The following is a 42,265-nucleotide window of genomic DNA, read 5'->3' on the forward strand; positions in this document are numbered from 1 at the left end:
GGGAATGCGGCGGTCGTCCTGGCTGGGCGCCGCCCACTGGTCCAGTTGGGTCTTGGATACGCGGCGGCCCAGCAGATTAGACATGGCCTCGGCCACCGCCTCGCGCCGAAGCGGGGCGGTGGGGCGGCGGGCGGCGTCGTCCAGGGTGGTCGCCACCGCGTCGCGCATGGCGCGGTCGAAATCCTCGGCGAGGGCCGGGGCGGTGGTGGCGTTGGCGGGCTGGGCGATGAAGAAGCCAAATTCGCCCTGGCGGGGGTCCGGTTGGCTGCCCTTGCGCTTGCTCATTTTGCTACCGTCTTTTGACGATGACCGCGCCGAGCCTTGGGGCTATTTTCATTGCTGGAAATGGATGACTTCCGATTGCCCTTGGCGTCGAACCACTGAGGCCACAGCTCGTTCACCGGAACGCCGATGAACTCCGCTATGGCCCGATTGGCAGTGGGAACAGGGTGAAGGAACGCCACGCGGCCCGATACATCAGCCAGCCCGGCGGCACGGGCGACACGGCCGATGGTTCCTCCGCGCTTGCGGATTTCGGCCTTGATGTCTTCAGGGTGCCATTTTTTGGCTTTTGATTTCGGTGAGGAGGCCATCTTATCTCCGTTGACCACCCCGGCCCTGGCAGGCCGGGTTTTTATGACTGGTAAACCTAACAACTGTTTCTAACGATAATGCCACTTTCGGCATTCATGCAAGTCAGTTTTGTCGTTTCGCGCTCGCTAGGAATGCCGATTGTGACGAGGTGTCGGAAAATTATGGTGAATCAATGCGATAGTGAGAGCGCGAAAAGCGCGAAAGAGGCAGCGTCTGATTTCGCGGACGGAGAAAAGGAGCGCGAAATTGGCAGGCGTCTCGCTGCTGCTGTCAAAAATGCCGGGGGGAATAAGGCTGTTTCCGCAAAAAGTGGCGTTCCACTTCGTACCCTTGACAGGTTGCTGGCCGGTCAGGAGCCAAAAGTCAGCCATCTGGTGCAGCTTTCCGACGCCTGTGGGGTTTCGCTTGATTGGCTGGCAACCGGCAGGGAAGCGCCAAACGCCTCGACGGTTGGCGTCGAGGCTCGGCTGAAGGAAATCATGGCGACGCTGGAGAATGAGGAGGCGCCGATTTCCGCTGATCGTTTGCAAACACGCCCCGACCTTGCGGCCCTGCGCGAGGAACTGTTCGCTCTATCTGCGCGGGATGATCTCGCCGATAGCGAGCGAGGCTTTGCCGATCTGCTGTTGCGGTTGGTGTTCAACGATGCGGCGGCGGCCGAGCGTCAGAGGCAGCGGGAAGGGCGCATATTTGCGCGGTTGCGCAACTCGGCTACCGTTTTCAAAATGGCTGGCGAGGTTGTCGGATGGGAGCCTCCCCCCGCCTTTGGCCAAGCACTCCGCACCATCTTCTTTAATTACGACGTTTTGCTTGAAGACGCAGTGTCTCTGTTGGATGCACTAAAAACCGATCTTGAAAAAAATAGCTTTCTGAGGGGATCTATGATTACTGTTCTTGCCGGTGATTTTAAAAAAGACGGCGTTGCCGTGTTCAAAAAAGCTCTGGGCGGCTTAGGAAAGCCCACCCATCTCGTCTTGCCGGTAGGCTTCATGAAATCTGAGAAGATTGCCCTTGGCGACATTATGGGGGTGGCACCCGTGCAAGAAGCCGGCCTGAATGCCGCTGGCGCTGTGGCCGGTGGCTTGGTGTTCGGCGCTGTCGGTGCCGTCGCGGGCGCCCTGGTGGGCAGCGGCGCGGTGGTGGAACTGAAGTTCCGCGATGGGCGCAAGGCGCTTGTTCGGTGCGGTCGCTCGGAGCTTACGGTGTTGACTGCGGCGGCCTATGAAAACCAGCCTACGCAGGCTGTCTAAAAGCGTGCGCCGATCATCCGTTTTCGCAGGCGGCGCTGTCTAAAATCCGTTTCGGGCCGCCGCGCCTTAAAAGGCCACTTCAATGGCGGTGCGCCCGGCGGTTTTCCTGGGGTTCCCCGTCTCATGGTGTCGCAAGGTGTCTCGCAGTATCTCACCCTACGACTGTCTAAAACCCTTCACTTGATTACACCGATATCGTCCTCCGCCTCTTGTCGCGCGAATCCCGGTTCATTGTCTGGCTCGGGCTGTCTACCGAGCGGAGGCCATGAACAGCAGGATCGATCGGTATGAGCAGAGCACCGACAGCTTGGTTCGACGTGCCGCTGACGGCGTTGGCACCGCTGGCCTGGGGGACGACCTATTGGGTCACCACCGAACTGTTGCCGCCCGACCGGCCGTTGACCGCCGCCTTGCTGCGGGTGCTGCCGGTCGGTCTGATCCTGCTCGCGTTCTTCCGCCGTTTGCCGACCGGCCGCTGGCTGTGGCGGATGATGGTGTTGGGTGCGCTTAATATCGGAATATTCCAGGCGCTGCTGTTCGTCGCCGCCTACCGCCTGCCCGGCGGCGTCGCGGCGACTTTGGGGGCGGTGCAGCCGCTTCTGGTGATGCTGCTGGCCTGGCCGGTCTTGGCGATGAAGCCGGGTCCGCGTGGGCTGATCGCGGGCGTCGCCGGTTTGTTGGGGGTCGCGATGCTGGTTCTCACTCCCTCGGCCCGGCTTGATGGGATCGGAATTGCCGCCGCCCTGGTCGGCGCCGGCTGCATGGCGGTCGGCACCGTGCTGACCCGTAAATGGGCTCCGCCGGTTCCATTGATGCTGTTTACCGCCTGGCAATTGGTTGCGGGAGGTCTGTTGTTGCTGCCGGTCGCCCTGCTGGTCGAACCGGCGCTGCCACCTTTGTCGTCGGCCAACATCGCGGGCTATCTCTATCTCGGTATTGTCGGCGCGGCGCTGTCCTATGCCCTGTGGTTCCGGGGCATCGAGCGGCTTCAACCCGGCGCGCTGGCAACGCTGGGGCTGCTCAGTCCAGTCTCGGCGACGGTGCTGGGCTGGGTGGCGCTGGGACAGGCGTTGGGGCCGGTTCAGGTCGCCGGGGCCGTCGTTGTCCTGGCGGCGGTGACGCTGGGCCAGAAGCGGGCGAAATAGCCTGGACAGAGGCCGCTGTCACCGCTGGTCGAAGCGGATTTCGATCCGGCGGTTGCGGGTATAGGCGGCTTCGGTATCGGCGGGGTCAAGCGGCTGGAACTCGCCAAAGCCCGCCGCCGCCAACCGGTCGCTGGGAACGCCATTGGCGGCCAGGGTGCGCAGCACCGAAATCGCCCGCGCCGTCGACAATTCCCAGTTGGAGGGGAAGCGGTTCGAGGTGATCGGGCGGCGGTCAGTGTGGCCGTCGATCCGCAGTACCCAATTGACCCCCTTGGGAATTTCCTTCGAAATATCTTTCAGCGTCGTGGCAAGACGGCGGACCTGTTCCAACCCTTCGGGGCCAAGATCGGCCGATCCGGTCTGGAACAGCAATTCCGACTGAAACACGAAGCGGTCGCCCTCGATCCGGATGCCGGGGCGGTCGCCCAGCACTTTGCGCAAACGGCCGAAGAAGTCGGAGCGGAAGCGCTGCAATTCCTCGACCTTGCTGGCCAGGGCGACGTTCAGCCGCTTGCCGAGGTCGGAAATCTGGACCTTCTGCTCCTTGTCGCGGGTTTCCGAGGCTTCAAGGGCGGCAATGACCCGGGCCAGTTCCTGCTTGGTTGCTTCAAGCTGCCGATTGAGCAGGGCCAGTTGCGCCTGGGCCTCGGCCGACAATTTACGCTCAGCCCCCAATTGGGAGTCGCGCTCGGCGATCTTGCCTTCGAGTTCATCCTTCTGCGCGATCAGGCTGCTGACGTCCTGGGACAGGCCCGAGGCCCAATTCTCGATCCGCTGCCGTTCCGCCTTGCTGGCGGCGAGTTCCTCGTTAAGACGGCTGACATCGGCCTTCAGGCTGGCGTTGGCGGCGGTCTGAAGGTTGAGCTTTTCGGCCAGATCGGACAATTCCAGCCCCAGCCGGTCCAGCGCCTTTTGCCGTCCCGACAGCGCCTGACCCAGGAAATATTGGGCCAGAACGAAGATCATCAGGACAAAGACGATCACCATCACCAGCGTCGACAGACCGTCAACGAAACCGGGCCATATATCGATGGTGCGGCGGGGGCGGCGGGAGAGTGGCATCGCAGATCAGCGCTCGATCGGTTCGTCGGCGATCGCGGCGATGGTGCGGGCGAGCAGACGGATTTCGGCGCGGAACTCGGCGATCAGGTCCTGGCGGCTGGTCACGGTTTCCTCCACCAGCCGCTTCAGCGAGCCGTCGATGGCGCGGATGTGAGAGCGACTGGGATCGTCGATGCCCCCGCTTCCGGCGTTTTCGGCCAGTTTGGCCAGCACGGTACGGGTTTCGATCTGCCCTTCGCCGAGTTTCAGCAACAGCGACTGTTCCGCCCGCATATGGTCGGTCAGGGTCGAAAGCTTGTCCGACAAAAGGTTGATCGCGGTGTTGACGCCGCCGCGATTATCCTCGCCGCGATTGATCACCCGCTGCAATTGGTCAAGGCTGTCGGCGGTCTGTTCCAGCAGCGCCTGGATATAGGCCGGAACCGAGGCCTGGGTCTCGTCGCCGCCCGCAATCCCGGCGCTGCCGCCAATCCGGGTCTGGCCGGCCAGCCATTCCTCCAACTCGTTATAAAAGCCGTTCTGCGCCTGACCAGCGCTGAGGTCAAGAAAGCCCAGCGCCAGCGATCCGGCCAGACCGAACAGCGAGGTCGAAAAGGCGGTGCCCATGCCGTTCAGGGGCTGGGCCAGACCGGCCTTCAGGCGCTCGAACGCCTCGGACGGATCGCCGGTGCCGCTGACCGACAGCGAGCCGATCACCTCGCCGATCGAGCCGACGGTGCGCGACAGGCCCCAGAAGGTGCCGAGCAGGCCGAGAAAGATCATCAACCCGACCAGATAGCGTGACAGGTCGCGCTGTTCGTCGAGGCGGGCGGCAATCGAATCCAGCACCGAACGCAACGCCATCGCCGACAAATTCATCCGGTCGCGCCGTTCGCCCAGCATCCGCGCCATCGGACCCAGCAAGCGCAGCTTGTCCCCCGACAGCACCGGCTGTCCCCGGCGCCAGCTTTCCAGCCATTCCAGTTCGGGGGAGAGTTGCAGCACCTGACGGAAGTTCAGCACGATTCCGGCCAGGAAGACGCCGATCAGCAGCCCGTTCAGGGCGGGATTGTGGGCGAAGGCCAGGATCAGCCCGTCTTTGAGAAAGACCGCGACGGCGATGACCGCAATCAAAAAGGCGATCATACGGAAAAGATATCGTTTCGGTCGGGTCATTGTTTCATCGCCATTTCGCTTGGACCTTTGAAACAAAGCAACGTCGTGCCGGAATGTGGCGGTTCCAGGGCAAGTCGGCCCCGCCAGCGTTGTTTAGTGACTTTATCGCCGCGCCAGAACGGCATCGACGCGGTCGGGTGCACCGTCCTCGACCTTGTTGCCCAGGGCGCGAACTTCGATCCGGGTCGATCGCACCCCCATTTCCATCAGATATTTACGAACCTCAAGGGCACGCGACAGCGACAGGCGTCGGGCCTTGCTGGCATTCGCTTCGTCGCCCGCGGCATAAGCCAGCAATTGCAGCGATAGCGATTCATCGCGTTCCATCCGATGCGCCATCCGTTCCAATTCGGCGCGGGTTGCCTCGGATAAACGGGCGCTGTCGATCGCGAAGGGAATGGTCAGGCTGTTATCGCCTTTACGCAACGGCGCCGCCGCAGCCATTGGCGGCGGCGGCGCAGAGGGCACCGCAGCGAGCAATGTCGTTGGGGGCGGTAATTCCGCCTTTGGCGCTTCGACGGTTTTGACCGGTTCGGGTTTGACCGCCTCGACCACCTTCGGCGGCTCAATCTTGGTCGGCTCGGGCTTAACCTCGGCGACGATCTTGGCGGGTTCAACTGGCTTGGGAGCCTCGACCACCTTCGGCAGTTCGACTTTGGGTGGCTCGGGCTTAACCTCGGCGACGACCTTGGCCGGTTCAACCGGCTTCGGGGCCTCGACCACCTTCGGCAGTTCGACCTTGGGCGGCTCGGGCTTTGCCTCTGCGACAGCCTTGGCGGGTTCAACCGGCTTCGGGGCCTCGACCGCCTTCGGCAGTTCAACCTTGGGCGGCTCGGGCTTAACCTCGGCGACGATCTTGGCCGGTTCGGGTCGGGCCGGGGGACGCGTGACCTGGGCGGTTGCCGTTGCTGCGGTCGGACGAACCTTGGCCTGCTGCGCCGCCGGTTTTGCCGACGGGGCCTCCTTGACCTTCGCCAGCGGCTTGGGCTTTGGTGCCGTGATCTGAGGCGAACGCTTGGCGGGGGCGGGGCCTTGGCAACCGGACGGGGCGACGGTTTCGCCACCGGGTCCGGATGGGCGTAGGTGGCGTGAACCTCGCGGTTCATCAGTCCGGGCAGGCTGGGTTCCGGTCCCAGACGGTCGAGCACGTCCCAATTGACGTCGACGCTGGACTGGCTGTCGCCGACGACAATCTGGGCCGACGCCGGGGTGGTCGCGACCGAGATCGCAAACGCCCCGACCGCCAGCATCAACAGCCTGCCACCCCTGCTCATCTGGCCACACTCCCGGCTAACCACAGAAAAAATCCATGGGCGAGACTAGCCGAAGCAGACTCCGACCACAACAGTCGCTTTGCCGGAAAGGAAAAGCGCGAAGATCAGGCGTTGGCGGACTTGATCAGACGCAGAAGCGGCTGGTGAAGATGATCGTTGCCGGCAACGATCTCGCCAGTCTCCAGCAGCTTGTTGCCACCCTCATAATCGGTGACATAGCCACCCGCTTCACGCACCAGAACAACGCCCGCGGCAATGTCCCACGGCTTGATCCCGGCTTCCCAATAGCCGTCGCAGCGACCAGCGGCGACATAGGCAAGGTCAAGGGCGGCCGAACCGAAACGGCGCACGCCCGCGACATTCTTCATCACCACGCCCAATTCGCGCAGGAACGGTTCGTGCCCATCGCGGCCGTGGAAGGGGATGCCGGTGGCCAGAACCGAATCCTCAAGCTTGCGTCGGGCGGACACCCGCAGGCGGCGTTCGTTGAGGAAGGCACCCGCGCCCTTTTCGGCGTGGAACATCTCGTCGCCAAGCGGCTGATAGACGACACCGGCGATCAACTCGCCCTCGCGTTCCAGCGCGATCGAGATGCAGAAATTAGGAATTCCGTGCAGGAAGTTGGTGGTGCCGTCAATCGGGTCGACGATCCAGCGATTGCTTTTATCGTCGCCAGCGATCTCGCCGCCTTCTTCCATCAGAAAGCCATAGGCGGGCCGCGCCTTCTTCAGTTCCTGCCGCAGCGTCTTTTCGACCTTGAGGTCGGCGGACGAGACGAAATCGGACGGCCCCTTGCGCGACACCTGGAGATTTTCGATCTCGCCATAATCGCGCACCAGCGACCGGGCCGCTTTGCGCGCGGCCCCCATCATGACATTGAGCAGGGCGGAACGGACCATCACGGCGAGGGTTTTCCTTACTAAAATAGAGTTTCCGGGGTGGACGAAAGGCGTCCCGCGAGACCATGGGCCGCCCGAGCCAACCTCGAACGGCCCGTCAGGCCCTGAACCCGGCTTCGGGCCTGACGAAGGAGTATACCGATTCCGCAGCCGGAATCATCGCCGGGCTTTTAGCCCTTGAAGCGCTCGACATAGGAACAATCGACGGTCGCGACCCAGATCTTCTCGCCAGCGGCCAGGAAGGGCGGCACCAGGATCTTCAGGCCGTTTTCGAGCTTGGCCGGCTTGTAGGAGGACGACGCGGTCTGCCCCTTGACCACGGGATCGGCCTCGACCACTTGCATCACCACCTTTTCCGGCAGCGACACCGACACCGGCGAACCTTCGACGAAATCGACGGTGACCGCCATGCCGTCCTGCAAGAAAGCGGCGCTTTCGCCCAGGATATCGGTGGGGACGGTGAACTGCTCGAAGGTTTCCTGCTCCATGAAGGTCAGAGACTGATCGTCGCCGAACAGGAAGGTGCAGTCCTTTTCCTCAACGCTGCACTTCTCGACGGTGTCGGCGGTGCGCCAGCGTTCGTTGGTCTTGGTTCCGGTGCGGATGTCGCGCATTTCAACGGCGATGAACGCGCCACCCTTTCCGGGCTGAATGATCTGGATCTTCAGTACCGAGAACTGGCGTCCGTTATGTTCGAGGATATTGCCGGGGCGAATCAGATTGGCGTTGATCTTCATGGTCGATCCAGGAGCTTTAGGAAAAATCAGGCGCGGACCCTAACAGCTTGCCCCGGCGAAGGCAACCGCGAGCGCCGGTTTCGCGTGCCGACGCCTTCGTTTTGCCAAGCGGAGTTGACCAAGCCGGGGGGCGTTGCTATCTCTTGTCCGGTGATCCTGGGCGGTCCACCGCGCCCGTCCTCTCACTCTCGCCGCTGGCGGCGACCCTTTCTACTGAGGGACCCCGTCACGATGGCACGCTTCATCCAAGAGACCGAATGCGCGATATGATTGCAAGTGGGGGCGGCCAAGATGCCGGTTCCTTCCCAGCGCGGTGACGCGCGCCCTGATCGAAACATCCTGCTGGCCGATCTTTCGCGTCGGTTGCAGCGGATTGATGCGCCCGGGCCCGGCCTGTTCAGCGTGACCCTGGCCGTTCCCGAGTTGGACGACGTTCTACTGCCGCCGCCCTTGCCTGATTTGTGGTCGTGGCTGCGACCCGGCGACGGGATGGCGCTGATCGCATCAGGCACGGCATATGAAGCCGTTTGTTCCAGCCCCGAGAGAGTAGACGAGGTCTTACGCGACCTCGATTGGACCCATCTCGATCTGGAGAGTGATTTCGATCAGAGCGGTACCGAACCGGTTGCCTTCCTCGGCCATGGTTTCGGCGGCCCCGATCCTTCTTGCCTGCCGCCCGCGATGGTGCGGGTGCCGCGCCTGCTGTTGCGTCGTCTTCCGGATCGGTGTGAGCTGATCTTCAGCCATCATGGCGTCGCCTCGGCCTCCGAACTCCACGCTTTGTGGATCAGCGAAGCGGATCGTCTGCTTACCGCACTTGACGCTGTGGTGCCGTCCGCTGCTCCGGTCGATCTGGTCCGGCTTGACGAGACCCCACAGCCAGATTCGTTTCGTTGTCGTGTCGGCAAGGCCACCCGGTCGATCGCCGCCGGTCAGGTCGAGAAAGTGGTGCTATCGCGCCGGATCACCGTTGCCGCGCCGCGTCCGTTCCGTCCTGAACGATTGGTCCGCGAATTGGCGGCGCGCCACCCCTCTTGTGCGATTTTCACGGTTGGATTCGGAGAGCGGACCCTGGTGGCGGCCAGTCCCGAACGTCTGGTCGCCTGTACGGGCCGCCGAGTTGAGAGCTATGCCCTGGCCGGGACCGCGCCGTCCGATCCCGCCGATCCCTTTCTCGGCGGGCGGTTGTTGAGTGGGGCTAAGGATCGTCACGAACATCAACTGGTCGTGGGCTGGATTTCAAGTGCTCTCAACGATCTCTGTGACGATCTTGACGTCCCATCCGAACCGAGACGGATGATCCTGGGCCAGCTTGAGCATTTGTGGACGCCGATTTCGGGGACGTTGAAACCGGGGGCCGGTCTGCTACAGGCGGCGCGGGCGCTGCACCCGACTCCGGCGGTGGCGGGCTTGCCGTTGGAGTCCGCCCGCACTTTGCTGGACGAACTGGGCGAAAGCCGCTCGGGCTGGTACACCGGCGCGTTCGGATGGATCGACCGGGCAGGCGACGGCGAAATGGCGGTGGTGTTGCGTTGTGCCCTGCTGGATGGTGACCGGGCCGAAATCGCGGCCGGAGCCGGGATCGTTGCCGCCTCTGATCCAGAAGCCGAGTTCACCGAAACCGAACTGAAGCTGCGGACCATGCTTGATGCGCTGCGGAGCGCGTGAAGCGATGACAACTCAGGGCGACCTCAACGCGGCGTGGGCCACGGCGTTGATCGACGGACTGGCCCAGGCGGGCATCACCCGGGCGGTGATTTCGCCGGGGTCACGCTCGACCCCGCTGGCCTTGGCCTGTCTGCGCCATCCCAACCTCGTCAGCCGCATCCTGCTCGACGAGCGGGTTGCCGCCTTTTATGCCCTCGGGCTGGCGCGCGCCGAAGGGCAGCCGGTAATTTTGATCTGCACCTCGGGTTCGGCGGTGGCGAACTGGTATCCGGCAGTGGCCGAGGCCGATGCCGCCCGGATCCCGCTGATCCTGTTGACCGCCGATCGTCCGCCCGAATTGCAGGATTGCGGGGCGAACCAGACTTTTGACCAGCGTGCTTTGTTCGCGCCTCAGCTTCGCGCCGCCCACACGCTGCCGCCCGCCGAGCCGGGCCGGGACTGGCTCGGCTCGCTGGCGGCCCGGGTCGTCAGCCAAAGTCAGTGGCCGCTGGCGGGGCCGGTCCAGATCAATGTGCCGTTCCGCGAGCCTCTGCTCGAATCCTCGCCGCCACCGCCCGCTACGTCATTGCCGCCGCTGGTGCTGTTGCCGCGTCTGACCCTGGGCACCGATGCGATTACGATTCTGGCGCGACGGATCGAGGGACGGCGTGGGGTAATCCTGGCCGGGGCCGAATCCTTGTCGCCCGAGCCGCTGGTGCGGTTGGCCGAGGCGCTCAACTGGCCGATCATTGCCGATCCGTTGAGCGGGCTGCGGTTTGGCCCTCATGATCGTGAGCGGGTGATGGCTCGCGCCGATCTGTTCCTGCGTGGACACTTTCAGCCCGCCGACATCGTGTTGCGTTTCGGGGCTTTCCCGGTGTCAAAAGCGGTCGGGCAATGGCAAGCCCGCGCCGCCGAACGGATTGTTGTCAGCCGGGATTCACGTTGGCCTGATCCTGGCCGCGATGCGGCAACGATGATCCATGCCGATCCCGCTTTGTTGGCCGAGGCTCTGGCAGAGACGGTGACACGCCCGGCTGCGCCCAATTGGCTGCACTCCTGGCAGGCCATTGAGCGCCACGGTGCCGCAGTAGCCGAACGACTGGCCTCGCCCGAAACCGACCTGTTCCAGGCTGCGATTGCCGCTCTGCCCGAGGATGCTTTGCTGTTCGTCGGCAATTCGATGACGATCCGGGATCTCGACGATTTCTCAGGAACGTCGGATAAATCTTTGACGATCATGTGTAATCGCGGTCTGAGCGGCATTGACGGCAACCTGTCGACTTTCTTCGGCGCGGTCGCTTCGGGGCGCTTCTCCGCCGCGCTGGCCTTGGTTGGTGACCTGACCTTCCTGCACGATCTCGGCGGATTGGCGGCGGGCCAGAGCCTGTCGGCAACGATCGGGCTATTGGACAATGGCGGCGGCGGCATCTTCGAGTACCTGCCTCAGCAATCTCTACCCGAGTTCACCTCGGGCTGGCTGACGCCGCAGCGGGCCGATGTTGCCGCCGCCACCGCCGTCTGGGGGCACCGTTACCGGCCGACCGAGCCGGATGGCTTTGCCGCCGCCCTGGCCAAATCCCTGGCCGATCCCGGCGTCAGCGTCAGTGTGCTTCATCTTGCTATCGACCGAGCCGGTTCCGCCGCGCGTCACCGCGCGGTCTGGGCCGCTTCATCATTATCCGAGGAGACTTCCGCATGACTGAGTGGATTCCCGTCGAGGGTTTCGCCTTCACCGACATCCTGTACGACCGCACCGACGGGATTGCCCGGATCAGCTTCAACCGTCCGCACGTTCACAACGCCTTCCGGCCCGAAACGCTGGAAGAGGTGATGAAGGCGCTGCGTCATGCCCGCTTCGATGCCTCGATCGGGGTGGTGATCCTGACCGGCGTCGGCGATAAGGCGTTCTGTTCCGGTGGCGATCAGAGCGTGCGTGGCGACAATGGCGGCTATAAGGATCAGGAAGGGGTTCACCACCTCAACGCCCTCGACCTTCAGCGCGAAATCCGTTCCTGCCCCAAGCCGGTGGTGGCGATGGTGGCGGGATGGTCGATTGGTGGCGGTAACGTACTGCAATTGCTGTGCGATCTGACCATCGCCGCCGACAATGCCCGCTTCGGCCAGACCGGGCCGAAGGTTGGCAGCTTTGACGCCGGGTTCGGGGCCGGAATTCTGGCCCGCACCATCGGCGTCAAGAAGGCCAAGGAAGTCTGGTTCATGTGCCGTCAGTACGACGCCCAGCAGGCGCTGGAGATGGGCTGGATCAACGCGGTCGTGCCGCTGGCGCAGTTGGAGGAAGAGACGGTTGCCTGGTGCCGCCGGATGCTCGAACTGTCGCCGACCGCGCTGCGCATCCTGAAGACCGCGTTCAACGCCGATAGTGACGGCATGTCGGGAATTCAGGAACTGGCGGGCAACGCCACCGCTTTGTTCTACATGACCGAGGAAGGGCAGGAGGGGCGCAATGCCTTCCTGGAAAAGCGCGCGCCCGATTTCGACCGGTTCCCGCGTCGGCCGTGAGCCGGATCGTCGGCTTCAGACTCGATCCCTATGCCCTGCCGTTGAAGACGCCTTGGCGGACGGCGGCCGGAACGGTTCGCCTTCGCCATGGTTGGCTGGTGCGGGTCGAGGACGAAGACGGCGGGGTCGGACTCGGCGACCAGCCCGCGTTGCTGCCCGATCAGGAGCAGGGTGGGCTGGAAACGCGGCTGAGGCACCAAGGGGACGCCCTTCTGGGGCGGAGCTTGGGCGAAGCTCTGGACTGGCCCGATCTCTGCTTTGGGATCGAGACCGCCCTGTTGGACCTGGAGGCGCAGCGGCAGGGCGTGCCATTGCGCCGTCTGCTGTCGCCCACGGCGGAGGATCGGGTCAAGGTCAACGCCGTTGCCCCCCTGGATGGCATCGTTGCGATGGCGGAACAAGGCTTCGGGATCGTCAAGGTCAAGGTTGGCCTTGCGCCCTGGCCCGCCGAGGTGGCTGCGCTGCGCCGACTGAACCTACCGCCGGGGGTGATGCTGCGGCTTGACGCCAACCGGGCCTGGAGCCGGATCGAAGCGGAAGGGTTCCTGGCTGCGATTGTCGATCTGCCGATCGAATCGCTGGAGGAGCCGTTGCGCGAGGCCGATATCACCGGGTTGGCCTCGCTGCAATCCACCACCCCGATCGCGCTGGCGATTGACGAAAGCCTCGACCAGATCGGGGTGGATTCGCTGCTAATCGATCCGCCGGTCCGCCGTCTGGTGCTGAAACCGGCGCTGCTGGGCGGGCTGCGCCGGACTCTGTCCGTGGCGGCTTCCGCCCGCGCTGTCGGCTACGATATTGTTGTGACGACCTATATCGAGTCCGCAATCGGGGTCGCCGCGGTGGCCAACCTCGCCGCCGCGCTTGATCCCGAAGCGCGGATGGCGCACGGATTGGCGACGTCCGCTCTGTTCGTCAGCGACGTCGCCGAACCCTTGCCGATTGCCTCGGGTGTCTTGACCCTTCCCGCAAGTCCAGGACTCGGATTAAGCTTAAAAGTCAGTAATTAAGCGCTATTTCCTGTAGCTTTGTGCGATCGGTCTTGCCATTCGGATTGAGCGGCAGCGCGTCCACCGTCACCGCCCGACGGGGGCGCAAATGCGACGGCAGATGCGCGCGGCACCAGTCCAGGAAGGCATCGGGGGCAATCTCTCCGACCAGAATTGCAACAATCAGATCGCCCCACACTGGGTCGGGGCGGCCGGTGACGGCCAGCGCCCGCACCCCGGGGCAGCGCCCGGCCAGCGTCTCGATTTCGGCGGGATGGACGTTCTCACCGCCGCTGATCAGCATATCGTCGGCGCGCCCCAGGATCACCAGACGACCCTGCGCGTCGAGACGGCCGAGATCGTTGGTTTCGAACCAGCCTCCGGGCGTCAGTCCGAGTCCCGGCCGCAAATCCGGGTTCAGATAGCCCACCATCACCATCGGGCCGCGTACCCGCACCCGGCCTTCGGGCGAAAATCCGATCTCGACCCCCGGCAGCGGTGTTCCGGCCAGTCCCGGGCTCCAGATGGCGACATCGGAGCAGGTGGCGACCTGCGATCCCGCCTCGCTCATCCCATAGCTCGGCAGCAGTGGCCAACCGGCCTCCAAGGCCCGCTCGGCGAGGGCGGCGGGCAGACCGGCGCCGCCGATCAGGGCCGCACGTAGGCGGGACGCCGGGTGGCAACCGTGATCGAGCAGCAGACCCAGCATCGCCGGAACCAGCGACACATGGCTGACCCGGCCGGATTCAAGGTCGCTCGAAACCTTTTCGACATCGAAACGGGGGTGAAGCCGCACCGTCGCCCCGGACTCGAGGCAGCGCAACAGGACCGATAATCCGCCGATATGAACCATCGGCAGGCAGCCCAGCCAGACATCACCGGGTTCGAGCGGGATCATCCGTCGCGAGGCCCGCACCGCCGCCGCCAGATTGGCCCCGGTCAGCATCGTTCCTTTCGGCGTTCCGGTGCTGCCGCTGGTGGCCACGATCAATTGGACCTGATCGGGGGGTAGTTCCGGTCGGGCTGGAGTATTGAAGCAGGGGGCGGGCAGGGTGCCAAGCGGATCGGCTCCCCCGGCGGCGGCCAGCAACCCGCGCTGGCGCTCCTCGGGCAGGGCCGGATTGACCGGCAGCAGGGCCCGGCCGACACGGGGAGCGGCCAAGGCCAGCAGTGCCAGCGCCTCCGCGTCGCCGATCCGCGCCGCCAGCGGTTGGCCCGAAGGAGCGGGCCTTGCCGCCAATGCGGCTGCTAACGCATCGGCCTGTCGGTCGAGGGCGGAAAAACTCCATCTTTGCCCGTCGACGACATCAAGGGCGCAGACATCCGGACGCAGGCTGGCTTGACGCCGCGCCCAGCCAGAGGGTGCGTTCACCGCGCTTTGGTGGCGATGTGCAGACAGGCGATGCCGAAGCTGAGATCGCGATAGCGTACGTCGGCGAAACCGGCGGCACGGAACATCGCGGCGAATTCCTCCTGATCGGGGAAGCGGCGAATCGATTCGACCAGATAGGCATAGGCTTCGGGGGCTTGGGCGACCAGGGCGCCCAGACGCGGAATCACCTGAAACGAAAACAGATCATAGAACGGGCGGATCAGCCGGTGCGGACGCGAGAATTCAAGGCAATAGGCGGTCCCGCCCGGCTTCAGGACCCGGTGGATGTCGGCTAGGGCGAGGTCGAGCCTCGTCACATTGCGGATGCCAAAGGAAATCGTCAGCGTATCGACGCTGTTGTCGGCCAGCGGAATCGCTTCGGCTTCACCGGCCAGCCAGACCAGCCCCTCATTGCCGGGGCGGTGGCGTCCGGCATTCATCATCTCGGTGCTGGGATCGCAGACGATCACCGTCCGGTCCGCGCCGTTCATCGCGCGGGCAACGTCGCCGGTGCCTCCGGCAAGATCGACGATCACCTGACCGGGGCGAGCCCCAACGGCCCGGACCAGCAACGCTTTCCATTGTCGGTGAATCCCCATCGACATCAGATCGTTCATCAGGTCGTAGCGAGGCGCCACAGCGCGGAACACCCGACGGATGCGGTCGCGGCGTTCTGTCGGCGACACCTGACGAAAGCCAAAGCTGTTGTCGATCTCGGTCATGCTGCGCTTGATCCTAAAGGCCGGTGTCATCTGCCTGCCAAACAGGGTCGGCAAAGCGTCTATGATCTGATTTAACATTCGACCGGACGAACGGCAATCCTTGACCCGGTGTGCCGTGACAGGGAAAGGGAGAGCTTCTTTGAGTCTCGATCTGGTGCAAGCAGGCTCCTTTCTGGCGGTTGCCGTCGCGGTCACCTTGGCCCCCGGTCCCGACAATTTGATGATCCTCAGTCTGGGGTTGGCACGCGGCCGCCGCGCCGGTCTTGCTTTTGGCTTGGGCTGCGCCCTGGGGTGTTTATGCCATACCGCGCTGGCGGCGCTGGGGGTTAGTGCCTTGATCGCGGCATCGCCCGTCGCCTTTCTCGCCCTTCAAATCGTCGGCGGCATGTACCTGATCTGGTTAGGACTCGAGGCATGGCGCAGCCGGACCACGCCAGCACCCACGATTCTATCGTCGTCGGGACCAAAGCCCCCGGTCTGGCCCTTGTTCCGACGCGGTCTGGCTGCCAATGCGATCAATCCCAAGGTTGTGCTGTTCTTCCTCGCCTTCCTGCCGCAATTCGTGGTGGTGGGACGCGCGGACAGCGAGGCGATGCAGATCGCGGCTCTGGGCGGGCTGTTCACCCTTCAAGCCGTGGTGCTGTTCGGTCTGATCGGCTGGTTTTCCGGCATGATCGGGCAATGGTTGGGACGGATCCCGGGCGCGGCCCGCCGGTTGGACCAGGTCGCCGGGACGATCTTCATCGGCCTCGGTCTTCGCCTGATCCTGGTGCGCTGATCCGCCGGTCGGTTCCGGCATAGAAAAAGGGCCTGATGGCGGCACCGCCAAGCCCTTGAAATCTATGGTGCCGGTTGCAGGAATCGAACCCGCGGCCCCCTCATTACAAGTGAGGTGCTCTACCATCTGAGCTAAACCGGCATCGTCTCGTGAAACGTACCTTTGGAACCGCCCTTTCGCAAGGGAGGAAAAGATGTCGTCTCCCCCTCTTTCCCCGTCGTCTGGTTTGGTGCTACCCTACATTCGACTGGTTCTGAATTTGCCCGAGCGAGGTGCCGCATGACCGAAGCCCTGTCCCTCTCCAAAGCTAAAATCGGTGTGACCGAAAGCGCCGCCGCGCGGGTGCGGAGCCTGATCGAAGCCGAGGCGAAACCGGGGTTGAAGCTGCGTCTGTCGGTTTCTGGCGGCGGGTGTTCGGGCTTTCAGTACGGCATCACGCTCGACGACGCTGTCAATGACGATGACAAAGTGTTCGACGAGCAGGGGATTTCCGTTGTCGTCGATGATGCCTCGCTTGATCTGCTGAATGGTGCGGTGGTCGATTTTGTCGATGATCTGATCGGCTCGTCGTTCCAGATTACCAACCCTAACGCGACCGCCACCTGCGGCTGCGGCAATTCCTTCACGGTCTGATCCCGTCCGGAAGAGGCGTTATGAGCCGCATTCTGATTGTCGAAGATACCAAGCTTATGCGTGATTCCCTGGTCGACGTGCTGAGCGCCGCCGGTCACGAGATCGTCACCGCCGATAACGGCTTGCTCGCAGTTGAGCAAGTTGCCGGGGGTAGCCAATTCGATATCATCGTCACCGACATCATCATGCCGGAAATGGATGGGATTCAGACCATTCTGGAACTCCAGACGATGCTTCCTGAAGCCCGGATCATCGCTATATCCGGGGGCAGTGCCCGGATGGATAAGGCGCAGGGGCTGGAGACCGCCAGCCGTCTGGGTGCCGTTGCCGTGCTGGAAAAGCCGTTCGAGGTCGATGCCCTGCTTGACGCTATCGAGTCCGCCGCGGCGGCCTGATCTTTACACGCCAAGTCGAGGCGATGGCGCTGTCTCGATAGCGTCGCGAATTGCGCGCCATGCGGCCCGCATCGCGTCGGCAGAAACTTGAAGGGGCGGAACCGGGGTGGTGAGGCTGACCACCGTATCTGTCTCTGCTGGAGCCGGGGCGATCTCGGCCGGACGATAGGCTCCGGCAAAGCCCAGCGCGTCGGCATCCCCACCTTGGGCGAAAATCCAATCACACAGCGTGCGTGTCCAGACGATGAAAGCGTCGCGCGCCGATGCATCGGGAAATTCCAGGACATGACGGGCAAAGGAAAGCGTCAGCGCCGCATAGGCCCGCCCATCGGGGCGTCGGCTGCGAGCGGCGAAGCAGTCAAGCACGTCTTGTCCAGACGGGTATGGCCCGGCTTCGACCGCAACCGCGCCGGTTTGTTCGCTATCGAATACCCGTCCGACCATCTCCCCATCGCGACCGGGCAGGATGGCTGTAATCGAGCGGCCGATATGGGCTGACAGCACGGTGAGAAAGGCCTCGATCGCCGTGATTTCGTATGCGTGCTGCAATGGAAGATAGACATAAAGCGGGGGTAGGGCGGCCGAGTGCCCCTCGCGTCCGGACAGGAGGTCATTGACGATCTGGTCGGGAATGTCTTCCTCGACAGCGTAAATCGCTCCTTTGGGAAAACCGATATACGCCCCGTCGATCGGGGCGATGGATGAGTCGATATAGGCGTATTCGACCAACCGGAACGGTGCCAGTTCCCGCCAGATTGCCGTGGCCGCAGGATTGGCCGGAGCGCTGGTTTCACCCTCGGCCGCCTGCTGTTGCAACAGACGGTGAAAGGCATTGACGGCTTCGGTTGTGTCGATCCGGATGCGGATGACGTCGTCGGTCGGTTGCTGCGCCATCATGCCTCCTCCTCTCATCCTGAGTGTGGGACGGAGTGTAGCAGAGAGGCTGCGATCCTCCCCGGGCAAAAAACCGTCGCGGTTGTGCGCCGAAGAGGGCGAGAGACGGTGTTCGCGGTTGACAGATATCCCTCGGTGAGTAGCTTTGATCAAGCTGGCCCGTTTCGGGCCGCAAGCTCTGGGGTGTGGATGGAATATTTCTTCCAGCAGGTTGTTAATGGCCTGACGCTTGGTGCGATCTATGGTTTGATCGCCCTCGGTTACACGATGGTCTATGGCATCATCGGCATGATTAATTTCGCCCATGGTGAAATTTACATGTTGGGCGCGTTTATTTCGTTAGTCGCCTACCTTATATTTTCGAGCATTGGTGGTGGCTCGGTGGCGCTGGCCTTGCTGGCGACTCTGCTCGTGACCATGGTATTTACCGCCATATGGGGGTGGGTGGTTGAACGGACAGCCTATCGCCCATTGCGGGGGGCACCCCGGCTGGCACCACTGATTTCGGCGATCGGGGTGTCGATTGTCTTGCAGAATTTCGTTCAGATCGCGCAAGGGGCACGGGTGAAACCGTTGCCGCCGGTGATCCAAGGCGGCGTCACGCTGGATTTGGGCAAGACGTTTTCGGTGAATATCAGTTGGTTGCAGATCGTGATCATCCTGCTGACCCTGGCCCTGATGGCCGGGTTTACCTGGATGATCTCACGCACCTCGTTGGGACGGGCCCAGCGCGCCACCGAGCAGGACATGAAAATGGCGGCCTTGCTCGGCATCAATGTCGATCGCGTGGTGTCGGCCACCTTCGTGATCGGTGCCGCCCTGGCCGGAGTCGCCGGATTGATGGTGACGCTTTATTACGGCGTCATTGATTTCTACATCGGCTTTCTGGCCGGGATCAAAGCCTTCACCGCCGCCGTGTTGGGCGGCATCGGATCGTTGCCGGGCGCGATGCTGGGCGGGTTGCTGATCGGTCTGACCGAATCACTGTGGTCGGCCTATTTCTCGATCCAATACAAGGATGTCGCCACCTTCGCTATCCTGGTCGGCGTGCTGCTGTTCCGTCCGTCCGGCCTGTTGGGTCGGCCCGACGTCGAGAAGGTCTAAGGCGATGGCGGCTTCGTCCCCTCCGATGATCCGATCCGCCGCCTTTGCCGCGCTCTTGGCGGCCTTGCTTGCCTTGCCGCTGTTGGGCGTGCGTCTGGTCGATTCGGCAACCGGGCTGTCGCTGTCCGGGCGTCCGGAGCTGGTTGCCTGGGCCGCTGGCGGGGTGTTCTGCGGTCGGTTGATGATTGATTTGTTCCGGCGCTGGCTGGCCGATTATGCGATCCGCCTGCCGGTTTTGCCCGCGCCGCCCGACTGGACCCGGTTCGGTGTTGGCTGGGCCATGGCGCTGTTCGCGCTGGTGCTGCCATTCCTGCCCTTTGCCGACCGCAATCTGGTCGACAAAGCGACGATGGTGCTGATCTACATCATGCTGGGCTGGGGGCTGAACATTGTCGTCGGTCTGGCCGGTCTGCTCGATCTTGGGTTTGTCGCCTTTTATGCCGTCGGGGCCTATTCCTATGCCTTGCTGTCGCTGACCTTCGGCCTGTCCTTCTGGATCTGCCTGCCGCTGGCGGGGCTGTTCGCCGCCGCCTTCGGCCTGGCCCTCGGCTTTCCGGTGTTGCGGTTGCGCGGCGATTATCTGGCTATCGTCACCCTTGGCTTTGGCGAGATCATCCGCATCATTTTGCAAAACTGGCAGGATTTGACCGGGGGGCCGATCGGCATCTCCGGAATCGAGCGTCCCAGCCTGTTCGGTCTGTCGTTCAAGGCGGTCCCGCCCGAGGGGCAGATCAGCTTTGCCGCGTTCTTCGGCCTGGATTATTCGCCCGATCACCGGGTGATTTTCCTCTATTTCCTGATCTTGATTCTAGCGCTGGCGACCAACCTGTTCACCCTTCGCATCCGCCGTCTTCCGGTCGGCCGGGCGTGGGAGGCGTTGCGCGAGGATGAAATCGCCTGCCGGTCGTTGGGGATCAACCCGACGACGATCAAACTGTCTGCCTTTGCCCTGGGTGCGATGTTCGCCGGTTTCGCCGGGTCGTTCTTTGCCACCCGCCAGGGCTTTATCAGCCCGGAAAGCTTCACCTTTATCGAATCGGCGATGATCCTGGCGATTGTCGTGCTGGGCGGCATGGGCAGCCAGATCGGCATCGTGCTGGCCGCTTTGTTGCTGGTCGGCCTGCCGGAATGGTTCCGCGATCTGCAAATGTACCGGATGCTCGCGTTCGGCGCGGCGATGGTGCTGATCATGCTGTGGAAGCCAAGCGGGCTGTTATCGTCGCGCTCGCCGACGGTCCGGCTGGGAGGTCGGGCATGAGACCGCCGCCACTGCTTGAGGTTCATGGGCTGACGATGCGCTTTGGCGGGCTGTCGGCGATCAGCGAGCTTTCCTTCGTGGCCGGGCAGGGCGAGATCACCGCGGTGATCGGCCCGAATGGCGCGGGAAAGACCACTCTGTTCAATTGCATCACCGGCTTTTACCGTCCCCAGACCGGACGGTTGGTTCTGCATCATCCGGATGGGAAAGCGTTGGGGCTGGAGACGCTGCCCGACCACGCCATCGCCCGCAAGGCGCGGGTGGCACGCACCTTCCAGAATATCCGGCTGTTCCCGCGCATGAGCGTGCTGGAAAACCTGATGGTGGCGCAGCATCAGGTTCTGATGTCGGCCTCGGTGTTTTCCCTGGCGGGATTGCTGGGACTGGGCCGCTATCGCCGGGCCGAACGAGCGGCGATCGATTTGGCCCGTCACTGGCTGGACCGCACCGGGCTGACCTCATTCGCCGATAGCGAGGCAGGGGCTCTGCCCTATGGCCATCAACGGCGGCTGGAGATCGCCCGTGCGATGTGTACCCGTCCGCTGTTGCTGTGCCTGGATGAACCGGCGGCCGGGCTCAACCCGCGCGAATCCAGTGATCTCAATCAATTGTTGTGCGGTATTCGCGATGAGGAAGGGATTGGCCTGCTGCTGATCGAACACGATATGAGCGTGGTGATGGGCATTTCCGATCGGGTTCTGGTGCTGGACCATGGCTGTCTGATCGCCGAAGGCAGCCCGGACGAGGTGCGGCGCAATCCGACGGTGATCCGCGCCTATCTTGGCGAACCCGACGAGTCCGCCGTCGTTCTGGGTGGGGAGGGCTAGATCCAATGCTGCGTGTCGAAGGCCTTCGCTCGGGATATGGTCGGATCGAGGCCCTGCATGGGATCGATATCGATGTCAGGGAAGGCGAGATCGTCGCCCTGGTCGGAGCCAATGGCGCTGGCAAGACCACTCTTTTGATGACGATCTGCGGCAATCCGCGCGCCAGTGCCGGACGGGTAATTCTTGCGGGCGAGGATATCACCGGTCTGCCGACTCATCTGATCGCCCGTCGCGGGCTGGCCCATTCACCCGAGGGTCGGCGGATTTTTCCGCGGATGACGGTGCTGGAGAACCTGCGGATGGGGGCTGCGATTCGCCGATCCGCATTATTTCAAGGACGATCTTGACCGTGTGCTGGGGTTGTTTCCCCGTCTGGGCGAGCGATTGGATCAGCGTGGCGGCACCCTTTCAGGCGGCGAGCAGCAGATGCTGGCGATCGGGCGGGCGTTGATGAGCCGTCCGCGTCTGTTGCTGCTCGACGAGCCGTCACTGGGATTGGCCCCGTTGATCGTTCGTCAGATTTTTGAAATCATCGAGACTATCAACCGCGAGCAGGGAGTCACGGTTCTGCTGGTCGAGCAGAACGCCTTTCATGCCCTATCCCTGGCTCATCGCGCCCATGTGATGGTGACCGGGCGGATTGCTCTGTCGGGAACCGGGGCCGAATTGCTCAATAACCCTGAAATCCGCGCGCATTATCTTGATGGCGGCGCGGGAGGGAGCGCGATTACGATTTCATGAAGTCCCGGGCCGTCATCGTTGCCGCTCTGGTCGTTGCGATCGCTCTGATCGGCGTGGTCTTCAGTGCGGTCCAGACCTGCTGGGCGGGTGCCTCTCCGGCTTCAGCCGTCAATCTGTCACGGCCTGCATCGCCCGCGTTATCAACCACGCTTCCCCGGCTGCGTGTTCTCGTCGACGATACCTATCCTCCGTTCGCGTTTCGTGACGAACAGGGCGAGATTCAGGGGATCGTTCCCGATCTTTGGGCGCTGTGGTCGGCGCGTACCGGAATTCCGGTTACCGTGCTGGGAATGGATTGGGGCGAGGCGCAACGCCGCTTTAATGCCGGCGAGGCAGACGTCCTTGATATGGCATTCTGGACCCATGCGCGCGACGAAATTTATGACTTTTCAAAGCCATATGCGACCGTTGACGTTTCGATTGTGTTCGATTCAAGCCTGTCGGGGATCACCGACGCGGCGACGTTGCGGGGCTTTTCGGTCGGCGTCAAAGATGGAGACGCCTGCATTGATTTTCTGGCGATGCGTGGGATAGACACGATCCGGCGTTATTCCAGCTATGAGGCGATGATCGATGCCGGAGCACGCGGCGAGGTCAAGGTCTCGTGCATCGACCGTCCTCCCGCAATCTATTATCTGGTCAAAAAAGGTCTGGAGGCTCGGTTTCGAGCGTCGCAACCGCTCTATTCCGGTCAGTTTCACTGGGTGGTTCTCAAGGAACGCCAGGATATCCGCGACATCGTCACGGCGGGCTTCAACCTCGTTTCGCCCGAAGATCGAAAGAAAATCGACGATCATTGGCAGGGGCGGGCGCTGGGTTCAAAGATCGACGATACAGTCCTGCGGGATTTTTTTATCGCTGGCGGCATCATCTGCCTTGTTGCGTTGTTGCAACTGATCTGGGTGGGGATGCTGCGCCGCCAGGTCGCGGCAAAGACGCGCGAACTGACAACCGCGCTGAACGGTCTGACAGTCAGCGAAGCCCGCTTCCGCACTATCTTTGACGCGATCAACGATTCGATCCTGATCTTCGACATCGAGACCGGCGCGGTCCGGATGGTCAATCGCCGGATGCACGAAACGTTCGGCTATGCGGCCGAAGATATCCCGCATCTGAGCTTCGAGACGTTAAGCGAAGGCCATCCTCCCTATGACCGCACGACGGCGCTTACCGCCTTGCGCGACGCAACCGAAGACTCTCGGGTGCTGGAATGGCAGGCCCGTCATCGCGACGGTCACCTGTTCTGGGTCGAGATCGATCTGCGCCGGGTAATTATCGACGATGGCGGCCCCCGGGTACTTGCGATGATGCGCGATATCACCGAACGCAAAGAGAGCGCCGACAATCTGACCCGCACCATTGATGCGCTGACCCGGTCGAATACCGATCTTGAGCGTTTCGCCTATGCCGCATCGCACGATCTGCGTGAACCGCTGAACACTCTGGTCCGATATGCCCAGTTGCTGGACCTGCGCTATGGATCGCGCGACAGTGATATTTCCGAATTCGTCGGATTCATCGTCAGTGCCGCCAAACAGATGATGCGGTTGGTCGAGGGTTTGCTTGAATTCTCGCGGGTCGATTCGGTGGGGCGGGGATTCGACGCGGTCGATTCCGGCCGTTCTTTGTCGGTGGCGCTGGGGTATCTGTCGAATTCGGTTGTCGAAAGCGGGGCCATCATCCACACCGGGCCGATGCCAGTGGTCGCCGCCGACGAAGTTCAACTGATCCAGTTGTTCCAGAACCTGATTGGCAACGCGCTTAAATACCGCGAACGCAGTCGGGGGGTGGAGATCACGGTGTCAAGTCGACGCAGCGACGATATGTGGGAGTTTCTGGTCGAAGATAATGGCATCGGCATCGATTCTGCCTATCTCGATCAGATTTTTGTGATCTTCAAGCGTTTGCATACCCACAGCGCCATTCCGGGTGTCGGGATCGGCTTGGCGCTGTGCAAACGGATTGTCGAACGCCACGGCGGCACCCTGTGGGTCGAGTCGACCCCCGGCGTCGGTACCGTCTTTCACTTCACCCTAAGCCCGCCGCCGGAAGATGCCGTGTAGCGTGGGCTTGCTTTTATCGCTAAAGGGTCTATATAAGCTCTCTTCCCTTTCGGGCAGTTAATGGCGGAATTTGACGATGGCTCGTGTCACGGTTGAAGATTGTGTTCTGAAGGTTCCCAACCGCTTCGAGCTGGTTCTGATGGCCGGGCAGCGCGCCCGTGACATCTCCGGCGGTGCGCGGCTGACCCTGGACCGCGACAATGACAAGAATCCGGTGGTCGCCCTGCGTGAGATCGCCGAGGACACCGTTGTTCTGGACGTCTTGCAGAACTCCCTGATCCAGGGTCTTCAGAAGCACGTCGAAAATGACGAGCCGGAAGAGGACGAAATGGAAGGCTTCGCTGCGGACAGCGACCTTGCCTTCGAGACCGTGGCCAATGAAGACGAGATGCTGGAAGACGGCATGTCGATCAACGAAGACGGTACCGATCCCGATCCCGAACTCGTCGGCATCGAAGGCCCGGACGAAGAGTAGTATTTTCGGATTGGGGTTGAGGGGCCGGTCCGCGTGATCGCCGACCGGTCGTAGCCAGGGAGGCACACGACATACATGTCCCTCGATTCCCGCACCTTTCGGAAAGCCTTGGGCAGTTTTGCCTCGGGCGTGACGGTCATCACCGCAATCGATCCTCGGGTCGGCCAGCCGGTTGGGGTGACCGTCAGTGCGTTTTCCTCTCTGTCGCTTGATCCCCCCCTGGTGCTGTTCTGCCTGGGCCGCACCGGCTCGTGCGTGAGTGGGATCGAAGCGGCTGGCCGTTTTGCCGTCAACATCCTGGCCGATGATCAGCGCGAGATTTCGGGCCGCTTCGCCGGTCCGGTCGAAGACCGCTGGCGCGGTTTGGACTGGGTCGCTCTGTCCGGCGGGTCCCCCGGTTTGCCGGGGGCTCTGACCGTGCTGGAGTGCACACTGACCCGGACGGTCGAAGGCGGCGATCACCTGATCTTCATCGGCGAAGTCGAGACGATCCAGTCTCGCGAAGGTGCGCGTCCGCTGATCTATCAGTGCGGCGCTTATCTCGATCTGCCTGCCACCACGCCTTAAGCGTGGGGCGCAATCACTCCGGCGCGACCGGACGGGGGGCCAGGGTCAGCACCCATGGGCTGTCACTGTCCAGCCGGAACGGGCGGTTGTCCCGCCAATCCTTAAGCTGGTCGCTGTAATGCGACGACATCGGGTGTCCTGACTGGCCGGGAACGATCAGGAAGCGGCTGTCGTTCAGGTCGGCAAGGTCAATGACGGTCCGCAACGTCGGTCCGTGGACATGGGGAAAGCGACCTCCGTCGATCCGATATGTCCCACGCGACAGCGTGGCGTTGTCGCCATCGGTGCGGATTTCCTGCGTTGCCCACCGTCGCAACAGCGGCACTTGCCCCAGCACCGGATGTGCAAATCGCGCTTTGTGAGCGTCCCCCCAGCGCCATCGGCTCATGTCGCGGCCCCAATCGGCTTTAAGGTCGGTCAGCGCCTGCTCTAGACTGCGTTCAATCAGTTCCTCGCAGCTTTCGGCGGCGGGGGTGGTGATATCGTCACACCAATAGCGCCGCTTGGTGAAGGCATCGACCAGCACCTTGGGCGAGGGCGGCGATTGCGGATCGTAGAGGTCGCCCAGTTCGTCGGCAAAAATGGCACGGCTGAGAGATGCGACCCAGGCGGCAAGAAGCAGCGGTTCAGGGCGGTCGCGGGAGACATCGCCGGTCCAATCGGCGATCAGCCGAACCGCCTCGCGCCCCCGTTCAGACGCCGGTTCGATCCCGGTCAACAGATCCTTGATCTCAACCGCTTGAAGCGAAACGATATCACCCTGAAGCGCGACCATGTCGGCGACGCTCATCCCCTTGCGCGGCTCCAATATTTCGCGCAGTCGCTCGGCCCGATAGGTTTCCGGCCACAGCGCGGCAATCATATAGGGATATTTGTCCGGGCTCGGGCGGTTGTTGGCATTGATCAGAATGCCAGAGCGGGGATTAACCGTCTGCGGCATCTTAGTCGGCGGAATCCAACCGATCCAATCCCCCGCCCCGGTCCAGCCTCGCGCGGGGAGCAGCCCATTACCGGAGCGGCGAATCGGGATCCGTCCAACCGTGGTCAACGCGATGGTGCCGCCGACATCGGCATAGCCGACATTCAACGCCGGAGCCTGGACATCCCGTTGAACCGCCGCAAAGCTGGGCCAGTCCCGCGCCAAATTCATCCGCATCAGGGTCTGAACCCCGGTATCGTTGTCGCCGAGCGCCGTCGAGGAAAACGCCACCACCTCGCCCGGCGCGGCCAGATCGCTGGCGATCAAATCCGAAATTACTGGCCCGTGCCGGGTTTCGCGCACCGTCAGAGCGACATCGGGGGCATCCTTGACCTTGATCACCTCTTCGCGGACGGTGAACGGGCGAGTGCCATCAGGGGTGCGGTAGGCGGTCTCGCCCTCTTTTTTCTCGATGAACAGATCAACGGTGTCGGCTTCGGCCGAGGTGAATCCCCAGGCGATCTTGTCGTTATGGCCGATGACGAGGAACGGCAGGCCGGGCGAGGTCGCCCCTGCCAGCGACAGGCCCGGAGCCTCGATTCCAGCCAGATACCAGTATGACGGCGCGATAAAGGGAAGGTGAGGGTCATTGGACAGAATCGGCTTACCACTGGCGCTGCGGTTGCCTGCAACAATCCAAATGTTCGAGGCCGGTGCTGGGCGGGCCGCAGAGGGGATCGCGGCCAACAGCGCACCCCAGCCGGTTTCTGACAATCCTTGTCCGGTCTCTGTTCCTCCGGCGGGAAACAGTTCGGGAATTCGTCGGGGATCGATCCGTCGCGCTAATCGTGCCCGCAGAATATCGTCGGGCCAATTCCCCGCCAGTTGCAGAGCCATCAGCTTCTGCCACAGCATCGAATCGACTGGGCTCCACGGTTCCGGGTGTAGTCCCAACAGGCTGTATTCGAGGGGAAGACGGGTCTCGGGCGATGTCAGCCACGCATTGACGCCGTTGGCATAGGCGGTCAGGGCCGCCCGGGTCGGCTCATCAAGGCGGGACAGGGAAAGTTCGGCCAGACGGCGTAATCCCAATGTCCGCATGAAGCGATCATTGACCAGACCAGCCGGTCCGATCGCTTCGGCCAGACGGCCAGAGCCGAGGCGGCGCATCGTCTCCATTTGCCACATCCGGTCCTGGGCATGAACCCAGCCCAGGGCGAACCAGGAATCTTCGCGATTGGCAGCGCGGATATGGGGAACGCCCTTGGCGTCGCGGGCAATGGTGACGGGGGCGGTGAGGCCGGTCAGATCGATCCGGCCGGTTTGACGCGGCAATGGGCTCATCAGCGCCAGCCAAGCCGCCGCGCCCCCCAACAGCGCGGTCAGGGCCACCGCATTGAGGCCAAGAACAATCAAACGACGGCGCGCGGGGCGACGATTTCTGATTGCGGCGGTTTCTTCCGTCACGATCACTTCCCCACCTTTGTTTACGGCGGATGTCGCTGCCGACCATAAAGTGGTAACGCCAACGGCCCGAGCCTGTAAAGCGAAAGCACGGCTTGTGCTTTGGCCGTGCCGGTGCGCCGTGGTATAGGAGGCGGGCAGAAACGCCCGAACCGAACAGGATCGAGACCATAGATGATCGGAAAGCTAAACCACGTTGCCATTGCTGTCCCGGACCTTGCCGCCGCGACCGCTCTTTATCGTGACACGCTGGGCGCGGTCGTTTCCGAACCGGTGCCGCAGCCGGCGCATGGCGTCGTCGTGGTGTTTGTCACCCTGACCAATACCAAGATCGAACTGGTTCATCCGTTGGGCGATGCCTCGCCGATCGCCGGTTTCCTTGCCAAGAATCCCAACGGCGGCATCCATCATATCTGTTACGAAGTCGCGGATATCCTGGCCGCTCGCGACCAGTTGAAGGCGAGCGGGGCGCGGGTCCTGGGCGATGGCGAGCCCAAGATCGGCGCCCATGACAAGCCGGTGCTGTTCCTTCACCCGAAGGATTTCTGCGGTACCCTGGTCGAACTCGAACAAGCCTAGGTGCTGGACCGGCCGGGAGGCGGGCGATGAACTGGTATTGCGATATCGCCCCCGGCCACCCTGTCCACGGCCCCTACCACGACACGGAATACGGCGTTCCGGTGGACGACGACCGTGCGTTGTTCGAGCGGCTGTGCCTGGAGATTTTTCAGGCTGGGCTGTCCTGGCTGATCGTTCTGAAAAAGCGCCCGGCCCTGGTGGCAGCGTTCGATGCTTTCGATCCCGCCCGTGTCGCGCAATACGACGAAAACGATATCGAGCGGTTGATGTCCGATGCCGGGATCATCCGCAATCGCCGCAAGATCGCGGCGGTGATCGGCAATGCCCGCAAGGTCGTCGAGATTTGCGAATCCGAGGGATCGTTCGCCGCCTGGATTCAGCGCCACCATCCCCGCGACAAAGCGGCCTGGGTCAAGCTGTTCCGCCAGACCTTCGCCTTTACCGGGGGAGAGGTGGTGGGCGAGTTCCTGATGAGCATCGGCGTTCTTCCCGGCGCTCACCGCCCGGATTGTCCGGCCTTCGCCCGGATTCTCGATCTTGATCCGCTGTGGCGGAAATCAGAGCCAACAAGCTGACTTTAAAAGATATTACAGCTCGTCGGCACTGCGGCGGTGGACCGCCATCCCGGCCGTGGCCTGACAAGACGGCATCATCTCGATCCGGCTGATATTGACGTGAGCCGGGGCCGACGTTGCCCAGAACACCGCTTCGGCGACATCCTCCGACGTCAGCGGCGTGGTCCCCTCATAGACCTTGGCGGCCTTGTCGGGATCGCCATGGAAGCGGACAGTGGAAAATTCCGACCCGCCGCACAGACCCGGCTCGATATTGGTGACGCGCAACCGGGTCTTGACCAGATCGGCCAGCAGATTGGCGGAAAATTGCTTCACCGCCGCCTTGGTCGCACCATAGACGTTGCCACCGGGATAGGGAAAATTCCCGGCGATCGAGCCGATATTGACGATATGCCCACGATCGCGCTCGATCATGCCGGGGAGAATAGCGCGGGTGACCTGGACCAGTCCTTTCAGATTGGTATCGATCATCGTGTCCCAATCGTCGGGATCGGTGGCATAGGCCGGTTCAAGCCCCAGCGCTAACCCGGCATTGTTGACGAGAACGTCGATCGCGGCGAAGTTCGGCGGCAGCGCGGCCACAAAAGCAGCAATCGCGGCGCGGTCGCGAACGTCGAGCGGAGCAGCATGAACCGGCGTTCCCAACTCGGCCTTCAAGGCATTAAGCCGCTCGACCCGGCGGCCACAGATCACCAGCCGCGCTCCGGCGGCGGCAAAGCGGCGGGCGATGGCCGTGCCGAATCCGGCGGTGGCTCCGGTCACCATCACGGTCCGGTTGGTCCAGTTGGCGCTCATCTCGAATCCTCGACTTGCCTCAGTTTTTCATTTCGGACGGACGGGGCGGCAGCGGACGACGCGGGTCGGGATCGCGCAGCATCACCAGATGCGGCATCGGTGATAGCGGATTATCGATCTTCCAGATATAGACCCGGTTGGTCCCGAACTGACGCACTTCGGTCGCGTTGTTCTCGATGACATTGGCGTCGGTGGTGACGCGGAACTCGCCTTCCATCGTCAGGCCAAGTTCGGCCAGAATTTGGGCGTCCGACGGTTTCAACCCGTTGGCGGCAACGATGATCGCACCGTTTTCCAGGGATCGCAGCGCCAGCATCCGGGCATCGCGGCGGATCAGGGCGGTCAGTTGAACCGTGCTCAACCGTCCGGCCCGCTCATACTCGACGGCAAAGCGGCCCCGGCCGCGCGATTCGAGCTTGCGGAAGGCGATGTCGCGGACAAGATCCTTCCGGATATTCTCGATCCGCTCGGCCTCGTCCTTGGGATCGACTTTGCCCTTGCGGTAATCGTCGAGGATCGGGGCCCACATCAGGTCGCCCTTGTAGCTGATGGCGTAATCGCCATAGCGAGACAACCGCAGCTCGGCCCGGAACTTGTCGGGGATGTAGCACGACGACAGCAGGAACAGGGCGGCCAAGACCGCCAGCCGTTTGGTCCATTCAGCCGCCACGGCCACCTCCGCTAGGCTCCAACCGTTTTGCAGCCTGCCACAACGCTTCCATTTCGTCGAGCGACGCGACTTCTGGCGAGCGCCCTTCGTCGCGCAGGGCGCGTTCAATGTAGCGGAAGCGGCGTTCGAATTTCTCGTTGGCCCGTCCCAGTGCCTGCTCGGGATCGACCGCAAGCTTGCGGGCAAGATTGACGCAGACGAATAACAGGTCGCCGATTTCGTCCTCGACCCGGTCATGGGGCGACCCGGCGCGAATCTCGACAGCGACCTCTTCGGCCTCTTCCGCCAGTTTGTCGAGGATCGCACCCGGTTCATCCCAATCGAACCCGACCCGGGCGGCACGGTTTTGCAGCTTCAGGGCGCGGGTCATCGGGGGCAGGGCCCGGGCAATGCCGTCCAGAACGCCGTCTCCGCCCGCTTCGGCCCGTTCGCGCGCTTTCAGCTCTTCCCACGTTTCCAGATGGGAAGCCGCGTCAACCGGTTGAGCGTCGGCGAACAGATGGGGATGGCGACGGATCATCTTTTCGGCCGCGGCCCCTGCGACCGTTTCGAAATCAAAATGTCCCGCTTCATCGGCGATCTGGGACTGGAACACCACCTGAAACAACAGGTCGCCCAGTTCGTCCTTTACCGCGTTGTTGTCGTTGCGGGCGATGGCATCGGCGACCTCATAGGCCTCTTCGATGGTATAGGGGGCGATCGTCGCCCAGCTTTGGGCACGGTCCCAGGAACAGCCGCGGTCAGGGTCGCGCAATCGAGCCATGACGGCCAGCAACCGGTCAATCGGTCGTAACGAGGCCGCAGGCGCGCAATCTTCGTCCATGATCAGGGGGGCTCCGTCAGGGTGGGTCCGGATCGTAGCACCCTGGCGTCTCCAGGCAAGGATCAGAGTGATCCAACGCGGCCATGCGACCGTACAAGGGACTATACATCCTTTGGAAGGACTCCCCCCGATGACCGAATGTTCTCCCGTAAGCGTCTATTATGACGGAGCCTGCCCGGTCTGTTCCCGCGAGATCGCGACCTATCAACGGTTGACTCCCGAAGACGCGGTGCGCTGGGTCGATGCCTCCACCTGCGACGAAAGCGATCTGGGCGAAGGATTGGACCGCAGCCAGGCGTTGGGATTGTTCCACCTGCGCGATGAATCCGGCCGGGTGCTGTCCGGTCTCGATGCCTTTATCGCGTTGTGGGCGCGGGTGCCGGGTCTTGGCCTGGTTGCCCGCTTGGCCGCGTTGCCTCCGTTTCGGTCGCTGCTTGGGTTTGGCTATCGCGTCTTTCTGAAGGTGCGTCCGTTATGGAGGTCTGCCCCATAACGCCAGAAACAAAGCTGGTTGGGCTGTTGCCTGTGAATTAAGCAGGGGCTACAGTCTACAAAGCTGGACACAGGCGATACGGGAGGACCGGGGGAAGATGGCGTTCGACGAGATGAAGTCGGCCGACGGTGGGGTGCGCCCTGCCTTCCGGGCCTACGAGGATTGGCTGTTGTCGATGCCACCCGATCTGTTACCGCGCAAGAATGAACAGGCCGATGCCCTGTTTCGTCGCCTTGGCATCACCTTCGCCGTCTATGGCGATCAGGAGGGGACCGAGCGGCTGATCCCCTTCGATCCGATCCCGCGCATTCTTGCCGCGCGCGAGTGGAAGAGGCTGTCCGATGGCTGTTGCCAGCGGGTGCGGGCGCTTAATGCCTTTCTCAAGGACCTTTATCACGATCAGGAAATCATCAATGCCGGAGTAATTCCGGCCGAACGGGTGTTCGGCAACGGTCTGTACCGGCCCGAGATGAACGGCCTGTCGGTTGCCCGCGACGTCTATATCCACATCGCCGGGATTGATGTCGTCCGCACCGGGGAAGACGAGTTCTTTGTACTGGAAGACAATCTGCGCTCGCCGTCCGGGGTCTCCTATATGCTGGAGAACCGGGCGATGATGATGCGGCTGTTCCCTGATCTGTTCACCCGCTACAGCGTTGCAGCGGTCGATTCCTATCCCGATCAGTTGCTGCGTAACCTGCGCGCGGTGGCCCCCGCCGCCTGTACCGGCGAGCCGACCGTGGTGGTGATGACCCCGGGTTATTACAACAGCGCCTATTTCGAGCACGCTTTCCTGGCCGAGCAGATGGGGGTCGAACTGGTTGAGGGCCGCGATCTGTTCGTCGAGGACGGGCTGGTCTATATGCGGACCACCCAGGGGCCGAAGCGGGTCGACGTGATCTATCGCCGGATCGACGACGATTTCCTCGATCCGGCCGCGTTCAATCCTCATTCGTCGTTGGGGGTTCGCGGCCTGCTGGAAGCCTACCGTTCCGGGGGCGTCACCCTGGCCAATGCGATCGGAACCGGCGTCGCCGACGACAAAGCGACCTATATCCATGTTCCCGACATGGTGCGGTTCTATCTCGGCGAGGAACCGATCCTCTCCAACGTCCCGACCTGGCGGTTGGAGCGTGAGGACGAGCGTAAATACGTGCTGGAACGGCTTCCCGAACTGGTGGTCAAGGAAGTGCAGGGGGCGGGCGGCTACGGCATGCTGGTCGGCCCGACCTCGACCAAGGCCGAGATCGAGGATTTCCGCGCCCGCATTCTGGCCAACCCGGCCAATTACATTGCCCAGCCGACCCTGTCGCTGTCGACGGTCCCGACCCTGGTCGATAAGGGGATCGCGCCCCGCCATGTCGATTTGCGACCCTATGTCCTGATGGGCGAAACCGCGACCCTGGTTCCCGGTGGGCTGACCCGGGTGGCGTTGCGTGAGGGATCGCTGGTGGTCAACTCGTCGCAGGGCGGCGGAACCAAGGATACCTGGGTGCTGGAGAACGACCCATGCTGAGCCGCACCGCCGATCATCTTTACTGGATGAGCCGATACATGGAGCGGGCGGAGAACATCACCCGCTTTGTCGAGGTCGCCAACCGGCTCTCTCTGTCGGTGCCGTCCACCCGTGACCGCGCCGCCTGCTGGCAGCCGGTGCTGACCATCGCCGGTGGCGAAGATGATTTCGCCGCCCGTCACGGCGAACGCTCGGCGGTGTCGGTGATCGAGTATGCCGTGCTCGACCCGACGAACCCGTCGTCGATCTATTCCTCGCTGCGGGCCGCGCGCGAGAACGCTCACGCCGTCCGCAGCGTGATTCCGGTCGAGACCTGGGAATCGCTGAATGGAACATGGCTGGAAGCGCGCGGACTGGACGGTCCCCGTTTGCGCGAACAGGGACTGATCGCTTTTTGCGAATGGGTGCGCGAGCGGTCGCACCAGTTCCGCGGCATCACCTATGGGACGATGCTGCGCGACGAAGCCGATTATTTCATCCGGCTCGGTACCTTTCTTGAACGCGCCGACAATACTGCCCGTTTGCTCGGGGTGCGGGCAACTGGGGTCGCTCCCGGTCAGACCGATGTTGATGCCGATGATCAGTTGCATTGGGCGGCGGTATTGCGCTCGGTCAGCGCCTTCCGCGCCTTCCGTACTGTTCACGGCGGCGATATCACCCCATTGCGAGCGGTCGATCTGCTGGTGATGCGGGCCGCGTTACCGCGCTCGCTGCATTCTTGCCTCAATCAGGTGCGCGATATCCTGGAGCGCCTCAACCCGCAGGCGGAATGCACCCGGTTGGCCGGGGCGGCCCATGCCCACATCCATTACGGACGGCTTGATCATCTGCTGTCACGGGGGCTAGGGCCGTTCATCGATGATTTCATCGATGCCAACAACACCTTGGCCGGTCAGATTCATAAGGACTTCCTGTTAAGCTGACACGCGGGGGGGACAGAAGGGTGCGCAGGCAGAAGCGTCCGCTGGTTATCGCTGCCGTTGCTGTGGCCGTTGTCGCCGGATTAGGCGGCGGATGGGAATACCTGCGTCGGAGCGCCCAAGCGATCGACCCGGACGATGTCGCCCAGGTGGCGTTGGGGGCGGATATTTATGCGGCGCAGTGTGCCCGCTGTCATGGGGCGCACTTGCAGGGTGAGCCCGACTGGCAGCGCCGCAAACCCAATGGCGAACTGCCTGCCCCTCCGCATGACGCCAGCGGCCATAGCTGGCACCATCCCAACGAATATTTGTTTGCCGTGACCAAGCACGGGATGGCGCGCTTTGCCCCTCCCGATTACAAAAGTGCGATGCCGTCCTATGTCGGCATTTTGACCGATGCCGAGATTCGCGCCGTGATCGCGTTTATCCAATCAAATTGGCCCCCGGAAATCCGGGCCAGACAGGCCGCGATTTCGGCACGATAAAGACAGCGAACCGGGAGTGCCCTAACGTGACCGCCACGGTCCAGATCGGACAATACAGCTATCAATGCCGCCCCCGCTGGGGCTTTGGCACGCCGACGCATCCCCGGTTGACGGCGATTCTGGAACGCGGTCGGTCAGGCTATGCCCGCAGGCTGGAGGCGCTGGCCGAGTTGCGGTCTTTGTTTGCCGCGATCCCGCGCGAAGCCGCTGATGACTCGCCCAGTCCGCGCTGGTTCAATCCCTGGTTCACCTCGCTTGATGCGCTGGCGCTATGCGGAATGCTGGTCCGCCACGACCCCCGCTTGCTGATCGAGATCGGCTCGGGCAATTCGACCAAATTCGCCCGCCACGTCATCACGGAGCGGAAGCTTCGGACCAAGATCGTCTCGATCGACCCCCAGCCACGGGCTGAGATCGACGCCTTGTGCGACGAAGTGATCCGCGCGCCCGCCGAATCCGTCGATCAAGCGCTGTTCTCCCGCCTGAAGCCCGGCGATATCCTGTTCATCGACAGTTCGCACCGTAGTCTGGAAAATTCCGACGTCACCGCCTTGTTTCTCGATGTGCTGCCGGAATTGACTCCGGGGGTGATCGTCCATGTCCATGACGTCTATCTGCCCTACGACTATCCGGCCCAGGCCGAAGGGCTGATGTATAACGAGCAATATCTGCTGGCAGCGTTGCTGCTGGGCGAGGCGTCGTGGCTGGAGCCGGTGTTGCCCTGTTTCTTTGCCGCCCAGGATGCTCGTCTGTCGGCCCATCTCGCTCCGGTGTGGGAGGCGATTGGGACCAATGCCTTTCCCGCCCCCAGCAATTCCTTCTGGATGAACATCAAGAGGCGCCGCTAAGGCTCTGTTTATAAAAAAGTCCTGGGCTAGACCAGGACGATGTCCCGTGCCGGTTTCCCGGCGGCGGCCCGCGCCCAGACTTGGTCATAGGCCGCTTCGAGATCGAGCACGAAACGCTTGGGATCGAACGGAATTGCCTGCGGCAGCAATGCCGCGAGCCGAGAGCGCAGATCGGCGCGGCGGGCCGGATTTTGTCCCAGTCCGACCGCCAGTTCGAACAGGTCCCGGGGCGATGAGGCGATCAGGTCGGCTAGGCCGATCGCCGTCAACAGCGAGGCCGCCACCCGCGAGGCGAGCCTAGGGCCAGCGCAGGTCAGCAACGGCACTCCCATCCGTAGCGCGTCGGCAGCGGTGGTGTGTGCGCCGCAGACCAAAGCATCAAGGAACAGATCGGCGGCGGGCAGACGCTTCAGATGCTCGGGCCGAGGCAAACGCGGCGCCCAGATCAGCCGCTCGGGCGCGATACCGGCGCGGCTTGCGGCTTTTTCCAGCCGTGTCCGCGCCAGGGGGGGCGGAGCCAATTGCCACAGCACCGATCCTGGCACCGCCGCCAGAATCTCCATCCATAGCAAGAAGGTGGCGCGGTCGAGCTTGCGGTGTCCATTGAAGGAACAGAACACGACGGCGTCGTCTGGTAATCCCAGTTCGGATCGGGGGGGCGGAGGCTCCAAGGGCTCCCACGCCAGATTGGGTTGATATCCGTGCGGTAGCGAGATCAGCGCTTCGGAGAAATGGCTGCGATGCTCAGGCGGCACCAACACCGGATCGACGATGGCGTAGTCGATCCAGGGGGCCGACGAACTGGCGGCCAGCCCTAGCCAGGCAATCTGGACCGGGGCCGGGCGCAGGGCGGCGATACTGGGACGGGCGTGCCGGGTATAAACCGACATGTCAACCAGGATGTTGACACCCGCCTCGGCCAGAGTCTGGGCGGCAGCACGGTCGCCTAATGTCTTGAAATCAAGGAATAGATCGCAGGTGGAGGCGACCCGTTGCCTCCAGTCGGAACCATCGTCGGGACCGACCGAGGCTGCAATCACCCTGACCCGGCTTCGATCGTGGTGGGCAAACAAATCCCCGGCCAGATGCATGGTGGCGTGGTCGCGAAAATCCGGCGACAGATAGGCGACGGTCAGGGGCGGCGGGGTGACGCTGACCCGGGGGCGGACCACCGGACGGGGGCGTCCGGGCACGCGGAAGGCGGCTTCGGCCGCCGCGATCTTACGCAGTTCGGTTCCGTCAAACGGGTAGAACAGCGCGTCCTGGGTCGAGATCGCCAGCCTCCCCGGCGCAGGCTTGTCCAACCCGGCCCGGATTTCGGCGAACAACGCCTCTTCGCGATCCCAATCGGCGGTCTCGCGACTGGCCCTGAGCAGGTGGCCCTTGGCCGGAAGCAGGCGGGGGTCAAGCTCCAGCGCCCTGGTGAGAGCCAAAGCCGCCTCGTCAAACCGGCTTTGGCGCAGCAACGCCTGACCCAGTAAGGCATGCAGTTCGCCGATTCCAGGATGACGACGTACCGATTCCTCCAATGCTGGAATGGCGGCGTCGGGAGCGGTGGCGACCAGAAGTAAACCAAGGTTGACATGGCCACCGAGATGGCCGGGAACGCGCCGGATCAGGGTGCGATAGGCCTCGGCGGCTTCGGCCATCCGGTTCAGACTGCGCAAGGCGTTGCCGGTCGCCAGCAGACTGTCGGCATCGCCCGCCTCGGCCAGCGGTCGCAACAGCGGCAACGCCTCCTCGGCGCGGTCGAGCGCCATCAAGCCGCGCGCCTTGCTGTACAGCGCCGCTGGATTGGTCGGCTCGACGGCAAGGATACGATCGAGATGGGGCAGCGCCTCGCTATACCGACCCGAGGTCAGCAGGGTAAGGGCAAGGGTATAGCGCACCGCCAGGGCGTGAGGGGCGGTGGTGATCAGCCGCTCCAGCAGGGCAAGGGCGGGCTTGGTTTTGCCCGCCTGGGCCAGAGAGGAGGCCTTGGCCAAGTCGCGTTCAAGATCGATCATGGACGTCTCCGCCACTCGGTGCCCTGTTTGACGAAACGATGGTGGCGTATGGGGTGGAACAGATCTCCGGTCCAGCCCTGAACCGTCACCTCGATCAGGTGAGTGTCGAGGCGAACCAGACAATAACCGTTCGATTCTCCGCGTAGACGGGTCGAACAGGCGGTGCTGGCCTGGACCAGAACCATCGAGCCTCCGGTCGCGGCAATAATCGGCTCGACCCGGGCATGATGGGCGTGTCCGGTCAGCACCACATCGATACCGTGGGCGATCAAGGCTTCATAGGGGTGCCCGCCGTTTGCATCGTCGGGGGGGTGATGAAGAAACACCATCCGGGCGGCATCGGCGGGAGCATCGGCCAATGTCCGGTCGAGTTGGTTGAGATGGTGATCGGTCAAGGCCCCCGATTTCCAGCGCAAGGGACGGGTGGAATCCAGCCCGATCACAATCAGCGCCGGATCGCGCCAGACCGAGGGGAATACATGGCGGGGCAGGTGGCGATTGAACTTGTCGCGGGGTCGCAGTAACCGATTAAGCGGGCGATACAGGGGCGATAGGTCATGATTGCCGGGCACCAGCACCACCGGAGGAGTCAACCGGTCGAGAAAGGCACGGGCCTCGGCGAATTGGTATGATCGTGCCCGCTGAGTCAGATCGCCCGAGATCGCCACCAGATCGGGACGGGTCCGGTCGAGATCGGCCAGCAGCGCCGCAACCAGACGCGGATCGGTGCGGCCGAAATGGAGATCGGACAGATGGGCGACGGTTCTCATCGTTCGTACCCCCGTCCTGGGATCAGCACGGTCAGCGCCCGAGGCCGGACCCGGAAGTGCAGGGGTGCCAACATCACCACAACCTCGCCGTCGAGTGACAGCATCACGCGGCGTCTTGGGGTGGCGACCTCGACCTCGCTGGCGGAAAAGGTCTGAAGCCGCCGACTGGTTCGCCAGCGTCCCATCATCGTTTCGACCGCCAGCCACACCAGCGACAGACGCCCGGAGCAGGTGGCGATGTGAACCTCTAACCGGCCGGTATCGAGGGTTTGCCGGGACAGAGGCGGCGGCTCATCGCGCCAGGTGTTGTTGCTGATGAACAGCATGGGCGTGCGCACCCGGCGGGGTTCCATCCGATCCATCGTCAGGGTGACATCGATCTCGGGGAAATGGACCAGGGCGCGCAGGGCGGCGACGGCCATCGCCGTCATCTTGGGCAGGCGGCGGCGTTGCAGATGATCGCGGCGGCGGACGATCCAGGGATGCATCCCAAGCGAGGCCCAGATCGCAAAAGGGTGCCCATCGACTTCGGCCAGATCGATCGCCGCCGTTCCGCCGCCAGCGACAGCGCGGGCGGCGGCGATCGGATCAAGCGGAAGCCCGATATCGCGGGCGAACAGATTAAGGGTGCCGAGCGGTAGAATGCCCAACGGGCGGCCGCGACCTAATCCATTGCCGACCGCAGAAAGGATGGTACCGTCACCCCCACCGATCACCACCGCGTCGAGATCGTCGCGTCCGGACAGAGCGGCAAAACAGGCGGGCAGATCATGGCGGCCGATCATCCGCAGTTCGACCTGATGCCCTCGTTCGATGAAGGCATCCCGGATCGCCGCAACGGTGGCGGCGGGGCGAAAGCGGCGGAAGCCTCCGGCGGACCGGTTGATGACGAGAGCAAGGCGCATATCCGCGATGTGCAGCCCGAGCCGCCATCTCTGTCAAGGGGCTTTCTCTCTCAACGCGACCGTCCGCATAAGATGATGGTTGAAAAAGCGCGAGACGAGCCTCAATCTTCCTCTTAACCGGAGGGGAGTACACCTCCAATCAACGAATAGGGGGAAGCGAAGATGACGGTTCGGAATCCTTATGACATTGATCTCGATAAGACCCCGGCAAACTTCGTTCCCCTGTCGCCGCTTGGCTTTCTCGAACGCGCTGCCTCGGTCTTTCCCGACCGGATTTCTGTGATCCACGACCAGCGCCGCTTTACCTGGCGCGAAACCTATGCCCGGTGCCGCAGGCTGGCCTCGGCCCTGGCTCAGCGTGGCGTCGGTGTCGGCGATACCGTTGCGGTGATGGCTCCCAACATTCCCGCCGCGTTCGAGGCGACCTTTGGCGTTCCGATGTTGGGGGCGGTGCTGTGCGCCTTGAACATTCGTCTTGATGCCGAGGCGATTGCCTTCATGTTGGAGCATGGCGGGGCCAAGGTTCTGCTGACCGACCGCGAATTCTCCCCGGTGATCGTCAAGGCGCTGGCACTGCTGAAAACCCCGCCGCTGGTGATCGATATCAACGATCCCGATACGGTGAGTGGCACTCTGGTCGGCGAATGCGATTACGAGACGTTCCTGGCGTCGGGCGATCCGGACTACGTCTGGCGCTGGCCCGAGGATGAGTGGGAGGCGATCGCCCTCAATTACACATCGGGAACCACCGGCAATCCCAAGGGGGTCGTCTATCATCATCGCGGCGCCTACATCAACGCGTTGGGTAATGCGGTGACCTGGGGAATGAGCGGCCATCCGGTCTATCTGTGGACCCTGCCGATGTTCCATTGCAACGGCTGGTGCTTCCCCTGGACCATCACCGCCCTGGCCGGAACCCATGTCTGCCTGCGTCGGATCGAAGGCCGCGCGATCTTCGCCGCGATCGAGGCGCATAAGGTGACCCATATGTGCGGCGCTCCGATCGTGATGGGGATGCTGATCAACACCCCGGAAAAGGATCGCAGGCCGCTGCCGCACGATGTCGCCTTCATGACCGCCGCCGCCCCGCCGCCTGCCGCCGTGATCGAACGGTTGGAGGGGCAGGGGTTCCGCATCACTCACGTCTATGGTCTGACCGAGGTGTATGGTCCGGTCACCGTCTGCGCCTGGCACGAGGAATGGAACGAATTGCCCCAGGAGGAGCGGGCCAAGAAGAAAGCGCGCCAGGGGGTCCGCTACGTCAATCAGGAGGCGATGATGGTCGCCGATCCGCTGAGCCTGGACCCGGTGCCTCAGGATGGCGTCACGATGGGCGAGGTGTTCTTCCGCGGCAACGTGGTAATGAAAGGGTATTTCAAGAACCCGACCGCGACCGCCGAGGCCTTTTCGGGCGGATGGTTCCACACTGGCGACCTCGGCGTCTGGCACCCCGATGGCTATATCGAGCTGAAGGACCGATCGAAGGATATTATCATCTCCGGGGGTGAGAACATTTCGACGATCGAAGTCGAAAGCGTCCTGTATCAGCATCCCGCTGTGGCCGAAGCCGCCGTTGTCGCCCGTCCCGACGAAAAATGGGGGGAAACCCCGTGCGCTTTCGTCGGTTTGAAGGAGGGAGCGGTTGCGGTGACGGAGGACGATATCATCGCCTTTACCCGCACCAAGCTTGCGCATTACAAATGCCCGCGGACGGTCATCTTCACCTCGCTGCCAAAGACATCGACCGGCAAGGTGCAGAAGTATGTTCTGCGCGAAATGGCAAAGAAGCTGATCGCCTGATGGTTTCTTGGGTGGCCACCTCCCCTCCATGGGGTTAATGGAGGGGAGGGACCGATGCCATATGTCCCGAAACAAGAGGATAGGTTATCTTGATATAAATAATTTTGTACTGATGGGTTGCACTGTTTTACCGGGTGAAAATCGTGGAGTCTTTGGCGAAGGGCGAGGGGGCTGCGTCATTCCATCAGGGGTTGGCCGCACAGATTGGCGCGCTCCATGAGGAAATCAGAGTCGAACCGGAACTGGCCCCGCTTGGCCGGATCGCGGTTGCTCTGTACGATCCCCGTACCGATCTTCTGAAAACCTTCATCCACTCCAGCGATGGGGAAAGTCCGCTCGACCACGCCACGGCACCGTTATCGGGATTGCCCAGTCTGGTCGAATTGGCCCGGGTTCATGGCACCCGGACCCTGAACGACCTTTCCGAGGTCGCTCGTTCGGGGCATGAATACGCGGCTCGGCTGGTTTCATTCGGCTATTATTCCAGCCATACCGTGCCGATTTGCGGCCGCGAGGGCCTGCGCGGCTTTCTGTTCCTGAATGGAATCGTTCCCGGCTTCTTCACTCAACGGGTTTTGCGCCGTCTCAAGCCCTATGGCGATCTGATCGCCCAAATGGTGCTGCGGGAACTCGATGCCCTGCACAGCATGCAATCGACGGTGAAAGTGCTGTTGCAAATTTCGGCGGTCCGCGATGGCGAGACCGGGGGGCATCTCGCCCGGATGGCCCGCTATTCCCGCGCGATTGGTTTGCGGCTGGCCGCTCCGCTCGGGTTTAGCGACGAATTTGTCGAATATCTGTTTCAGTTCGCTCCCGTCCACGATGTCGGTAAGATTTCCGTCCCCGATCATATCCTGCTGAAGCCGGGTCCGCTTACCCCCGACGAATTCAAGGTGATGCAGGGCCATGTTGAGCGAGGTGTTGAAATCGTCGATCTGGCGGTGGGCGATTTCGGCTTCATCTCGACGGCCCATCTTCGTATGTTGCGCCAGATCGTCGCCTGTCATCACGAAAAACTTGACGGCAGCGGCTATCCGCAAGGGCTGAAGGGAGCGGATGTTCCGCTGGAAGCCCGCATCGTTGCCGTCGCCGATGTGTTCGATGCACTGACCTCGCGCCGTCCCTATAAAGCGGCCTGGAGCAATGCCGACGCGATGGACGCTCTGCGTCACGATGTGGCTGAGAACCGGCTTGACGGGGCTTGCGTCGAAGCCTTGGCCGAATGTATGTCTGAAATTGTCGACATTCAGGTTCTTTTTGGCGAAACGGTGGTGGGATGATCCCGTTTGTCGCTGTTGCCCTGGCGGTCCTCCTGACGGTAGCGGGGGCGCAAGAGTCGATTGCCGCGACGGATTCCTGGCCGGTGGTCCATCGCCCTGCTGGTGGTCAAAGTGAAGCGATCGGATCGGCGGCGGCGGGGTGTCTTCGTGGGGCCGAGGCACTGCCGCTCAATGGCGAGGGCTATCAGGTCCTTCGTCCTGACCGCAACCGAGCCTGGGGCCACCCGCGCACCGTTGCCTTTGTCCGCACCCTGGCGGACAAGGCCCGCGCCGAGGAACTGCCGCTTTTGCTGATCGGTGATATGGCCCAGCC

Annotated in this window: 42 protein-coding genes, 1 tRNA gene and 1 pseudogene; 26 read left to right on the forward strand and 18 right to left on the reverse strand. The window is 62.8% G+C overall.

The features are described 5' to 3' along the window. Positions 1 to 285, reverse strand: a 285-nt coding sequence (locus K678_RS08440; protein WP_021132040.1) for a hypothetical protein, incomplete at its 3' end; no start/stop codon positions are given. Then, the gene (locus K678_RS18175) at positions 282 to 593 is read right to left on the reverse strand and encodes a helix-turn-helix domain-containing protein (protein ID WP_021132041.1); all 312 of its coding nucleotides are present in this window, start codon (positions 591 to 593) and stop codon (positions 282 to 284) included. The genes K678_RS18175 and K678_RS08440, both read right to left, overlap by 4 nt. Positions 594 to 755: 162 nt before the next feature. On the opposite strand from K678_RS18175, the gene K678_RS08445 reads away from it, so the two are divergent. Both K678_RS08445 and K678_RS08450 read left to right on the forward strand, forming a co-directional pair. Then, positions 756 to 1,844 carry a helix-turn-helix domain-containing protein gene (locus tag K678_RS08445; protein WP_021132042.1) on the forward strand — a complete coding sequence of 363 codons (1,089 nt, stop codon included), beginning with the start codon at positions 756 to 758 and terminating at the stop codon, positions 1,842 to 1,844. 287 nt (positions 1,845 to 2,131) lie between these two features. Continuing rightward, positions 2,132 to 2,989 carry an EamA family transporter gene (locus tag K678_RS08450; RefSeq protein WP_021132043.1) on the forward strand — a complete coding sequence of 286 codons (858 nt, stop codon included), beginning with the start codon at positions 2,132 to 2,134 and terminating at the stop codon, positions 2,987 to 2,989. Between the two features lie 18 nt (positions 2,990 to 3,007). Here the strand turns inward: K678_RS08450 and K678_RS08455 are convergent, their stop codons facing one another. The 5 genes from K678_RS08455 to efp form a co-directional block, all read right to left on the reverse strand. Further along, complete coding sequence (locus K678_RS08455) at positions 3,008 to 4,051, reverse strand: peptidoglycan -binding protein (protein ID WP_021132044.1); 1,044 nt, start codon at positions 4,049 to 4,051, stop codon at positions 3,008 to 3,010. 6 nt (positions 4,052 to 4,057) lie between these two features. Then, on the reverse strand, positions 4,058 to 5,176 hold the full coding sequence (locus K678_RS08460; protein ID WP_021132045.1) for a hypothetical protein: 1,119 nt from the start codon (positions 5,174 to 5,176) through the stop codon (positions 4,058 to 4,060). Between the two features lie 132 nt (positions 5,177 to 5,308). Further along, positions 5,309 to 6,361 carry an OmpA family protein gene (locus tag K678_RS19745; protein WP_021132046.1) on the reverse strand — a complete coding sequence of 351 codons (1,053 nt, stop codon included), beginning with the start codon at positions 6,359 to 6,361 and terminating at the stop codon, positions 5,309 to 5,311. A 223-nt stretch (positions 6,362 to 6,584) separates the two neighbouring features. After that, positions 6,585 to 7,382, reverse strand: coding sequence for an inositol monophosphatase family protein (locus tag K678_RS08470; protein WP_039852543.1), 798 nt, complete (start codon positions 7,380 to 7,382; stop codon positions 6,585 to 6,587). Positions 7,383 to 7,549: 167 nt separating this feature from the next. Next, positions 7,550 to 8,116, reverse strand: coding sequence for an elongation factor P (gene efp / locus K678_RS08475; RefSeq protein ID WP_021132048.1), 567 nt, complete (start codon positions 8,114 to 8,116; stop codon positions 7,550 to 7,552). A gap of 291 nt (positions 8,117 to 8,407) precedes the next feature. Here efp and K678_RS08480 point away from each other — a divergent pair, with 291 nt between their 5' ends. From K678_RS08480 to K678_RS08495, 4 genes are read left to right on the forward strand one after another with little or no spacing between them, the layout of a single operon-like run. Next, the gene (locus K678_RS08480; RefSeq protein WP_155804502.1) at positions 8,408 to 9,784 is read left to right on the forward strand and encodes an isochorismate synthase; all 1,377 of its coding nucleotides are present in this window, start codon (positions 8,408 to 8,410) and stop codon (positions 9,782 to 9,784) included. Between the two features lie 4 nt (positions 9,785 to 9,788). Then, positions 9,789 to 11,465 (forward strand): 2-succinyl-5-enolpyruvyl-6-hydroxy-3-cyclohexene-1-carboxylic-acid synthase, encoded by a 1,677-nt coding sequence (menD, locus tag K678_RS08485; RefSeq protein ID WP_039852552.1) that lies wholly within the window; start codon positions 9,789 to 9,791, stop codon positions 11,463 to 11,465. After that, on the forward strand, positions 11,462 to 12,286 hold the full coding sequence (gene menB / locus K678_RS08490; protein WP_021132051.1) for a 1,4-dihydroxy-2-naphthoyl-CoA synthase: 825 nt from the start codon (positions 11,462 to 11,464) through the stop codon (positions 12,284 to 12,286). Before menD ends, menB begins: the two co-directional genes overlap by 4 nt. Beyond that, positions 12,283 to 13,296 (forward strand): o-succinylbenzoate synthase, encoded by a 1,014-nt coding sequence (locus K678_RS08495; RefSeq protein WP_021132052.1) that lies wholly within the window; start codon positions 12,283 to 12,285, stop codon positions 13,294 to 13,296. The genes menB and K678_RS08495 overlap by 4 nt, the downstream gene beginning before the upstream one ends. Here K678_RS08495 and K678_RS08500 read toward each other — a convergent pair. Beyond that, complete coding sequence (locus K678_RS08500; protein WP_081673218.1) at positions 13,286 to 14,647, reverse strand: class I adenylate-forming enzyme family protein; 1,362 nt, start codon at positions 14,645 to 14,647, stop codon at positions 13,286 to 13,288. The two genes, K678_RS08495 and K678_RS08500, sit on opposite strands and share 11 nt — an antisense overlap. After that, on the reverse strand, positions 14,644 to 15,369 hold the full coding sequence (locus tag K678_RS08505) for a class I SAM-dependent methyltransferase (RefSeq protein ID WP_021132054.1): 726 nt from the start codon (positions 15,367 to 15,369) through the stop codon (positions 14,644 to 14,646). The genes K678_RS08500 and K678_RS08505 overlap by 4 nt, the downstream gene beginning before the upstream one ends. A 139-nt stretch (positions 15,370 to 15,508) precedes the next feature. Between K678_RS08505 and K678_RS08510 the strand changes: the two genes are divergently transcribed. Further along, a complete protein-coding gene (locus K678_RS08510) occupies positions 15,509 to 16,147 on the forward strand; it encodes a LysE family translocator (RefSeq protein WP_021132055.1) in 639 nt (212 codons plus the stop codon). Positions 16,148 to 16,212: 65 nt separating this feature from the next. Here the strand turns inward: K678_RS08510 and K678_RS08515 are convergent. Next, positions 16,213 to 16,288 (reverse strand) — tRNA-Thr (locus K678_RS08515). A gap of 138 nt (positions 16,289 to 16,426) precedes the next feature. Here K678_RS08515 and erpA point away from each other — a divergent pair. Together erpA and K678_RS08525 are read left to right on the forward strand one after the other, a co-directional pair. After that, the gene (gene erpA / locus K678_RS08520) at positions 16,427 to 16,780 is read left to right on the forward strand and encodes an iron-sulfur cluster insertion protein ErpA (RefSeq protein ID WP_021132056.1); all 354 of its coding nucleotides are present in this window, start codon (positions 16,427 to 16,429) and stop codon (positions 16,778 to 16,780) included. Positions 16,781 to 16,800: 20 nt separating this feature from the next. Continuing rightward, complete coding sequence (locus K678_RS08525) at positions 16,801 to 17,175, forward strand: response regulator transcription factor (RefSeq protein WP_021132057.1); 375 nt, start codon at positions 16,801 to 16,803, stop codon at positions 17,173 to 17,175. 3 nt (positions 17,176 to 17,178) lie between these two features. Here the strand turns inward: K678_RS08525 and K678_RS08530 are convergent, their stop codons facing one another. Then, positions 17,179 to 18,072, reverse strand: coding sequence for a hypothetical protein (locus K678_RS08530; RefSeq protein ID WP_021132058.1), 894 nt, complete (start codon positions 18,070 to 18,072; stop codon positions 17,179 to 17,181). A 186-nt stretch (positions 18,073 to 18,258) separates the two neighbouring features. On the opposite strand from K678_RS08530, the gene K678_RS08535 reads away from it, so the two are divergent. The 7 genes and pseudogenes from K678_RS08535 (at position 18,259) to K678_RS08565 (ending at position 25,104) form a co-directional block, all read left to right on the forward strand. Continuing rightward, entirely contained in the window at positions 18,259 to 19,173 is a 915-nt protein-coding gene (locus K678_RS08535; protein ID WP_021132059.1) for a branched-chain amino acid ABC transporter permease, read from the forward strand. Positions 19,174 to 19,177: 4 nt separating this feature from the next. Next, the gene (gene livM, locus K678_RS08540; RefSeq protein WP_021132060.1) at positions 19,178 to 20,431 is read left to right on the forward strand and encodes a high-affinity branched-chain amino acid ABC transporter permease LivM; all 1,254 of its coding nucleotides are present in this window, start codon (positions 19,178 to 19,180) and stop codon (positions 20,429 to 20,431) included. Continuing rightward, positions 20,428 to 21,258, forward strand: a complete 831-nt coding sequence (locus K678_RS08545; RefSeq protein ID WP_039852544.1) for an ABC transporter ATP-binding protein — start codon at positions 20,428 to 20,430, stop codon at positions 21,256 to 21,258. The genes livM and K678_RS08545 overlap by 4 nt, the downstream gene beginning before the upstream one ends. Positions 21,259 to 21,263: 5 nt before the next feature. Continuing rightward, positions 21,264 to 21,999, forward strand: a pseudogene (locus K678_RS08550) (ABC transporter ATP-binding protein). After that, entirely contained in the window at positions 21,996 to 24,062 is a 2,067-nt protein-coding gene (locus K678_RS17690) for an ATP-binding protein (RefSeq protein ID WP_021132062.1), read from the forward strand. The pseudogene K678_RS08550 and the gene K678_RS17690 overlap by 4 nt, the downstream one beginning before the upstream one ends. Positions 24,063 to 24,138: 76 nt before the next feature. Next, positions 24,139 to 24,537, forward strand: coding sequence for a DNA-directed RNA polymerase subunit omega (gene rpoZ / locus K678_RS08560; protein WP_021132063.1), 399 nt, complete (start codon positions 24,139 to 24,141; stop codon positions 24,535 to 24,537). A gap of 75 nt (positions 24,538 to 24,612) precedes the next feature. Then, a complete protein-coding gene (locus tag K678_RS08565; protein ID WP_021132064.1) occupies positions 24,613 to 25,104 on the forward strand; it encodes a flavin reductase family protein in 492 nt (163 codons plus the stop codon). Between the two features lie 13 nt (positions 25,105 to 25,117). On the opposite strand, the gene K678_RS08570 is transcribed toward K678_RS08565, so the two are convergent. Further along, positions 25,118 to 27,490 carry a penicillin acylase family protein gene (locus K678_RS08570; protein ID WP_039852560.1) on the reverse strand — a complete coding sequence of 791 codons (2,373 nt, stop codon included), beginning with the start codon at positions 27,488 to 27,490 and terminating at the stop codon, positions 25,118 to 25,120. Between the two features lie 171 nt (positions 27,491 to 27,661). On the opposite strand from K678_RS08570, the gene mce reads away from it, so the two are divergent. Together mce and K678_RS08580 are read left to right on the forward strand one after the other, a co-directional pair. Beyond that, complete coding sequence (gene mce, locus K678_RS08575) at positions 27,662 to 28,066, forward strand: methylmalonyl-CoA epimerase (RefSeq protein WP_021132066.1); 405 nt, start codon at positions 27,662 to 27,664, stop codon at positions 28,064 to 28,066. A gap of 26 nt (positions 28,067 to 28,092) precedes the next feature. Further along, positions 28,093 to 28,641: a DNA-3-methyladenine glycosylase I gene (locus K678_RS08580; RefSeq protein WP_021132067.1), complete on the forward strand. Its 549-nt coding sequence runs from the start codon at positions 28,093 to 28,095 to the stop codon at positions 28,639 to 28,641. A gap of 12 nt (positions 28,642 to 28,653) precedes the next feature. Here the strand turns inward: K678_RS08580 and K678_RS08585 are convergent, their stop codons facing one another. Genes K678_RS08585 through mazG form a run of 3 tightly spaced genes read right to left on the reverse strand, consistent with a single transcriptional unit; the run spans position 28,654 to position 30,929 of the window. Continuing rightward, a complete protein-coding gene (locus K678_RS08585; protein ID WP_021132068.1) occupies positions 28,654 to 29,436 on the reverse strand; it encodes an SDR family NAD(P)-dependent oxidoreductase in 783 nt (260 codons plus the stop codon). 19 nt (positions 29,437 to 29,455) lie between these two features. Then, positions 29,456 to 30,106, reverse strand: a complete 651-nt coding sequence (locus K678_RS08590) for a hypothetical protein (RefSeq protein ID WP_021132069.1) — start codon at positions 30,104 to 30,106, stop codon at positions 29,456 to 29,458. Next, positions 30,096 to 30,929 (reverse strand): nucleoside triphosphate pyrophosphohydrolase, encoded by an 834-nt coding sequence (gene mazG, locus K678_RS08595; protein WP_021132070.1) that lies wholly within the window; start codon positions 30,927 to 30,929, stop codon positions 30,096 to 30,098. Before mazG ends, K678_RS08590 begins: the two co-directional genes overlap by 11 nt. A 130-nt stretch (positions 30,930 to 31,059) precedes the next feature. Between mazG and K678_RS08600 the strand changes: the two genes are divergently transcribed. From K678_RS08600 to K678_RS08620, 5 genes are all read left to right on the forward strand, one after another. Beyond that, entirely contained in the window at positions 31,060 to 31,422 is a 363-nt protein-coding gene (locus tag K678_RS08600; RefSeq protein WP_021132071.1) for a thiol-disulfide oxidoreductase DCC family protein, read from the forward strand. A gap of 97 nt (positions 31,423 to 31,519) precedes the next feature. Continuing rightward, positions 31,520 to 32,938: a circularly permuted type 2 ATP-grasp protein gene (locus tag K678_RS08605; RefSeq protein WP_021132072.1), complete on the forward strand. Its 1,419-nt coding sequence runs from the start codon at positions 31,520 to 31,522 to the stop codon at positions 32,936 to 32,938. Then, positions 32,932 to 33,861: an alpha-E domain-containing protein gene (locus K678_RS08610; RefSeq protein ID WP_021132073.1), complete on the forward strand. Its 930-nt coding sequence runs from the start codon at positions 32,932 to 32,934 to the stop codon at positions 33,859 to 33,861. Before K678_RS08605 ends, K678_RS08610 begins: the two co-directional genes overlap by 7 nt. A gap of 20 nt (positions 33,862 to 33,881) precedes the next feature. Continuing rightward, the gene (locus K678_RS08615; RefSeq protein ID WP_021132074.1) at positions 33,882 to 34,343 is read left to right on the forward strand and encodes a c-type cytochrome; all 462 of its coding nucleotides are present in this window, start codon (positions 33,882 to 33,884) and stop codon (positions 34,341 to 34,343) included. 26 nt (positions 34,344 to 34,369) lie between these two features. Further along, the gene (locus tag K678_RS08620; protein WP_021132075.1) at positions 34,370 to 35,191 is read left to right on the forward strand and encodes a class I SAM-dependent methyltransferase; all 822 of its coding nucleotides are present in this window, start codon (positions 34,370 to 34,372) and stop codon (positions 35,189 to 35,191) included. Positions 35,192 to 35,217: 26 nt separating this feature from the next. On the opposite strand, the gene K678_RS08625 is transcribed toward K678_RS08620, so the two are convergent. The 3 genes from K678_RS08625 to mamU are packed head-to-tail and all read right to left on the reverse strand — an operon-like array spanning position 35,218 to position 38,872. Further along, positions 35,218 to 37,197, reverse strand: a complete 1,980-nt coding sequence (locus tag K678_RS08625) for an O-linked N-acetylglucosamine transferase, SPINDLY family protein (protein WP_021132076.1) — start codon at positions 37,195 to 37,197, stop codon at positions 35,218 to 35,220. After that, positions 37,194 to 37,967, reverse strand: coding sequence for a metallophosphoesterase family protein (locus tag K678_RS08630; protein ID WP_021132077.1), 774 nt, complete (start codon positions 37,965 to 37,967; stop codon positions 37,194 to 37,196). The genes K678_RS08625 and K678_RS08630 overlap by 4 nt, the downstream gene beginning before the upstream one ends. Further along, on the reverse strand, positions 37,964 to 38,872 hold the full coding sequence (gene mamU, locus K678_RS08635) for a lipid kinase MamU (RefSeq protein WP_021132078.1): 909 nt from the start codon (positions 38,870 to 38,872) through the stop codon (positions 37,964 to 37,966). Before mamU ends, K678_RS08630 begins: the two co-directional genes overlap by 4 nt. Positions 38,873 to 39,034: 162 nt before the next feature. Here mamU and K678_RS08640 point away from each other — a divergent pair, with 162 nt between their 5' ends. The 3 genes from K678_RS08640 to K678_RS08650 form a co-directional block, all read left to right on the forward strand. Continuing rightward, on the forward strand, positions 39,035 to 40,672 hold the full coding sequence (locus K678_RS08640; RefSeq protein WP_021132079.1) for an acyl-CoA synthetase: 1,638 nt from the start codon (positions 39,035 to 39,037) through the stop codon (positions 40,670 to 40,672). A 191-nt stretch (positions 40,673 to 40,863) separates the two neighbouring features. Next, positions 40,864 to 41,952 carry an HD-GYP domain-containing protein gene (locus K678_RS08645; RefSeq protein WP_231376235.1) on the forward strand — a complete coding sequence of 363 codons (1,089 nt, stop codon included), beginning with the start codon at positions 40,864 to 40,866 and terminating at the stop codon, positions 41,950 to 41,952. Continuing rightward, on the forward strand, positions 41,949 to 42,265 hold a 317-nt coding region (locus tag K678_RS08650; protein WP_021132081.1), incomplete at its 3' end, for a penicillin-insensitive murein endopeptidase. The genes K678_RS08645 and K678_RS08650, both read left to right, overlap by 4 nt.

This window comes from Magnetospirillum fulvum MGU-K5 (assembly GCF_000442515.1).
Lineage (GTDB): Bacteria > Pseudomonadota > Alphaproteobacteria > Rhodospirillales > Magnetospirillaceae > Phaeospirillum > Phaeospirillum fulvum_B.

What these genes read in the sequence shown, in the direction of transcription:
- K678_RS08525 (WP_021132057.1), top strand. Translation starts at nt 16,801, where the DNA reads ATGAGCCGCATTCTGATTGTCGAAGATACCAAGCTTATGCGTGATTCC.
- K678_RS08455 (WP_021132044.1), bottom strand. Translation starts at nt 4,051, where the DNA reads ATGCCACTCTCCCGCCGCCCCCGCCGCACCATCGATATATGGCCCGGT.
- K678_RS08460 (WP_021132045.1), bottom strand. Translation starts at nt 5,176, where the DNA reads ATGATCGCCTTTTTGATTGCGGTCATCGCCGTCGCGGTCTTTCTCAAA.
- K678_RS08600 (WP_021132071.1), top strand. Translation starts at nt 31,060, where the DNA reads ATGACCGAATGTTCTCCCGTAAGCGTCTATTATGACGGAGCCTGCCCG.
- efp (WP_021132048.1), bottom strand. Translation starts at nt 8,116, where the DNA reads ATGAAGATCAACGCCAATCTGATTCGCCCCGGCAATATCCTCGAACAT.
- K678_RS08585 (WP_021132068.1), bottom strand. Translation starts at nt 29,436, where the DNA reads ATGAGCGCCAACTGGACCAACCGGACCGTGATGGTGACCGGAGCCACC.
- livM (WP_021132060.1), top strand. Translation starts at nt 19,178, where the DNA reads ATGGCGGCTTCGTCCCCTCCGATGATCCGATCCGCCGCCTTTGCCGCG.
- K678_RS08625 (WP_021132076.1), bottom strand. Translation starts at nt 37,197, where the DNA reads ATGATCGATCTTGAACGCGACTTGGCCAAGGCCTCCTCTCTGGCCCAG.
- K678_RS08530 (WP_021132058.1), bottom strand. Translation starts at nt 18,072, where the DNA reads ATGATGGCGCAGCAACCGACCGACGACGTCATCCGCATCCGGATCGAC.
- K678_RS08505 (WP_021132054.1), bottom strand. Translation starts at nt 15,369, where the DNA reads ATGACCGAGATCGACAACAGCTTTGGCTTTCGTCAGGTGTCGCCGACA.
- K678_RS08640 (WP_021132079.1), top strand. Translation starts at nt 39,035, where the DNA reads ATGACGGTTCGGAATCCTTATGACATTGATCTCGATAAGACCCCGGCA.
- menD (WP_039852552.1), top strand. Translation starts at nt 9,789, where the DNA reads ATGACAACTCAGGGCGACCTCAACGCGGCGTGGGCCACGGCGTTGATC.
- K678_RS08580 (WP_021132067.1), top strand. Translation starts at nt 28,093, where the DNA reads ATGAACTGGTATTGCGATATCGCCCCCGGCCACCCTGTCCACGGCCCC.
- K678_RS08545 (WP_039852544.1), top strand. Translation starts at nt 20,428, where the DNA reads ATGAGACCGCCGCCACTGCTTGAGGTTCATGGGCTGACGATGCGCTTT.
- K678_RS08450 (WP_021132043.1), top strand. Translation starts at nt 2,132, where the DNA reads ATGAGCAGAGCACCGACAGCTTGGTTCGACGTGCCGCTGACGGCGTTG.
- K678_RS08480 (WP_155804502.1), top strand. Translation starts at nt 8,408, where the DNA reads ATGCCGGTTCCTTCCCAGCGCGGTGACGCGCGCCCTGATCGAAACATC.
- rpoZ (WP_021132063.1), top strand. Translation starts at nt 24,139, where the DNA reads ATGGCTCGTGTCACGGTTGAAGATTGTGTTCTGAAGGTTCCCAACCGC.
- K678_RS08630 (WP_021132077.1), bottom strand. Translation starts at nt 37,967, where the DNA reads ATGAGAACCGTCGCCCATCTGTCCGATCTCCATTTCGGCCGCACCGAT.
- erpA (WP_021132056.1), top strand. Translation starts at nt 16,427, where the DNA reads ATGACCGAAGCCCTGTCCCTCTCCAAAGCTAAAATCGGTGTGACCGAA.
- menB (WP_021132051.1), top strand. Translation starts at nt 11,462, where the DNA reads ATGACTGAGTGGATTCCCGTCGAGGGTTTCGCCTTCACCGACATCCTG.
- mce (WP_021132066.1), top strand. Translation starts at nt 27,662, where the DNA reads ATGATCGGAAAGCTAAACCACGTTGCCATTGCTGTCCCGGACCTTGCC.
- K678_RS17690 (WP_021132062.1), top strand. Translation starts at nt 21,996, where the DNA reads ATGAAGTCCCGGGCCGTCATCGTTGCCGCTCTGGTCGTTGCGATCGCT.
- K678_RS08565 (WP_021132064.1), top strand. Translation starts at nt 24,613, where the DNA reads ATGTCCCTCGATTCCCGCACCTTTCGGAAAGCCTTGGGCAGTTTTGCC.
- K678_RS08610 (WP_021132073.1), top strand. Translation starts at nt 32,932, where the DNA reads ATGCTGAGCCGCACCGCCGATCATCTTTACTGGATGAGCCGATACATG.
- mamU (WP_021132078.1), bottom strand. Translation starts at nt 38,872, where the DNA reads ATGCGCCTTGCTCTCGTCATCAACCGGTCCGCCGGAGGCTTCCGCCGC.
- K678_RS08445 (WP_021132042.1), top strand. Translation starts at nt 756, where the DNA reads ATGGTGAATCAATGCGATAGTGAGAGCGCGAAAAGCGCGAAAGAGGCA.
- K678_RS08535 (WP_021132059.1), top strand. Translation starts at nt 18,259, where the DNA reads ATGGAATATTTCTTCCAGCAGGTTGTTAATGGCCTGACGCTTGGTGCG.
- K678_RS08605 (WP_021132072.1), top strand. Translation starts at nt 31,520, where the DNA reads ATGGCGTTCGACGAGATGAAGTCGGCCGACGGTGGGGTGCGCCCTGCC.
- K678_RS18175 (WP_021132041.1), bottom strand. Translation starts at nt 593, where the DNA reads ATGGCCTCCTCACCGAAATCAAAAGCCAAAAAATGGCACCCTGAAGAC.
- mazG (WP_021132070.1), bottom strand. Translation starts at nt 30,929, where the DNA reads ATGGACGAAGATTGCGCGCCTGCGGCCTCGTTACGACCGATTGACCGG.